Here is a 56,247-nt window from a genome sequence, read left to right as displayed (position 1 = left end):
ATGCCGCCTTCGGCCTCGATGCAGGCGGTGACCAGCGCGAAATGCTCGTTCAGCAGATCGGCGGTCTCTTGGGCCGTGAGGCGTTCCGACATCGAGGTGAAGCCAACGAGATCGGTGAACATCACGGTGACTTCGCGGTGCTTGCTGACGCTGATCGCATCTTCGCCTTCACGGATCAGGCGATTGACCAGTTTGCGGGGCACGTAGTTGCCAAACCAATGCAGAGCGGCATTGGCTGCGTTGATCGCCTGCGCTGCGTCATCGAGTTCCCGCAGCCGCACGCGCTCCAGCGGCGGCGAATCAAAGTCGAGGTTGCGCAGGCGGTTGGCGGCGGCGCTGATGGCCAGGATCGGACGGCGGATATGATAGCCAAGGCGCCATGCGATCAGCGAGAACAGGATCAGCGCCAGCGCGCCGACCACGGCAGAGAAACGCAGCCGCGTGACCTCCAGTTCGATCTCGTCGAAGGAGAAATAGCGGCCGACCACCCAGGGTTTCTCGCCATAGCCGTCGATCTTGCGATAGACGAAGATCCAGCGCCGGCCATCTTCCGTCTCGACGACATGGGCATTGCCGCCATCGCCGAGCATGGCATTGGCAAGCTGCAGTTCGATGCGGCCGGACCATATCTGCCGCAATACCGGATCGTGAATCTCATCCAGCGATGGCAGCGGATGCTCCATCGACAATTCATATTGATGATTGAGCAGGCTGGGATGGGCCAGAACGGCATCCTCGCCATAAAGGATGAAGTTCACCGCTTCGCCATCAACGCTATCGACTTCCAGCAGGCGGGAAAGCGAGCCCAGTGAGACCAGAGCCACCACGCCGCCGACGAAGACGCCGTCCATCACCACCGGCGCGATGGTGTTGATCAGCGGCTGCTGCAGCTCAGGCGCCCAGATCAATGCACCCCAGCGAACATCACGATGCAGCCCCATGCCGGTCTGCGGCGCTTCGATGCTCTGGCGCAGCGCCTGCATGCGGGTGGCGGCGACCGCATCGTCCGTCATCTTGTCATGCATGGCGACGAGCTGGCTGGCATGACGGAAAACGCGCGTTGCCACGAAATCGTTGCGGACGAGGCCGATGGCATCGACCTGAGGCAGGCTGTCCAGGGCAGAGGTCATATAGTCGGTCAGGCGGCCGACATCGTTAAGCGGCAGATGCTTGGAGACGATGCGGTTGCGGAATGCTTCAATCTGGCGGTGGGCCGGATCAAGCTGCAGCCGGGTGCGCTCCACTAACTGCTGCACGATCCGCTCGTTGCGGTCGCGCAGCAGATCGACGGTGTTCTGCCGCCCGGTCACCATGGCAATGCCGAAGGCAAGGCAGGATAACAGGATCAGAAGGCCGACACCGCCAACCAGGACGAGGGAAATCGAAGGCCGCAGGCGCGGCCCGCGGCGTTTGGTAAGCATCGGGGCAGGGGACTGGGAGGCGGTTAGCCGATCATCCCTTGTTTCGAGCAAGGGCTTCGACCTGCTTGCGCAGCTCTTCAAGCTGCGTCTTGAGCGCGTCGACTTCCGCCGGCTGTTCGCCGCCGGCTGGAGCCTTGTCGCCATCCGGCGTATCGCCCAGCTTGGCGACGAAAGGATTGAACATGCTCATGGCGCGCTGGAACATCGCCATGTTCTGCCGCCCCATCTCTTCGATGCTGCGGAACGGGAACATCTCGCCGAAGGCCTCGGCCATGTACTGGCGCATCTGCTCCTGGTTGCGCTGGAAGGACGCCATCGAAACTTCCAGGTAACTCGGGACCAGGGTCTGCAGGCTGTCGCCATAGAAAGAAATCAGCCGACGGAGGAATCCGATGGGCAGCAGATTCTGCCCCTTCGATTCTTCTTCGAAGATGATCTGCGTCAGCACGCTGCGGGTGATGTCCTCACCTGTTTTTGCATCCTCGACTACGAAATCCTGGCCGTCCTTTACCATCTGGCAAAGGTTCTCAAGGGTTACATAGGAGGAAGTCGCCGTATTGTAGAGCCGCCGGTTCGCATATTTCTTGATCTTTATTGCCGGCGCTGCCGTCGTCTGGTCTTGTTCGGCCACGTTCACGCGCTCCCTAGGATCATTCGTCGGCGGACATTTCACTCGCATTTCTTGCACTGCGCAAGTCTCTCAGTGCGCTGCGAAAGGCTGGCCGGAAACCAGCACTTTGTGTAGCCTGCAACCCATGGATGATCCGAAAGCGACAGATCCCGAAGCGCTCGCACAGCGCTTTCTCGATCTCTGGCAGGAGCAGGCCAGCCTGCTTGCAACCGATCCCAAACTGGCCGAACTCTCGGCTGCCTGGCTGGCGCTGTGGCAGCGAGGCGCCGGCGTCGCCGCGCAAGCGGCCGGCGGGATGGCGCTTGGTCAAGGAGGCGTGAATGCAGGAGGCCAAAAAGGCGGCGCCGGAACGAGCGGGGCCACGGCCGCTGCCGCTGCATCTGGCGACAGCCAACATGATCTTGCTGAGCTCTATCGCCGCCTGGCCGATTGCGAGGCGCGTATCGCCGCTTTGGAATCCCAGCTTGGCGGCTCAGTTCGCAAGCCTCGCACCAGCACTCGCCGCCGTAAACCCGAATGATTTCGTCGATGCGCTGATGCGCATGACGGCGACGCGGCTGACGGCAATGACCGGCGGCGTGCTGCGCTATCGCCATCACGCTTATCGCCGCGATCTGCCCGATCCGCCTGTCATCTGGCAGGAGGGCAGCAGCCGCCTGCTGGATTTCGGCGAAGGGGCTGCAGGCGATGGCGTACCTGTCGTAATGGTGCCGTCCTTGGTCAATCGCGCTTACGTGCTCGACCTCGCGCCGGGACAAAGCTTGGCGCGATGGCTGCCATCCCAGGGCATTCGGCCTTTCCTGCTGGATTGGGGTGAGCCGGGCGAAGTGGAGCGCCGCTTTAACCTTGCCGCTTATATCGCAAGGGTCAGGCGCGCGCTGACCGCCGCACGCCAGGTCGGCAAAGGCAAGCCCGTTCTGCTGGGCTATTGCATGGGCGGCAATCTGGCCTTGGCTGCTGCCTTGCAGATGCAGGACGAGATCGCAGCCTTGGTCTTGCTGGCAACGCCGTGGGATTTCCACGCCGGCGGGGCGCACCAAGCCGCATTGGTGCAGGCGCTGGCACCAAGCCTGGTGCCGCAGGGTGATCCCATCCCGCCTCTGGATGTCGATGTGCTGCAGGGTTTCTTCTGGGCGCTGGACCCGCTGACGGCGCTAAAGAAGTTCACCTCGTTCAATGCCATGCCATCGGGCAGTGACAATGAACGGCGGTTCGTTGCCATGGAAGACTGGTTGAATGACGGCGTGCCGCTGGCTGGACCGGTCGCGCGCGAATGTCTGCTGGGCTGGTATGGCGAGAATACGCCGCCAAAAGGACGCTGGCTGGTGGATGGTCGTCCGGTGCGGCCGCAGGACTGGCAGAAGCCCGCGCTGGTGGCTTTGCCAGAACGCGACAAGCTGGTTCCAAAGGAAGGCGCGGCGGTGTTGCTGGAGCAACTGCCGAAAGCTGAGCGGCTGGACGCAGCGAGCGGTCATATCGGCATGGTTGTAGGACCGCGCGCCCAGGCCGGGTTGTGGCAGCCGCTGGCTGCCTGGCTGCGGCATCAGAATTCCGTCAAGGTTGCGAGGAAACCGGGACTTTCCGGCAGGACGCGGCGCACTAAGACTAAAGTGCGGGGATGACCCCGCGATTTTGCGATGCGGCAACCCTTGCCGCAATTGCGAAAAGGCCGTTATCGTCTTTCACCCGCGCGGCAGAGCGCCTCAGAGAATGCCGCCGCGCCGTCTCGCCCAGGTCCAGTTCGCCAGTGGAGGAACCACAATGACCGATATTGTCATCGCCTCTGCCGCCCGCACGCCGGTCGGCTCGTTCAATGGTGCCCTCAGCACCGTTCCGGCCCACTATCTCGGCCAAGTGGCGATCACCGGCGCGCTGCAGCGCGCTGGCGTGCAGCCCGGTGAGGTCAGCGAGGTCATCATGGGCCAGATCCTCACTGCCGGCCAAGGTCAGAACCCGGCGCGCCAGGCGGCGATCAATGCCGGCCTGCCGGTGGAAGTGCCGGCCTGGGGTGTCAATCAGCTTTGCGGCTCGGGCCTGCGCGCGGTGGCGCTCGGCTGGCAGGCGATCAAGAACGATGACGCCAGCATCGTCGTTGCCGGCGGCCAGGAAAGCATGAGCCAGGCGCCGCATGCGGCTTATCTGCGTGCCGGCCACAAGATGGGCGATCTCGGCTTCATCGACACGATGATCCGCGACGGCCTGTGGGACGCCTTCAACGGCTATCACATGGGCAACACGGCGGAGAACGTCGCCAAGCAGTGGCAGATCACCCGCGAGATGCAGGACGAGTTCGCGGTGAAGAGCCAGAACAAGGCCGAAGCCGCGCAGAAGGCCGGCAAGTTCAAGGACGAGATCGTCAGCGTCACCATCAAGACCCGCAAGGGCGAGACGGTCGTCGATCAGGACGAATACATCCGCCATGGCGCGACGCTGGAGGCGATGAAGGGCCTGCGTCCGGCTTTCGCCAAGGACGGCACGGTCACGGCGGGCAATGCCTCGGGCATCAATGACGGCGCCGCCGCAGTGGTGCTGATGAGTGCAGATGAAGCCAACAAGCGCGGCATCAAGCCGCTGGCGCGGATCGTCTCCTGGGCGCAGGCCGGCGTCGATCCAGCGATCATGGGCACCGGTCCGATCCCGGCTTCGCGTGCCGCGCTGAAGAAGGCCGGCTGGAAGCCGGAGGATCTCGATCTCATCGAGGCCAACGAAGCCTTCGCCGCGCAGGCTTGCGCCGTGAACAAGGATATGGGCTGGGATACCGACAAGGTGAACGTCAATGGCGGGGCTATCGCCATCGGCCATCCCATCGGCGCTTCAGGTGCGCGCGTGCTGGTCACGCTGCTCTACGAGATGCAGCGACGCGACGCCAAGAAAGGCCTAGCCACGCTGTGTATCGGCGGCGGCATGGGCATCGCGATGTGCGTTGCCCGCGACTGACGGAATGCGGAAAAGGCCGGGAGGGGGATCCCGGCCTTTTTTGCTGTTGATCACCAGTTGATCACGCCGGAATGACCGGCATCTGACACACAAACAAAAAAGCTAGCAGGAGGATGTTCATGTCGCGCGTAGCAATTGTCACTGGCGGAACCCGGGGGATCGGCGCCGCAATTTCAAAGCTGTTGCACCAGAACGGCTACAAGGTCGCCGCCAACTACGCGGGCAATGTCGAGAAGGCGAAAGCCTTCGAGGCTGAAACCGGAATCAAGACGTATCAGTGGAACGTCGCCGACTTCGCCGCCTGCCAGGAAGGCGTAAAGAAGGTCGAGCGGGATCTCGGCCCGGTCGATGTGGTGGTGAACAATGCCGGCATCACCCGGGACACCACCCTGCACAAAATGACACATGAGCAGTGGCAGGCGGTGATCGACACCAATCTAGGCGGCTGCTTCAACATGTGCCGCGCGGTGATTGACGGCATGCGGGAACGCGGCTTCGGCCGAATCGTTAATATTGGTTCGATCAACGGCCAGGCTGGCCAGTACGGACAGGTGAATTACGCCGCCGCGAAATCTGGCATCCACGGCTTCACCAAGGCGCTGGCTCAGGAAGGCGCCGCCCGCGGCATCACGGTCAACGCCATCGCGCCGGGCTATATCGATACCGATATGGTGGCGGCGGTGCCGGCCAATGTGCTGGAGAAGATCGTCGCCAAGATTCCGGTCGGCCGCCTGGGCCGCGCCGAGGAAATCGCCCGTGGCGTGCTGTTCCTGGTCGCGGACGAGGCAGGGTTCATCACTGGCTCGACGCTCAGCATCAATGGCGGCCAGCATATGTATTAGGTCAGCCAGAGATCCAAGGCTTGCGACGCCATGCCCGTCAGGGCATGGCGTTTTTTATTTGGTGGAGACGATAACCTGAAGCGGCGCACTGCGGCCGGCAAGGCGCATCAGGAAGTCGATGAAGATCAGCAGGCCCGCCATTTCCAGCAGTTCCTCGATATTCGCCAGAACCGCGTAGGGAAAGGCGTTCTTGAAGTCGGGATCAGTGGTATCGAACATCACGCCGGTCATCATCTCGGCCGCCAAGGCGCCGCCGAGGAAGATGGCTCCTGCAGTCACCATATGCAGGCGCTGCCGCCATTCGAAATGGAAGAAGAAACGCCAGTAGACGAGGGCGATAATGGCGACGGCGGCAAAGCCCAGGATCACCCAGGTCGGCGCCCAGATACCCGTGGGCATGATCACACGCTGCATCGGATTGATCGTGCTTTCATGCAGGCTGGCAACCTCGTCGAGTGACAAGAAGCAAAACAGTATTGCCAGACCCAGCCAGTGGGCGGCAAAGGGCCTGCCGTTATTCCGGTTGGACAGGCCGATCATGACCATCAAGCCGGCGGCGACGAGGAAATTCACCGACTGATACCAGGTCGGTAGATTATTCTCGAGGTCGAGATAGAACATGTCGACCAGGCCAAACACGGTGGGGTGCCCGAAATGGAAGCGGGCGATCTGGCCTGCCATGCTGAGAAGAAACAGCATCGCGACAACAATGGCGAGAGTCGTAACGATGGGGCGGCGCGACAAGATCAATGAGGAAGCCTGAACTCGCGCAGGCTGCTGCTCCAGTGTTGCATCGCGTGTAGGGGCTTGATTGCGCACCTGCGTCTCACGAATCGGCTGCGAATGTCCCTGCAGGACGCCATTAGCCATCCTTTTGCCTCCCCTCCTGGTAGTCGCTGGATAACAATCGGGCAGGTGTCATGGTTGGTAACATTGTGTCCGCTCGATCGTTCCCTCTGGCAGAGCGTCGCTGGCCCCGTCTGCGGCGGAGGAGTAGGGTTCAACACAAATTCGCCATGATCGGTCCGCAGCATTACCGTCATGATGTGTCCGGAGGCTAAGTCATGACCCGTTCGGCCATTTCCCGTATTGCTGCCATCGTCCTCAGTGCTGCTGCCTGTGCCGTCATGGCCGGACCTGCCGCCGCTGACAGCTTCTCCTTTCATTACAGCACCGGTGGCTGGCATTCGCGCCCGTGGTATGGCCCGCCACCGCGGCGCCATCACCATCCGCCACCCAAGCATCATCATTCGCGGCACCATTCGGCGCATGTCCACCACTATTGGGGACCGCCGGCTTTTCGTCCACGCGTGGTCGTGGTCCAACCGCCGCCGGTCGCCTACTACGTGCCACCGCCGCCCGTGATCTACGCGCCAGCGCCCCAGGGAGGCCAAATCTCCGCGGTGCCGGCCTCTCCGGTATTCCGGACTGCCAGCGGCCAATATTGCCGCGAGTACCAGGCCGGCATCACCGTGGCCGGTGCCCCACAACGCAGCTACGGCACTGCTTGCCTGATGCCCGACGGCACCTGGCGCGTGGTGAATTGACAAAGGGTGATCTGAGGGTGATCTGAAGACCGCGTTCTTTAGTAAACGCGGCCAAAGACCGCGTCGTGGGTGAGGAACAGTTCAGGCGCAGGCCGGTTTTTGCCGCTATGCCGAACATTCCTCGCGATCTATTCCCCGATAGCACACTGTTTCTGTTGCGCGATGGCTATGCCTTCGTGCAGCAGCGCCGCCGCCGTTATCAATCCGATATCTTTCAGACCAGGATCATGCTGGAGAAGGCCATCTGTATCGGTGGTGCGGAAGCGGCGAAGCTATTCTACAACCCCGAATTATTCATCCGGAACGGTGCCGTGCCTTGGCGAATCCAGAAGACGCTGCAAGGTATCGGCGGCGTACAGGGGCTGGATGGGGATGTGCATAAGCAGCGGAAGGCGCTGTTCATGTCGGTCATGACGCCTGAGGCCATCGGACTGCTGATGCAGCATCTGGCAAGGCAATGGCAGATTGCCATTCTCCGATGGCTGAAAAAGGATCGGATCACGCTTTTCGAGGAGGCACAGGAGATTTTCTGCCGCGCGGCCTGTGCCTGGGCTGATGTGCCAATGTATGAGGCCGATGCCTCGCGGGCGGAGGATCTGGGGGCGATGGTCGACGGTTTTGGCGGCATCGGGCCGCGATACTGGCGCGCCCGCCAGGCGCGGCTGCGTTCGGAAGAGTGGATCTGCGGGCTGATCAAACAAGTCCGCCGCCGCCCGCCTACGCAGCAGCCGACCATCCTGGAAAGCTTTGCCTGGTACCGCGAGCCGAATGGCCGACAACTGGAGACCCGGGTGGCGGCGGTGGAAGTCCTCAACCTGCTGCGGCCGATCACTGCCATCGCCACTTATGTTACTTTCGCCGCCCTGGCGCTGCACAGCTATCCGGATTGCCGGCGCGCGCTGCTGGAGAAGGGGGATGAGTATCTGGAGTGGTTCGTGCAGGAGGTGCGGCGCTTTTACCCTTTCACGCCGTTCGTCGGCGCACGGGTGCGCGCGCCCTTCGAATGGAAGGGTTATCGGTTCGAGCCCGGGACGCTGGTGATCCTCGATGTCTACGGCACCAATCACGATCCGCAGCTATGGGAAGAACCAGAGGTTTTCCGGCCGGAGCGGTTCCGCAATTGGAGCGGCAGTGCCTTTGACCTGATCCCGCAGGGTGGGGGCGATCATTTCACCGGCCATCGCTGCGCCGGCGAGTGGATCACCATCGCAGCGATGAAGCAGGCGGTCGACACCCTGGTACGGACAATTGTCTATGAAGTGCCTCAGCAGGACTTAAGCTTCAGCCTCTCGCGTATCCCGACGCGCCCACGCAGCGGCTTCGTGATGTCGGGAGTGATGGCGGCGAATTAGCGGCCTTACCTCTCGAAATCTGCGGCGGGCATTTCTATATTGAGCAAACGGTTCGGACGGGCCTGTTCGGACCATTTCCATGTAGGCTGCACGGAGAGAGAGAGACGGGCGCGGGGTCGCGCGCCACGTCCACGGGATTGCTGCGTCGGAACTTGCTGAGTATGGGGAGGAGCTGTCGCCCAATGGGATATTTTTCTGCACGACCGGACAAGACGGAAACATCGCGGCCCGTCCGTGAAGGGGCCGCGCCTTCCTCTTCACAGGCGCAACTGCACTACCAGTCGCCCGTCATGGATGCTGCCTCCTTTTTGAGAATCGAACTTGATAGGGGATGCTGCTGACGATGCTGCAGTCACGCGTGAAGCCGATGCACGGGCAGCCGCTGCGCCTTATCCAGAAGGCAGTGGCCCAAGAGTTCTCCGAGCCGCTGCAAAACAGCTACATTTGGGATAGGTTCGCAGCCTTTCGAGTTATCTCATCTTAGGAAGCCGATGCCCGACGCCTTCCTTCTGCTTATCGTGGGTCTTCCCTTCGCCGGCGCGCTGAGCGCCGGCCTACTGCCCACCTTTGCGCGCAACTCGGCCGCGTTGCTGGCTGGTAGCATCGCGCTGGTTGGCCTGGGTGTTGTCTGGGGAGCCTATTCGTCGATCGCAGACGGCGGCGTCATCCGGTATGAACGGGTCTGGATGTCGTCGCTGGGCCTCAGTTTCCATCTGAGGATGGACGGGTTGGCCTGGCTGTTCGCCGGACTGGTGACAAGCATCGGTGCGCTCGTCGTTCTTTACGCGCGGTATTACATGTCGCCGGAAGATCCGGTACCGCGCTTCTTTGCCTTCCTGCTCGCCTTCATGGGCTCCATGTTGGGCGTCGTCCTGTCGGGCAACCTCATTCAGCTGGCATTCTTCTGGGAACTGACCAGCCTTTTCTCGTTCCTGCTGATCGGCTACTGGCATCATGCGGCGGCGGCACGCGAGGGCGCCCGCATGGCTTTGACGGTGACCGCCGCCGGCGGCCTGTGCCTTCTGGCAGGCGTGCTTCTGTTAGGGCACATTGTGGGCAGCTACGAGCTCGACGCCGTGCTAGCGGCGGGCGACCGCATCCGATCGCATGCGCTGTATCTTCCTGCGTTGATCCTCATTCTGCTCGGCGCTTTCACCAAAAGCGCGCAGTTCCCTTTCCATTTCTGGCTGCCGCAAGCGATGGCCGCTCCCACGCCGGTCTCCGCCTATCTTCACTCGGCGACGCTGGTCAAGGTTGGCGTTTTCCTGATGGCGCGGCTGTGGCCGGTGCTGGCCGGCACGGATGCGTGGTTCTGGATTGTCGGAACGGCGGGCGTCTCGACGCTGCTGCTCGGCGCCTATATCGCCATCTTCCAGCATGACGTGAAAGGGCTGCTGGCCTATTCGACGATCAGCCATCTCGGTCTGATTACGCTGCTGCTTGGCCTGAACAGCGAGCTGGCCCTGGTGGCGGCCGTTTTCCACATCATGAACCACGCGACCTTCAAGGCCTCATTGTTCATGGCGGCCGGCATCATCGACCATGAAACCGGCACGCGCGATATACGCCGCCTGTCTGGACTGAACCGTTTCATGCCGTTCACCGCGCGGCTTGCGATGGTGGCGGCGGCGGCGATGGCGGGCGTGCCGCTGCTGAATGGCTTCCTTTCGAAGGAGATGTTTTTCGCCGAGACGCTGTGGGCTCCGGCCTCCGATCATCTGGCCTATAAGCTGATGCCGGTTGCGGCGGTGGCGGCGAGCATGTTCAGTGTCACGTATTCGCTGCGCTTCATCCACGGCTCGTTCTTCGGGCCTGACCCTGTCGATCTGCCGCGGACGCCGCACGAGCCGCCGGCATGGATGCGGGCGCCGGTCGAAATTCTGGTGCTGGCCTGCATCATTGTCGGGCTTCTGCCGGCGGCGACCGTCGGTCCGTATCTGCATCTGGCGGTTCAGTCGGTACTCGGCGACGCTACGCCGCAATACAGCCTCGCTGTCTGGCACGGCTTCAATCAGCCGCTGTTCATGAGTTTTGTCGCGCTTGGCGGTGGCGTGCTGCTCTATCTCACGCTCCAGCGCTACCTGCTCAAGGGAACGGAAAACACCCCGCTGATCCGGCTGGAAGCCAGGCGGGTTTTCGAAAAAACCATGGTCTTCCTGTCGTGGCGGCTGGCGCGCAGCCTTGAGAACTGGTTCGGTACGCGGCGCCTGCAGCCGCAGCTTCGCCTGATCGTTGGCGCTGCGATCATCGCTGGTGCAGCGGCTACCATCCTGCGCGGCGTCGGGCCGGGTAACCTTGCCCTGACGACGCCGGATCCCGTCCTCGTCCTGGTATGGGTGGTGGGTGCAGCCTGCGCGCTGGGTGCGGCCTGGAATGCCAAGTTCCATCGGCTGGCAGCTCTTGTCCTGCTTGGCGGGGCAGGACTTGTCACCTGTATTTCCTTTGTCTGGTTCTCAGCGCCTGATCTGGCCTTGACGCAGCTGCTGGTCGAGATCGTCACGACCGTGCTGCTGCTGCTGGGATTGCGATGGCTGCCCAGGCGTCTGGAAATCGCCGGTGCGACCCGGTCCCTGGCGGACAGGCTGCGCCGCTTTGGCGATCTTGGCATTGCCATCATTGCAGGGGGCGGAATGGCGGCCCTTGCCTTTGGCGTCATGACGCGTACGCCGCCTGAACTGCTGGGGCAGTATTTCCTGCAGCATTCCTACATCGACGGCGGCGGTACGAATGCAGTCAACGTGATCCTGGTCGATTTCCGCGGCTTCGACACCTTCGGCGAGATCACCGTGCTCGGCGTCGTGGCGCTGACGGCTTACGCCTTGCTGCGCCGCTTCCGTCCGGCGCCGGAAAGCATTGATGTCCCGGAGCAGCAACGCGATCTGGCTGCCTATGATGCCGCTCATCCCAATCCCCATGGTGGGGGTGAGGGGGACAGGGTGGCGGATTGGCTACTGGTGTCGTTCCTGCTTGGCCGACTGCTGTTCCCCGTGATTGCCATCGTGGCCCTGTTCCTGCTGCTGCGCGGGCATGACCTGCCGGGCGGCGGTTTTGTTGCCGGGCTCACGGCCTCCATCGCGCTGATCCTGCAGTATATGGTCGGCGGAACGCAGTGGATCGAGAACCGCGTCAACGTGCTGCCGCTGCGTTGGATCGGGTTCGGCCTTCTCGTCGCGGCGCTGACCGGCATGGGCGCCTGGCTGTTCGGCCGGCCCTTCCTGACCTCATACTTCTCTTATGCTGAACTGCCGCTGCTGGGATCTGTCCCGGTTGCAAGCGCGCTTGTTTTCGATATCGGCGTGGCCACGCTGGTGATCGGCGCGACCGTGCTGATCCTGATTGCGCTCGCTCACCAGTCGATGCGCGCCCGCCGTGTCGCGGCCCGGCCGGCCGCCGCCTCCGAAGAGGCAGCCCAAGCTACCGTGAAGGAGGGCGCGTGATGGAAGCGATCATCGCCATTGCCATCGGCATCCTCACGGGATCAGGCGTCTGGCTGCTGCTGCGGCCGCGCACCTTCCAGGTGATTATGGGGCTGTCGCTGCTGTCCTACGCAGTGAATCTCTTCATCTTCTCGACGGGCGGGTTGCGCACCGGGGCGGCGCCGATTCTTGAGCCTGGAACTGCGGGCAATCTGGCCGATTACGCCGACCCTCTGCCGCAGGCGCTCGTCCTTACTGCGATCGTCATCGGCTTTGCCACGACGGCGCTTTTCCTTGTCGTGCTGCTTGCCTCGCGTGGCTTGACTGGAACCGACCATGTTGACGGCCGCGAGGGCAAGTCATGAGCAGCTGGTCGGATCATCTCATCATTGCGCCGATCCTGATCCCGCTGATCGCCGGCGCCATAACGGTTATCCTCGGCGAACGGCAGCGTCTGGTCGAGGCTGGACTGAGCCTGCTCTCTGCCGTCTTGATGCTCGTCGTCGCCGTGGCGCTCCTGGTCAAAGCAGGAGACGCGAATGGTCCCGCGGTGCACGTCTACCGCCTCGGCGACTGGCCAACACCCATTGCCATCGTACTGGTGCTGGACCGGCTGGCAGCAGTGATGCTGACATTGACCGGCATTCTGGGCATGGCGGCATTGACCTATGCAGTGACGCGCTGGGACCGACGTGGCGCTCATTTCCATCCGCTGCTGCAGTTCCAGTTGATGGGACTGAACGGCGCCTTCCTGACCGGCGATCTGTTTAACCTGTTCGTCTTTTTTGAGGTTCTTCTGGCAGCATCCTACGGCCTTGCATTGCATGGCTCGGGCATCGGGCGCGTCAAAGCCGGACTGCATTACATTGTCATTAATCTGGTCGCCTCGCTCGTTTTCCTGGTTGGCGTCAGCACCATCTATGGCATCGCGGGCACCCTCAATATGGCCGAGCTTGCCGGCCGCGTCGCCACGATTCCGGGCGCGGATCGCGGCCTGCTTGAGGCCGGAGCGGCCATCCTGGGTATTGCCTTCCTCATCAAGGCGGCGATGTGGCCGCTGGGTCTGTGGCTGCCAAACACCTATGCCGCAGCGAGTCCGCCGGCTGCCGCCATTCTGTCGGTCCTGAGCAAGGTTGGTGTCTACGTCATTCTGCGACTGTGGCTCATGCTGTTCGGCGACGATGCCGGAGAGTCGGCCGGTTTCGGCAGCTATTGGCTGATGATCGGCGGCATCCTGACCATCGTCTTCGGCTCGATCGCTGTTCTTGCAACGCAGAGTATGACGCGGCTCGCAGGCGCCAGCGTTTTGGTCTCCTCGGGTACGCTTCTGGCGGCGGTGGGCACCGGTCATGTTGAGGTCGTCGGGGGCGCGCTGTTCTATCTGGTCAGCTCTGTGCTTGGCATTGCCGCCTTCTTCCTTTTGATCGAACTGGTGAACCGCGATCGCGAACTTGGCGCCGATGTGCTTGCGGTGACCCGCGAAGCCTATGGCGGAGAGGCGGAAGAGGAGGAAGGACAGGATGAGGTCGGCGTCGCCATTCCGGCCGGCATCGCTATCCTGGGCTCAAGCTTCCTGGCTTGCGGGTTGCTGCTGGCCGGGTTACCGCCGCTGTCCGGCTTCCTTGGCAAGTTCGCGATCCTCGCGCCGCTGTTCGAGGCAGAGGAAGCCGGCATGTCTGCTGCCTCCTGGACTCTGCTCGTCGCCATTCTGATCTCCAGCCTGGTGACGCTGATCGCCGTGGGGCGCGCCGGAATCAACGTGTTCTGGACAGCGCCTGCCGAGACGGTGCCCTCGGTCCGCCTCAACGAGATCATTCCGATCGCGGTGCTGCTAGGTTTATCCGTGGCGCTAACTGTTCAGGCGGATTCTGCCATGGAATATATGCAGGCCGCCGCCCATGCGCTGCACGATCCGCAAGGCTATATCCGCGACGTGCTTGGAGAGATTCCCGAGGCCGTCGATTGGGGGGCGGGGCAATGAAACGCATTCTGCCATACCCGTTTTTCGCGGCCATTCTGCTGCTAGCCTGGCTGCTGCTGAACGAAAGCGTCAGCCCAGGAGCAGTTGTTTTCGGTGCCATCGTCGCCGTCGTGATCTCCTGGATCATGGTCTCTCTGGAGGTGCCGCGGACCATTCTGCGCCGGCCGTTGGCGGCGATCCGGCTGGCTTTCGCCGTGCTGGTTGAAATCGTCCGCTCCAACAACGCCGTTGCGCGGATCATCCTGTCCTCGAACAAACGGGATCGGCGCTCGGGCTTTGTCCGCATTCCGCTCGATACGCGCAATCCCTATAGCCTTGCGGCGCTTGCCTGCATCATTACGGCTACTCCGGGCACCCTCTGGGTGGAATATGATTCAGTAGACAACACGATGCTGCTGCACGTCCTCGATCTGATCGATGAAGAGGAGTGGGTTAAAATTATCAAGGAGCGCTACGAAAGCCGGCTCATGGAGATTTTCTCATGATCATGACGCTGCTGTCCTGGTCTATCCTTGTGGCGCAAGGCCTGCTAGGCCTCGCCATGCTTTGCGCAGCGTTGCGCATCCTGCGCGGACCGCGCGCGCAGGACAGGGTGCTGGGGCTCGATACGCTCTATGTGAATGCAGCAATGCTGCTGCTGGTCTTCGGCATACGCACAGGAAGCACCGTCTATTTCGAGGCGGCGCTGGTGATTGCCCTGCTAGGCTTCGTGGCAACAGCGGCACTGGCCAAGTTTCTGATGCGCGGGGAGATCATCGAATGACGCAGGCGGTCGATTTACCAGACTGGGCCGCGCTACTGACGGCTTTCCTGCTGATCGTGGGCGCCGGTTTGGCGCTGATCGGTTCTTTCGGCCTGCTGCGGCTGAAGAACTTCTACGACCGGATCCATGCGCCGACGCTGGGCACGACGCTCGGCATTGGCAGCATTCTTATCGCTTCCATGGTGTTTCATTCAGTCACGCAGCAGCGCTTCGTCATCCACGAGTTGCTGATCACGGTCCTGATGGTCGTGACGACACCGGTCACCCTGATGCTGCTGGCGCGAGCGGCGCTGTTCCGTGACCGGCTGGAGGGAAGCGATATAGTGCCGCCCCGATATCAGTCGGCGCGTCCTTCGGATAAGCCCGAAAACCAGTAACGCGAGCCTTGCCCGTGTGAGAAAGCCCTGACGCCCTTTGTCGCTCCAGTGGGAGGAGTTGGCTGGGGCGCCAGGATTCGAACCTGGGAATGGCGGTACCAAAAACCGCTGCCTTACCGCTTGGCTACGCCCCAGCAAGCCGTCGGCCGAAACCGGCCGTCGATCGGCGGCCGGAAGATAGTCGGACCCGGCAGTAATTTCCAGCCTTTAGCCCGGGCTTTGAGGCGTGGTTTTCAGGGATTTTGGCTGACGATTTTCCAGCTGCCATCGGGTTGCAGGCAGGCGGTGCCATAGCTGACCTGCGGTTTGCCGCCGATCGTCACGCTACCCTGGTATTCGCGACAATAGGGCTGGGCTGCTGCCTCCGCCGAGGCAGCAGCGACGACGTCCGGCGCTAGAGCCGGCGACGAAGGTGCGACCACCACGGCGGGCCGCGGCTCGACAAAGACCACGGTGGCATGCGGGGGACGATGGTGGTGCGGACGACGCGGCGGGGGCGGATGATGCCAGTGATGCGGCGGTCCGCCATGGGCATGCATACTCAGTTTTTCGCCGGCCCAGGCCTTGCCGCCGGGACTGACCAGCATGGCGAGGACCAGAGTCGCGGTGAGAAAGAGAAAGAAGACGAGGATATCGGATTTACCAGACATGGCGTGCAGCTCGGAGCAGACGGGCCTGAAAGATATTACGCCTGCGCCGCCGCTTTCCTGCGCGGCTCACGCGTCTGAAACGGGCTGCGACAATTTTTTTGATTTGGCGATGATCAGCCGGCCGCCGTTGCGGCCACCCACCATTTTGGGTAGGCGCGGGAGATGTTGCGAGCCGCGAACTCTGCCTCGCGCTGGCTGGCGAATAGACCGAAGCAGGTAGCGCCGGAGCCCGACAGACGGCTCAAAAGGCAACCGGCTTGTGCCTTCAGTGCCGATAGTACGGGATCGATCTCCGGGGCCAGGAAGCGCGCGGGCGCCTCCAGGTCATTACGCCGCTCGCGCAGCAGGATGGCGAGATCGGCAGCGCTGCCGGCCTTCCGCTGCAGCGGCATGGGCGGGCCGAAGCGGCCAGCCAGTGCGGCGAAGACCTCTTTCGTGGACAGCGCGATGCCGGGATTGACCAGCACCAGCCAGATCGGCGGCAGGGCAGGCAGGGGTGTCATGACTTCACCAATGCCGCTCATTATCACGGCCTTGCCATGCAGGCAGACCGGAACATCGGCGCCCAGCTTCAGAGCTGCCTGGGCCAAAGTGTCATCGTCGATCTCGATCTGCCACAAGGCGCGCAAGGCATGCAGCGTCGCCGCCGCATCGGCCGAACCGCCGCCAATCCCGGATGCCACCGGCAAGGTTTTGGTCAGGCGCAGCGCAGCGCCTTTGCCGGTGCCGCTGCCCAGATTCATTGGCTGCAGCAGTCTGGCGGCGCGCAGCACCAGATTGTCATCGCCGGCTTGATCCAGTGCAGCGGCCTGCGGGCCATCCAGGGTCAAGGACAGATTTTCATCCGGCTCCACGGTCAAGCGATCGCAGGCCGCGGCGTCCTGCGCGAAGACGACTAGGCTTTCCAGTTCATGATAGCCGCCAAGCTCGGCATTCGCCGGACGGCGGCCGGTGATGTGGAGGAACAGGTTGATCTTTGCCGGTGCCAGCCGGCTGAGGCCCGTTCCGCTCATGTCGTGCGTCCGTATTTCAGTTCTTGGTGGCGACCGGATCGAGGCCGTGATCCAGCTTGCGCTGGATTTGCAGCGCCAAGTCCTGCTCCGGCTTCAAGCCGAGCGCGCGGCGCCACTGGAAGCGGGCTTCTTCCTGGCGTCCGACGCGCCAATAGGCATCGCCCAGATGATCGGTGATGACGGCATCGCCGCCTTTCAGCTCCACCGCGCGTTCAAGCTGGACGACGGCCTCCTCATAGCGGCCCTGGCGATACAGCGCCCAGCCCAGGCTATCGACGATGGCGCCATCATTGGGCCGCAGGGCGACGGCACGCTCGATCATCTTGGTGGCACGATCCAGATTGCGATTCTGATCGACCCAGAAATAACCAAGATAATTGAGCACCAGCGGCTGATCGGGCAGCAGCTCCAGCGCCTTCAGCATATCGGCTTCAGCCAGATCCCATTTCTTGGCGCGTTCATAAGCCACGCCGCGGCCGAAAAAGATCGTCCAATGACGTGGCTCGATCGTCTGGATACGCTCTAGCGCCGCAGTGTATTCCTGCGCAGACTCGCTCCAGCGCTCCATCTGCCGGTGCATGTCGGCCAGGGTTAGCAGGGGGCGCGGGCTTGTGGGATCGGCCTTGGCCATGTTGCGCAGGATCTTCACTGCCTCGTCGGTGCGGCCGAGTTCGTTGATGCACCAGGCGCTGCGCAATTGCGCGCTTTCGGCATAGGCGGAGGCTGGCGAAATCTTGGCATACATTGCCAGTGCCTGCTCCCAGCGCTCCCGCGCTTCGTAGATGTCGCCGAGCAGCATGCGGGCATCGTCGAGATCAGGCCGCAGGAACAACGCCAGTTGCAGATGCAGCTCGGCCAGTTCGCCGCCATCGCTGCGCCCCAGTGCGGAGGCCGATGCAAACATCGCCTCTGCAAGTCCTTCGACCGCATTGCCGATCAGCGGCTCGGCCGGGGAGGGCATGGCGGTGTTCAGCCGCCGCCGCGCATGCAGCAGCGCGGGGTTGTCCGGATTGAAGACCAGTTGCTGGTCGACCAGGCGGCGCGCATCGTCATAGCGGTTATGCCGCTGAAGGAAACGGGCATAGGCATCGACTAGTCGCGTGCCGGCGCGCTCGCGGCCCTCGATAGCATCCCGATAGGCAGCATCGGCCGCTTCTTCCTGATTGAGCAGATCGAGCAGCAGCGGCTTGAGATGCGCCTGCACGCCGGCCAGTAGAGGATGGCGTTCCAGCTTCTGCAAATTGGTGACCGCCTGATCGGCTTCACCCTTGCCGGCATGGGCGAAGGCGCTGAGCAGCGGGTTGAAGGCGGCATGAATGCCGCCGGTCGGCCCTTCGGCCACCAGTTGCAGCACACCGTCATAATCGCGCGCCAGCATCTGAGCCGCGGCCTGGGTCATGCGCGGCAGGTAGTCAGCCGGATTGTGCTGACGCAGGGCCGGCGTCAGTGTCACCGCCTCTGCCACGCGCCCATCGGCCAGCAGCGACAGGAAGGCGCCCTGAGCCAGCAACGCATTGCTGGGGTCTTCCTTCAGGGCGCGCATGTAGTAGTCCGCCGCCGCGGTGTTGTCGTTCAACTCGCGGGCATGGCGCGCCGCCAGGAAATTCCCATAGGGCGAGGCGATCCGATAGCCGCCATGGGTGCCGGTGCTGAACCTGGGATGCCGATCACCGCCAGCGCCGCAGGCCGTCAGCGGCGCTGCGATGGTCCCAAGCAGCGCCGCCGCGATCAGCCGGCGGCGCAGGGTAGGCGAACGGAAGGACTGTGCAAGGGCGGCTATGTCAATCGGCATATGTCTCACATGTTGGGGTAATTCGGACCGCCGCCCCCCTCCGGGACAGTCCAGTTGATGTTCTGCGCTGGATCCTTGATGTCGCAGGTTTTGCAATGGACGCAGTTCTGTGCGTTGATCTGGAAGCGCGGATTGCTGCCATCCTCGTCGCGCAGCACTTCGTAGACGCCGGCCGGGCAATAGCGCTGCGCCGGCTCGTCATACAGCGGCAGGTTCTTTGCGATCGGGACTGACGGATCCTTCAGGCGCAGGTGAATCGGCTGATCTTCCTCATGGTTGGTGTTCGACAGGAAGACCGATGAAAGCTTGTCGAAGGTGATCTTGCCATCCGGCTTGGGATAGGCAATCGGCTTGCATTCCTTGGCCAGCTTGAGGCTCTCATGGTCGGCCTTAGTATGCTTTGAAGTCCATGGCACCAGGAAGCCCAGGCCGAGATCGTTCAACCACATGTGAATGCCGCCGAACAGCGTGCCAAGCCACATGCCATATTTCATCGCCGGCTTCACATTGCGGACCTTGTAGAGGTCCTTGTAAGCCCAGGAATTCCGGAAGGCTTCCGAATAGGCGACCAGCTCGTCGCCGCCGGTGGCGCCACCCTTGAGGGCCTCAAAGGCCGCTTCCGCCGCCAGCATGCCCGTCTTCATGGCATTATGGCTGCCCTTGATGCGGGGCACGTTGACGAAACCGGCCGAGCAGCCGATCAGCGCGCCGCCGGGGAAGGTCAGTTTCGGAATCGATTGCAGGCCGCCTTCGTTGATGGCACGCGCGCCATAGGCGATGCGCTTGCCGCCTTCGAAGAAGGGGCGAATATCCGGATGGGTCTTGAAGCGCTGGAATTCGTCAAAGGGCGAGAGGTACGGGTTCTCGTAATTCAGATGGATAACGAAGCCCACCGCCACCTGATTGTCTTCCAGGTGATACATGAAGCTGCCGCCGCCGGTCTTTGAATCGAGCGGCCAGCCCTGGGTATGAATCACCAGGCCGGGTTTATGTTTGGCTGGATCAATCTGCCACAGTTCCTTGATGCCGATACCGAATTTCTGCGGATCGACGCCGTTGCGCAGGTTGTATTTCTGCTGGATTTCCTTGGCCAGCGAACCGCGCACGCCTTCGGCGATGAAGGTGTATTTGGCGCGCAGTTCAACACCGGGGGTGTAGTTGGACTTTTTCTCGCCATTGCGGCCGATACCCATGTCGCCGGTTGCGACGCCCACCACTTCGCCTTTTTCGCCGTACAGCACTTCGGCGGCGGCGAAGCCGGGAAAGATCTCAACGCCGAGTTCTTCCGCCTGGGTTGCCAGCCAGCGGCAGACATTGCCCAGCGAAACGATGTAGTTGCCGTGATTGTTCATCAGCGGCGGCATCAGCAGGTTCGGGATCGGGATATGGTTCGCCTCGGTGAGGATCCAGAACTTGTCGGTGGTGACCGGCGTGTTCAGCGGCGCGCCTTTTTCCTTCCAGTCGGGAATCAGCTCGTTCAGTGCGGTCGGATCGATCACCGCGCCGGACAGGATATGGGCGCCGACTTCCGAGCCCTTTTCGATGACGCAGACCGATACGTCGTGGTTGTGCTCGGCAGCGAGCTGCTTCAAGCGGATCGCCGCGCTCAGGCCTGCCGGCCCGGCACCGACGATCACCACGTCGTATTCCATCGTTTCGCGTTCCATCGCGGGATACCTCGGTTGCTGGACTTTTTTATTTGGGGCGGGGGCAAGCTGGTAAGCTTGACGCTCCCGGTCTGCTTACCAGACTATGGGGGGCAAGCCAACGGCGTCACCCTGCCGTACCGTCACCTCTGCCTTGATTTAGAAGCATTTTTTACTCGATGACCGCCCCGGAGACCATGTCCGCTCCCCCCAGCTTGCTGGAGGCCCTGCTTTTCTATGTAGAAGCAGGGTGCGACGAGGCGATAGGGGAGGTTCCGGTCGACCGGACCACTCTGCCGCCACCCTCTAAGGCTGCCCCCATGGCAGGCCTCCACAAGCCGGCTTCAGCAGTGGGGGGGCCGGCCACGCCGCGGCAGCCGGGCTTCCAGGCGCCGCCCAGCATGCCCAGGCCGGCGGTGGCCAATCCGGCGATGGTTTCGGCCCAGGCCGCCGAGAGCGCCGCCAGCCGGGCTGCGGCCGCTTGCCGCACCGTCGCCGAGCTGCATGAGGCCATCAGGGCCTTCGAAGGTTGTGCGCTCAAGGCTACCGCAACCAATACCGTTATTGCCCGGGGCAACCCTGAGGCGCCGCTGATGATCATCGGCGAGGCACCGGGACGGGACGAAGACGCGCAGGGCGCGCCTTTCGTCGGCGAAAGCGGGCAGTTGCTGGACCGCATGCTGAAGGCCATCGGCCGGGACGAAAGCAACGTCTACATATCAAATGTGATTTTCTGGCGGCCGCCGGGTAACCGCGACCCGTCCTCGGAGGAAATCCTCGCCTGCAAGCCGTTCATCGAGCGGCTGATCGAGCTGGTCCAGCCGAAGGTGATAGCCTGCGCCGGCAAGCATGCCGCCGCCACCTTGCTCGGCACCACCCAGGGGATTACCCGCACGCGCGGCCGCTGGCATGAATACCGGCGCGGCGATCTGGTCATTCCGGCAATGCCGCTGCTGCATCCGGCCTATCTGCTGCGTCAGCCGGGCGTGAAGCGCGAAGCCTGGCGCGACATGCTGACGCTGGCAGCCAAGCTCGACGAAATCGCACCGTGAGCGACGCCAGTCTCAGCCGGTCCAAATCGATCTTCTACGGCTGGATTGTCGTCTTCGCCGCCTTTCTGGTGATGTTTACAGGCTTTGGGGCGGCCTACACCTTTCCAGCTTTCTTCGAGCCGCTCAGCACATCGTTTGGCGCGTCGCGCGGCACTGTTTCGCTGGTATTTTCCTCCGCCGGCTTTCTGTATTTCGTGCTGGGCGCAGTCAGCGGCCCGCTGGCGGACCGGTTCGGGCCGCGGCCGGTTGTCGGCTTTGGCATGGCCTGCATCGGTCTTGGCCTGATCGCGGTAAGCTGGGCGGATAGCCTTGCCGCCATCATTGTCTTTTATGGCATCGGCATCGGGATCGGCGTGGGCTTTTCCTATGTGCCTGCCATTGGCACGGTGCAGCGCTGGTTTCTGCTTCATCGCGGCCGCGCTTCCGGCTGGGCGGTGGCGGGGATCGGCATTGGCACCATGGCCGCCCCGCCGCTTGCGGCCTGGATCATTGCGGCGCTGGGATGGCGCGATGCTTATGTGACGCTGGGCGTCGCCGTGCTGCTGCTGGGCGCTGTCGCTACCTTTCTGCTACGCGCCTCGCCTGCCTGCATGGGGCTGCAACCCGATGGTTCGAGCGCAGCTGTCGAAGCGGCCTCCTCCGCTGCAGCGCCGGCCGGGTTGGCCTTGCGTGAGGTGCTGCGGCACCCGGTCTTCTGGCGGCTTTATGTCGCTTGTGCTCTCGCCTGCATCGGCACCTTTGTTCCCTTCGTGCATCTGGCGCCGTTTGCGCAGGATCAGGGCCTGAGCCGCAGCGAGGGCGTTTGGCTTGTTGGCATGATTGGCGTTGGCTCCACGCTAGGCCGATTTGTTCTGGGCGGTCTTGCCGATCGCATGGGCCGGGGTCGGGCATTGTCGCTGATCATCCTCGGCACCGGTCTGGCCCTGCTTTATTGGCTGATGGCAACCGGTTTCATTGCCCTGGCGATTTTTGCGCTGGCGTTCGGAATATTTTATGGCGGATTTGTTGCACTTATTCCGGCATTCACTGCCGATCTGTTCGGCCTGCGCGCCGCATCGGCGGTGATTGGTGTACTTTATACCTCTGTGGCTGGCGGCACTTTGCTTGGGCCGACGCTGGCCGGCTGGGCCTTCGACACCACGGGCAGCTATTCCTGGCCCATAATCATCTGCGCCATTGGCTGTTTTCTGGCCGCTGGGCTTGTTGTCCGGATGGGCCGCGCCGCGCCATAGGAAACTTCCACCTCCGGTTGCCTATAACTTTCTTGTCCCGTAACCCCACATGCGCTATCCGGGGCGGCGATGGGATGGGCAGTGAAAAAGCGCCTGGGGGGTGCAATCCTCTTTTGTGGCTTGTTGACCTGCGTCGTGGCTTCGGTCGCGGCGCCGATTGCGCATGCTGCTGACCTGCCGGTCATCCTCAGCAGCGAGGATGTTGCGCGTTACCAACGCATCTTCGAAGCGCAAGCCGATACCGATTGGCAGACTGCCGATAAAGAGATCCGACGCCTTGAGGATCGCCTGCTGCTCGGTCATGTGCTGCATCAGCGCTATATGCATCCGACCGCTTATGTCAGCTCTTTCGCCGAACTCTCGGCCTGGCTGAAGCAATATCGCGACCATCCCGGCGCCGAGGAAATCTACGCCCTGGCGATGCGCAAGAAGGGCCGCAAGGAGCGGGCGCCGCTGCCGCCGCTCGGTGTTCATCTCGGTGATTACGGCGGCGATCCGGGCTTGGTCGCCACGATCCGCCGCCGACCACAGCAGAAGAGGGAACGCGATCCTGAACATGCGCATGCCATTGCTCAGGCCTCTGCCCAGTTTAACGATCTGCTGCGTCGCGACCGGCTGAAGCAGGCAGAAGTATTTCTGCAGCAGCCTGAGCTGAGGGCCAAGATCAGCGCTTCCGAATACGACGATTGGCGCCGCCGGCTGGCCTGGATGTTCATCCTCAACGGACAGGATGAGAAGGCGCTGCAATACGCGGCACCAGCGGCCAAGCGTTCACGCGCCAAGGTGCCGGAAGCCGATTGGGTTGCGGGGCTTGCCGCCTGGCGGCTTGGCCGCTACGACAACGCCGCTCATCATTTTGAGAATCTTGCCTTCAACAATGCAGGCAGCAGCTGGGATCGTTCGGCTGGCGCGTGGTGGGGGGCGCGTGTGCAGCTGCGCCTGCGCCAGCCCTCCGAAGCCATTCGGCTGCTTGAGATCGGCGCGCGTGAGGAGCGCACTTTCTACGGCCAACTCTGCCTGGCTCAGCTTGGTAACGATCCGCAGCTGGATTGGTCGCCGCCGCCGCTTGAAGCTCACCATGTGAGGCGGCTGGAGAAAATCCCGGCGGTGCGCCGCGCACTGGCGCTGTCGGAAACGGGCGAGGCAGTGCGCGCCGACCGCGAGATTACGCGGCTTTTTGCGCAATCGAGCGACGAACTGGCGGGCGCGCTGCTTGGGCTGGTAAGCCGTATCCAGGCCCCGGCGTCGGCGATGCGCATCGGCATCGCCTGGTACAATGTCAAAGGCGAGAGCTTCGATTACGCACTGTATCCCCTGCCGCCCTGGGAGCCGGAAGGCGGCTTCATTGTCGACCGCGCATTGGTCTTCGCCTTCATGCGCCAGGAAAGCGCGTTCAATGCTCGCGCGATGAGCCATGCCGGCGCTGCCGGCTTGATGCAGCTTATGCCCAAGACCGCCAGCGGCGTGGCCGGGGACCGCAGCCTGCGTCACAAACATGGCCGCCATAAGCTGTTCGCGCCGGAATACAATATCGAGCTGGGCCAGCGTTATCTGAACGAGTTGCTGCAGATGCCCATGATTCGGGGCAATCTGCTCTATCTCACTGCTGCCTATAACGGCGGGCCGGGTAATTTGCAGAAATGGTTGCGTGAGAATGCGGAGGCGGAGAAGGACCCGCTGCTGTTCATCGAGACCATTCCGCTGGCCGAGACCCGCTTGTTTGTGCAGCGCGTGCTCACTAATTACTGGATCTATCGCGCCCGCATCGGCCAGCCCGATACCAGTATCGGCGAGGCGATGACGGGCGGATGGCCGCTTTACCGTCCCTTCGATACCGATACGGCGGCAGCGGCGAAGTAATACGCGGCGGAGACATTAGATGACTGCAATGCAGCCTGTACTGGGGCCTAATGGCGAGCGGCTATTCGTGCCTGTTCGCATTGCCGTGCTGACGGTGTCGGATACCCGTACGGAAATGGATGACAAGTCGGGCATGACGCTGATCGAGCGTCTGACCGAGGCGGGGCATGTGCTGGCGGCGCGCGCGATCGTACCGGACGATATCGCAGCGATCCGGAAACAGGTCACCGCCTGGATCGATGATCCCGAGATCGATGTGGTGCTGTCGACCGGCGGCACGGGCGTCACTGGCCGCGACGTGACCCCAGAGGCTTTCGAAGGTCTGTATGAGAAGAGCATTCCCGGCTTCGGCGAGCTGTTCCGCATGCTCAGCTACCAGAAGATCGGCACTTCGACGATCCAGTCGCGCTGCACGGCGGGGGTGGCGCGGGGCACCTATCTCTTTGCCTTGCCTGGCTCGCCCGGCGCCTGCCGGGATGCCTGGGACGGCATCCTGAAGGACCAGCTCGATTACCGCCACAAGCCCTGCAATTTCGTCGAACTGTTTCCGCGACTGCGCGAACATGAGCGGCGGAAATCCAGCTGATTTGGCGGCATAAGTTATTCCCTCTTTGTTCTGTTTTTCTTGATATGTTCCCGTGGCGGTGTAGAATGCCGCCATGACGAAGTTTATCGCCCGCACCATTTCGACCGAAGCCGACCACGCGCATCCTGACGCACGGCGCGGCCGTGGCGCGATAAACAACGCGACCAACCGCTACGAAGCCGAACGGCGCCAGCGCGAGGATGACGGCTGGGGCAGTCTGGAAGAGGCCGAACCGCTGCGCACCACGCTGCATGACGATAGCAGCCGCAGCATCATCGCCTGGAACACGTCGCCTGACATTCCCTTCGACCGCTCGATCAATCCATACCGCGGTTGCGAGCATGGCTGCGTCTACTGTTTCGCGCGGCCAACACATGCCTATCTCGGCTTCTCGCCGGGCCTCGATTTCGAGACGCAGATTGTCGTCAAGCGCAACGCCGCCCAGCTTCTGCGCAAGGAACTGGCGTCGAAGAGCTACAAGCCCGGCGTCATGTCGATGGGCACCAATACCGACCCCTATCAACCGGTCGAGCGCGAATTGAAGATCACGCGCAGCGTGCTGGAGGTGTTGCTGGAGGCGCGCCATCCGCTCGGGATCGTGACGAAGAATGCGCTGATCACCCGCGACATCGACATCCTGTCCGAAATGGCCAAGCTCAACTTGGTGAAAGTCTATGTCTCGGTGACAACGCTGGATCGCAAACTGGCCCGTGCCATGGAACCGCGCGCGTCCACGCCGCCTAAACGTCTGGAGGCGATCAAACAGCTCAATGAAGCCGGCATTCCAACAGGCGTGATGACAGCACCGATGATCCCCCAGCTCAACGACATGGAGCTGGAGCGTATTCTGGAAGCCGCCTACGATGCTGGCGCGCGCGAGGCTGGCTATGTGCTGCTGCGCCTGCCGCTGGAATTAAAGGAAATCTGGCGCGAATGGCTGAACGAGCATTATCCGGATCGGGCGGCGCGGGTGATGAAGATGGTGCGCGAGGCGCGCGGCGGCGCGGATTACGTGCCGCAATTCGGCGCCAGGATGCGCGGCGAGGGGGCCTATGCCGATTTGATTGGCCAGCGTTTCGCCCTGACCTGCAAAAAGCTTGGTTTCAACAAGCGGCGCTATCCGATGCGTAGCGACCTTTTTGTGCCGCCTGAAAAGGACGAGCGACAGGGAAGGTTGTTCTAGCGCATTGCTTCAACCGCGGCCGCCACTCTAGGATGAAGGCTCGTCGTTGCCATCGATCCGATCATGCCGCCGTTTCTTCGCTTTCTTTTACTGCATGCCTTGATTGGCTTCGGACTGGCGGCGCTTTTTGTCGCCGTAATTTTCTGGGCCGATCCTTTCGGCTTTGCGACTGTGCTGCGGCAAAGCGCCGGACATCCCTGGCCTGCCATCCTGTTGTGGTTCTTCTGCGGGCTCACATTCAGCAGCATCCAGATGGGCGCCAATATCATGATGCAGGATGAGGGCGGGGATCATTAAGCAATAGGTTTTCTGACGCTTAGCTGATTGCGTCAGGGAACAATAGGGGCAAGCCTGTTTTATGGCAGTAGCCATGCCCCGGACCTCTACCTCACCCCATCAATTTTTTCGACGGAAAGCTGCGCTTTGTCCGCTGCGTTTTCTGGCGATGCAGCTGCTGATCGGCTGGATCATCGCTGGGGCCTTGATTGTCATCCTTCTCTGGACCAATCCCTCCGATATCAAAGCGGTGTTGCTGCAGGCCGGCGGGCATCCCTGGCCGCTGCTATTGCTGTGGCTGTTCATCGGTATGTCATGCGGTGGCATGCAGGTCGGGATGGCGATCGCGCTGGACCACAATGAGGCGCGATCCAAAGATTAGAATCACCGCCGCCGGGTTGCGCGCTTCTTGGCGGTTTTCCGCTTGGTGGTGGGCTTTCTGACTGTCTTGCGCTTCACTGTTTTCTTTTTCGCAGTCTTTATCTTGGCGGTCTTTTTCTTCGCAGCTTTTTTGCTGGCGCGTCCGCGTCGCGGCAGTTTCTTGCGCTTGCTACTCGCCATCGCATCAAGGTCTTCTTCACTCATCGACTCGACCATGCTGCGCGAAGCGCCTTTCAGGCTCGACTTCGGTCTTTTGCCGCGCTTGGCGGAAAGGGCGGCGCCAGCGGCCATTTGTTGTTTTGCTGATTTAGCCTTGGCCATCTCATCCTCCAAAAATGAGAAAGTCTCCACATCGGCATGCGATGCAGAGACTTTCAACGCGACGTAAGCTGCCGTGTTCCAATGGATGAAACCGCAGGCCGAGTCCTAGAATGACTTGCCCAGGTAATCAGCCACGTCACGCGGGAAGAACCCGACGGTGCGGACGGCTTCCTTCAGCTTATCTTCCGAGACGCCGAACCTCTCCGTCCAATATTGGACTTCATTCTCTTCGCTTACATTGACGCGGCTACGGGGATTGATCGCCGCTGCCCGGGTCTTGTCTCCAGCTTTCGCCATTGGGCGATCTGATTTTGACGGCGTTGCGGTCGTTGGCTGGCTCACCGATACCGGATCGCTGGCTGGGAATGTGTCGCGCAGTCCCTGCTCCAGTTCGTCCTCTAGATCGGTTTCGGTCTTGCGGTCGTCGTCTATCTCCTGTTGCGATCGGACAACCTCAATCTTTTGCTTCTTGTCGTCTGTCATGGTGACCCTCCTTGATCGAGGTCAGAAACCCACAACAGTCTGATGCGGTTCCCATTTGAGCAGGATGCGCCGGCAAATGGAGCGATTAACGGGTATAATTGTGATGAAGGCGGGGCGGTACGTGACGGCGCGGACGTTACGACCGGGCAGTGAGCACGCCTTGCACCATCTCTGGCAGCAGTTCCAGATGCTTGAGGGCCGCCTTCAGGCGGGTCACGTCGCGCCGGCGCAGCGCGTCCGGGTCGACGCGGCTTCCCGGCTTTTCGCCCGCCGCGATATCCGCGATCTGCTGCCGCAGGATCAGCGACAGGATCAATTCCTGAGCATCAATAAGGCGGCTGAGATCGTCTTCCCCGATCAGATGGGCGGCGGATCCGACAGCACGCAGACGGTCGCCAGTACCGGTCGCGCCCACGCCCAGCTTTAAGGCCATGACACGGGCAGAGCTGACCAAGGGCAGCAAACCACCCAGCTTCAAGTCGACGCGGCCGTCCTTTTCCTTCAGACGGCCGAACAGCCCGATTGCCGGATGGATCTGCGCCGCCTGTTCGGCCAGCAAGCGCAGGAAGAGCGGAGAGGAACGGGCTGCGGCGAGGGCCTCGTTGCGGAGATTCTCTCCCAGCCGCAGGGCGCCATAAACCGGTTTGAGATCGTAGAAGATGTCGACATTGAGCAAAGCTTCTGCCGAGGCACGGCGGATCCAGTCGGTAACGCGCAACCGCCATTGTCCCTGGTTGCCGCGCCAGGCAGTGTTCTTCGCCATCACGCCGCCCTTGCAATAGGGAATGCCAGCATCGTTGAGCAGGTCTGCCAGCATTTCGCCGGCGCGGGCATACCAGCCGTCGTCCTCGGTGGTGCCCGCATGGATGATGGCATTGTCCTGATCGGGCGTGAGAAGGCTCTCGCCGCGGCCGCCCGATCCTAGGATCAGCACGCACCATGGCGCGGGCGGCGGCTCGTGCTCGGCGGTCAGCTTGGCCTCGACGATGGCGGCGGCACGTGCCGTGATATCGGCATAGATGCTGCTGATGACGGCCGCAATGGCCACCGCGCTGGACCCCTCGGCCAGCAGCATGGATGCCAGTTCTGGAAGCGCCGACCTTGCATGAGCAAGATCGGCCGCGTTCTGCGCAATATCCAGTTCGTCAGCGATTACTTGGCCTTCCAGGGCCCGCTGCTGCAGCAGCGCGCGCGCCGAGAGCATGCCGGTAAAGCGCCCGGCATCATCAGTTACCGGCAGATAGCGCAGGTTCAGCCGCCGCATGCGGCCAATGGCGCGGAACAGGAAAGCGCTTTCGGCGATGGCCACGACGTTGGCGGTCATGATGTCGCGTGCCGTCAATTTGAGTGACGCGTCACCCTCGCGGGCCAAGGCACGGGTGATATCGCGTTCCGTGAGGATGCCGATCTGCTGGCCGAAGCGATTGGACACCAGCAGGGCACCGCATTGCTCCTGTGCCATGCGCTGGGCAATCTGCACCAGGCCGGCATCCTCCGGAATCTGCTGGGCTGGTTTGCGCATCACGTCGCCGACCCGGCGGCGGTACGGCTCCAGATCCGGGACGGCCAGCATCTCGCTCATCATGGTTGTTTCGCTCATGGCGCCATCCCTCTATGGGGCAGCAGCAGATCGACCGCCCAGCCGGCTCGGCTTTGACCATGGATGAGGTCGCGCTGTTTTGCCATCAGCTTCTGGGCGGCGCCCAGCGTCGCAACCCCCAGCCGGCTTAAAGCTGGAAGAAGCTGCGCCCAGATGGCGGCTGCAGCCTCGGCGTCGCCGATGGCGCTGTGGCGGGAGGAGATTTCCACGCCAAGATCCTGCGCCACGGTATCGAGAGAGATCATCGACATCCGTGGCTTCAGACCGGCGTAGAGCATGCCCACATCCAAAGCCGCCGCCGGCGGATGAAAGGACAGGCCCGCCCGCTCGGCTTCGTGACGCAGGATGGCGAGGTCGAAGGCGATGTTATGGCCGACCAATACTCTGCGATGCCAGAACAGCTGGATGCTCGGCCAGATGAGAGGAAAGGATGGCGCAAAGGCCACCCTCTCATTGGTGATGCCGTGGATGTTGGTCGCGCGCGGCGGAATCTTAATGCCGGGATGCACCAGGTAATCCAGCGGCGGTGAAGGCTCCGGGTGCCCGCCCCGGCATTGCAATCCACCGATGGCCACCAGACGATCCTTATGCACCGAGAGCCCCGTGGTTTCCGTATCCAGGACAACGACTGGGAGGGTGCTCAGCGGCTCGTCCGCCGGAAAGACTATCTCGGGGGTGGGGCGCGCGGCAACGCGAGAGGCGACGACCCGGGAGACCCCGGTGATGCGACCGAGCAATCCTGGGATCAGCCGCCGCCGCATTGCGCTAATCCGAAGGGGCCTGCAGCAGCGCGCGCAGTAATGGTTCGCGACGGAAGCGTTTCTGCATCGCGCTGTGCATGGCAAGCGTATGAAGCCGCAGGTCGCCGAGGATGACTTCGAGGTCGTTGCGCTTCAGCCGATCATGGATCGGAACCAGTTCATGAAGCAGCTTGGCGGTGCCGCTCACGACCTTGTCCGGGGGTTGCGGCGACGCCAGCCGCGATTGGGCAAACCGTTCTGTGAACGCGATCTCCTGATCCTTCCAGTCGCTGCGATGCGGAGGGATATCCTGGTTCAGCAGAGCGGGATACAGCGCGGCGAGCGCATCGGCCGCCTGGGTCCGGGCAGGCTCGTCCGCAGGCCGCAGGAACGCCTCGACCAGAATCAGCATGTCGGCCAGCGTGCGGGCATAGCCCTCCCACCGGCACACTTCCAGGGCATCGCGGAAAGCGGGCTCGGTCAGAAGCTTGCCATAATCGAATACGGTTTTGACCCGGCAATAGCCGATCACCGTCTTCTGAACCAGATAGGAAGCTTCGCCCCCGATGAAGTCGCAAAGCTCATCTCTATTGGTGACCGCTGGCGGGAAAAAGAACTCTAGTGTGCGGCGCAACATGCCGGGATTTTCACTGGCCATTCTTATGCTTGCGCCCCCGTTAAATCATTCGACCTAGGTCTAATGCGTTGATTTGCTTCCCTTTGCCTATACTCCCACCAGCTGGCCGCGGGAATCAATCCTCTCGCGCCAGACGAATAAGCACAACAATCAGGGGCAGGAGCGCTTCATGTCAGACCTTTCTCCCGATAAGGCCAGGGCCTACTGGGCCAGAACATCCGGCCTCATGTGGACGATGCTGGGGATCTGGTTCTTCTTCGGTTTTGTGATCCATATCTTCGCGCCGCAGCTGAACGGGATCAAATTTTTGGGCTTCCCGCTCGGCTTCTACATGGCCGCGCAGGGTTCGCTGATTGCCTTCGTCGTGTCGTTGTTCTGGTTCGCCTCGAAGCAGAACTCGATCGACGAGGAATTCGGCGTCGCCGAAGACGAATAAGGGGAGACGCCACAATGGCAAACAATACCAAAGATGGCGGCTTTATCGCCAATCTTGGCAAGATCTACGGCATGTACACGGGTGGTTTCGTCGCCTTCGTGATCGTTCTTGCCATCCTCGAACAGTTGGGTGTGTCCAACCAGGTCATCGGCTATCTGTTCGTGTTCCTCACCATCGGCGTGTACGCGCTGATCGGCATCTTGTCGCGCACTGCGGAGATGGGCGAATACTACGTCGCCGGCCGCAAGGTGCCTGCACTCTACAACGGTATGGCCACCGGCTCCGACTGGATGTCGGCGGCCTCCTTCATCGGCATGGCCGGTACGCTGTATCTGTCGGGTTATGACGGCCTTGCCTTCGTGCTGGGCTGGACCGGCGGTTACCTGCTGGTGTCGATCCTGCTGGCTCCGTATCTGCGCAAGTTCGGCCAGTTCACCGTGCCGGACTTCCTCGGCGCCCGGTACGGCGGCAACGTCGCGCGCTTCGTCGGCGTGATCGTGCTGATCTCGGCCTCCTTCGCCTATGTGACGGCGCAGATTTTCGGCGTGGGCATCATCGCCTCCCGCTTCCTCGGCATCTCGTTCGAGATCGCGGTGTTCGTCGGTCTGGCCGGTATTCTGGTCTGCTCGATGCTGGGTGGTATGCGCGCGGTCACCTGGACCCAGGTGGCGCAGTACATCATCCTGATCATCGCTTACCTGATCCCCGTGATCATCCTGTCGGCCAAGGTGACCGGCGTGCCGATCCCGCAGCTGATGTATGGTCAGGCGATCGAGAAGATCCAGGCGCTGGAGCCGACGCTCGGCGTGGTCAAGGGCCACACGGCGACCTTTGCCAATGCCAAGGGCGAGATGAACTTCACCGATGGCTTGAATTTCTTCGCGCTGATCTTCTGCTTGATGGTGGGTACGGCTGCTCTGCCGCACATCCTGATGCGCTACTTCACCACGCCCAGCGTGCGTGATGCCCGCAAGTCGGTGGCGTGGAGCCTGTTCTTCATCTTCCTGCTGTACTTCACCGCGCCGTCATACGCGGCGTTCGCCAAGCTGGAAGTCTATCAGAACGTCATCGGCACCAGCATCGACCAGCTCCCGGCCTGGGTGCAGTCGTGGGGTGAAATCGGCCTGGTCGGTACCTGCGATCGTCCGGATGCAGCCGTTCGCTACGCGCTCTGCCAGGGCGTAACCGGCAACAACGACGGTATCCTGCAGCTCTCCGAATTCCGTATCCATACGGACGCCATCGTGCTGGCGACCCCGGAGATTGCCGGTCTGCCGTATGTCATTGCCGGCCTGGTCGCGGCGGGTGGTCTGGCTGCCGCGCTCAGCACGGCAGACGGCTTGCTGCTCGCGATCGCCAACGCGCTCAGCCATGACATCTACTACCGCATGATCGACCCGCATGCCCCGACCAAGCGTCGCCTGATCCTCAGCCGTGTGCTGCTGGTGGGCGTCGCCATCGTCGCAGCGTTTACGGCGGCGCAGAAGCCCTCGACCATCCTCGCGATGGTGGCCTGGGCCTTCTCGATCGCCGCGTCGGGTCTGTTCCCTGCGCTGGTGATGGGCATCTGGTGGAAGCGCACCAGCAATGCCGGCGCTATCGCCGGTATGATCGCTGGCTACGGTGTCTGCGTGTTCTACCTGGTGATGACCCAGTTCTATGGCATGCCGCTGTGGTTCGGGGTCAAGAATATCTCCTGCGGTCTGTTCGGTATCCCGGCGGCCTTCATCGTGACCTACGTGGTCAGCTTGATGACGCCGGCTCCGTCCAAGGAGATGCAGGACTTCATCGACAGCATCCGCATCCCGAAGGGTGAGGTGAAGCTGGCGCGAGCCGAAGACGCCATCGCCCACTAATCCATAGGGCAGCGTTAGAGCGGCGGGGGCCATTGGCCCCCGCCGTTTTCTTTTGTAGGGTAATTAATTGCCCAATACTTCTTTTGCGGATTCCCGATGAGTTCCCAGCCTGACTTTTTCTGGAGCTATCTGCCCTACTGGGCCGTCAGTTACGGCTTAGCTTTGATCGCCTGGACCTGTGTGGGCCGTTTCATGATGACGGCCTTCTTGCCACCGGATCATCCGAACTACATTTTCCGCTGGTTCAGGCTGCTGACCAATTGGGCGGTATGGCTCACCCGATTCATCACTCCGCACTTCATCAACCCGCGTTTCCTGCCGCTGGCGACCGCCTTCTGGTGCTTCGCCCTTCGTTACGTGACGCATTTTGCCTTCGCAGCCAACGGCATGGCCCCCAGCCTGACGACGGCTGTGTCATGAACCCGCAAACCATCTTCATCGCCATTCTTGGCGTGACGCTGCTCAACGGCTTTATCTCGCCTGCCGTGCCGCTGGTGTTTTTATTAGCCCCGGTATGGCTGCCGGAGTTCGCGCCGCATAATCAGATCGCGGTGCTCTATGGCACGTCCCTGATCGTTTCGGTCTCGACGCTGATGCTCTCAGGTGTGCCGGCGGGGATCTACGAAGCTGTCACCGGCCGGAAGGAAACGGATCAGACGTCGATGCTGATCTGGCTGGGGACGGCAATTCTGCTGACAATTCCCGGGTTGCTCTGATTGAAGCGGCGGCCATGCTCCATCCCATCGAAGAGCGGATCAGGGCAATGGCGGTTCATTCGGTAGGGCGGGGGTGTTTTTTCGCGGCACTGGCAATTTGGGCCGTGATGGTCGGCCTGATCTATGAACCGCTGCTTGCCGCTAAATCGGGCGCCATTCTCACCCTGCTGGTGGTGTGCGTGCTGCTGCTGAAGGCGGCACGTGTGACACATGCTTCTTACAAGAAGACGGAGGTGTGGATTTTGCTTGGGCGCCGGATCGAGCTCAGTCCCGAAATCGCACAGAAGCTGATTACCGTGACCTTGCGCGAGGTGTATCTGCGCTATGCTTTTTACGCCACCTTGGTGGCGCTTATGTTTTGTGGAGTTGCCTTGGTGCTTTGGCTCCGGCTCTGAAGCTAGCGGTGTATATGGCGGTTGTGGAGCGCGCGGAAGGGAAAGCGCAAAGCCAGGATCAGCGCCATGCCCAATATGGGCCAGACAAACCATAAATAGGCGGCGCTGGTAAGCAGATTGATCGCAATCAGCACGACGCTGATGATGCCGTAGCGCCATGCCTTGCGTTTCCATGCGACGAACGGATCGTTTTCGTGGCCTGGCGATGGCGCTGTTTGCACGGGCATTGTCGCTGCCTTGCCATCGACCAGCACGCGATAGGCCGGCACCGGCTCGGCAATGTTCTTGATCTCCCGTTCGCCGATGAAGCTGAACCCGATATCAAGCTTTTTGCGCACCTGCTCAAAAACCGCGCCGGAAATGCAGATGCCGCCCGGCTCGGCCAATGATTCCAGACGGGCAGCGATATTGACGCCATCGCCGTAGATATCGCCGCCATCGACCATTACGTCGCCGAGGTTGATGCCGATCCGGAATTGCATCGGTGGCTTGTCCGGCGTCTCGTCATTCCGGCTCTTGATGCGGCGCTGCGTTTCGACTGCGCAGAAGACGGCTTCTACAGGCGAGTGAAACTCGGCCAGCAATCCATCACCCCAGGTATTGATCACGCGGCCATGATGGCGTTCGATCTCGGCGACCATGACGGCACGATATTGCTTCAGTCGCGTAACCGTGCCGACTTCGTCCTGATCGACGAGAGCGCTGTAGCCCTGCACGTCGGCACAGAAAATTGTCGTGAGTTTCCGGCTCAGGCCGGGCTCGGTATCCGTCATGGCGGAAGGCACCCATCCCTAGGGCAATCGAAGTTGCGGCAAACTATAGCGCAAAGCAGGCGAGGGCATCGCCCGATTCCCGCTTTGCCTGTGCAAAGCCAGGGCAGAAACCAGGGCTTGTGACGATTCGCACAGTCATGAGGACCGGTCATCCTCGGCATGTTGCACTGCGAAACCGGTCCAGCCGTTTGACAGCCTGCTCCGACTCCCTGAATGTCCGCTCCGGTCAAATGCCGGCGAATCGTCGTGCCTGCTCAGGGGCGGCAGCCGGAGGTAAAATTGGAGGGGAATATGGCACAAGCAGATGGCGGCGGTTTCCTGTCGCGTTGGACATTGAAGACAGGCGGGGTCATCGCGCCGGACGAGCGCCTGCCTTGGGGGCAGACCGTCGTATTGGGATTGCAGCATGTGGTGGCGATGTTCGGCGCCACGGTGCTGGCGCCGCTGCTGATGGGCTTCGATCCCAATGTGTCGATCCTGTTTTCCGGCATTGCGACGCTGATCTTCTTCTTCGTCACCGGCGGCAAGGTGCCGAGCTATCTGGGCTCGAGCTTTTCCTTCATCGCCGTGGTGATTGCCGCGACCGCTTATGCCGGCTCCGGCCCGAACGGCAATATCGGCGTGGCGCTGGGCGGCATCATTGCAGCCGGTGCCCTATATGCCATGATCGGCCTCGTCGTAATGGCGCTCGGCCATAAATGGATCGAGACGTTGATGCCGCCGGTGGTGACCGGTGCCATCGTCGCTGTCATTGGCTTGAACCTGGCTCCGATCGGCGTGAAGGGTGTCAGCGGCAGCGGCTTCGATACCTTCATCGGCCTGTTCACGGTGGTCGCGGTTGGCCTGGTTGCCGTCGCCGCTCCCGGTCTGGCGCGACGCTTGCCGATCCTGCTCGGCGGCCTGATCGCCTATATCGTCTACGCGATCTGCACCAATGGCCTTGGCATGGGCAAGCCGATCGACTTCAGCTCCGTCGCCTCGGCCGCCTGGTTCGGTCTGCCGAATTTCCAGACGCCGGTTTTCGAGGCGGGTGCGATGGCGCTGATCGCGCCGGTGGCGATCATCCTGGTTGCCGAGAATCTGGGCCATGTGAAGGCCATCGGCGTGATGACGGGCCGCAATCTCGATCCGTATCTGGGGCGCGCCTTCCTGGGCGACGGCATCGCCACCATGATCTCGGGTGCGGGCGGCGGCACCGGCATGACCACTTATGCAGAGAATATGGGCGTCATGGCGGTGACCAAGATCTTCTCCACGCTGCTCTTCGTCGTCGCCGCGCTGTTCGCCATCCTGCTCGGCTTCTCGCCGAAATTCGGGGCCCTGATCCTGACGATCCCGGGACCCGTGATCGGCGGTCTGTCGCTGGTCGTCTTCGGCCTGATTTCGGCGACGGCCGGCCGTATCTGGGTGGAGAATCGGGTTGATTTCTCGAATGCCCGCAACCTGATCACGGTGGGTGTCGCCTTGACGCTCGGCGCCGGCGATCTGGCACTGAAGCTGGGCGGCTTCACCCTGGGCGGCATCGGCACCGCCACCTTCGGGGCGATCATCCTCTATCAGATCCTGCGCGAGCGGAACGCCGCGTAAGCAAAGCAATGGCGGCGGAGGCATCCTCCGCCGCCAAAAGCTTTCTGGCCGAACAGGGGAGTGGTGGGCCCGGCAGGATTCGAACCTGCAACCAGACCGTTATGAGCGGCCGGCTCTAACCGTTGAGCTACAGGCCCAGGATCGCAGAAAGAAAAGCGCCCCGGCGGATACCGGGGCGCTCGAAGCCTTAAGTATCCAAGAACGAGCGCAATTTACGCGAGCGGCTCGGATGCTTCAACTTCCGCAGCGCCTTCGCCTCGATCTGGCGGATACGTTCGCGGGTCACCGAGAATTGCTGGCCGACTTCCTCGAGCGTGTGGTCGGTGTTCATGCCGATACCGAAGCGCATGCGCAGCACGCGCTCCTCGCGCGGCGTTAGCGTCGCCAGAACCCGCGTCGTGGTTTCGCGCAGGTTGGAGTTGATCGCGGCATCCACTGGCAGGATGGCGTTCTTGTCCTCGATGAAGTCGCCAAGATGCGAATCTTCCTCGTCACCGATGGGAGTTTCGAGCGAGATCGGCTCCTTCGCGATCTTCAGAACCTTGCGCACCTTCTCCAGGGGCATGCCGAGCTTGGCGGCCAGCTCTTCCGGCGTCGGCTCGCGGCCGATCTCGTGCAGCATCTGACGGCTGGTGCGCACCAGTTTGTTGATCGTCTCAATCATATGCACCGGGATGCGGATGGTGCGCGCCTGGTCGGCGATCGAGCGGGTGATCGCCTGCCGGATCCACCACGTCGCATAGGTCGAGAACTTGTAGCCGCGGCGATACTCAAACTTATCGACCGCCTTCATCAGGCCGATATTGCCTTCCTGGATCAGGTCCAGGAACTGCAGGCCGCGGTTGGTATATTTCTTGGCGATCGAGATGACGAGGCGCAGGTTGGCCTCCACCATCTCCTTCTTCGCCACGCTGGCCTCGCGCTCGCCTTCGCGCACCAGCTTGTAGATGCGCTTGAACTCCGAAATCGGCAGGCCGAACTCGGTGGCAATCGCAGCGATCTCTTCGCGGATCGGAATGATGTCGCGGGCCGCGGACTCGGCAAAACGCGCCCAGCCCTTGTGGCTCTTCAGCTTGCCAACCTTCTCGAGCCAGTTCGGATCGAGCTCCTGGCCCTCGTAGTTCTTGAGGAACTCGTCGCGCGGAATCTTGTAGCTTTCTGCCAGCCGCAGCAGCTTGCCTTCCTGCATCATCAGCCGCTTGTTCAGGCTGTACATGCTCTCGACCAGCGATTCGATGCGGCTGTTGTTGAGGTGGACCGACTCCATGAGGCGGACCATCTCATGCTTCAGCTTCTGATAGGCCTTATCCTTCTTCGGATCGATGGCCTGGTGCGCCAGGGCTGCCTGCAGGCGCTCTTCCTGCGTCTTCTGCAGTTTCTTGTAATGCTTGGCGATGGCGTCGAAGGCCTCGAGCACCTGCGGCTTGAGCTGGGCTTCCATCGCAGCGAGCGACAGATTGGCCTCGTCGTCCTCGTCCATATCCTCAGGCGTAGCAGAAGCTTCGGCCTCGGCCGGCTCGGCTTCCTTGCCCTTGGCCTTCTTTTCTGGCTTCGCCGGGGCTTCGGCCTTGGCCGGTTTCACTTCTGGCTTCGGCGGCGCAGCTTCCGGCGCCTCTTCCTCATCGCCTTCCATGCCGGGCTCAGGGCCGCCGCCGCCCCCCATGGTGGCTTCAAGATCGACGACGTCACGCAGCAGAATCTTGCCGTCGACCAGGTCGTCGCGCCATTTAACGATCGACTGGATGGTCAGCGGGCTTTCGCAGATCGCGCCGATCATCTTCTCGCGGCCGGCCTCGATGCGCTTGGCGATCGCGATCTCGCCTTCGCGCGACAGCAGCTCAACCGAACCCATTTCGCGCAGATACATGCGCACCGGGTCGTCGGTACGGTCGACCTCCGCCTTGGCAGGGGCGGTTTCGCCTTCCGCCACCTCGCCGTCCAGCTCGGCATCGTCCTTGTCGATGCTGGCGTCTTCCGGCTCTTCGGACTCCACGATGGTGATGCCCATTTCGGACAGCATCGCCATGGTGTCTTCGATCTGCTCCGAAGAGACCTGCTCGGGCGGCAGCACGGCATTGATTTCGTCATAAGTGACGTAGCCGCGCTCCTTGGCCTTCGCCAACATGCGCTTGATCGCAGCAACCGAAGCGTCGATCAGCGGGGTGTCGACCACTTCTTCCTTTTCGGGTGCCTCGGCGGCGTCAGGTGCCGTTGCTTGTTTCGCCATGCCGGTTCCTAACTCATCCTATTCGTCGAAAAATACAAAGCCGCTCCGGGTGGAACGGCTCAATCCTGTTCCGATACCGAAACCTGACTACGGGCCGAACCGACCTCTGCTTTCAGGGCCATAAACCGTTGCCATGCTTCGGGGTTGGTGTTGGTGGCGAGTTCAGCTTCCGCCGCCGCTAATTCCTGTTCCAGTTCCGTTAACCGGTAACGCTGCACGGCCTGCAACCACCCTCTCTCTACCTTGTCCGGTGCGGTGCCTGGTCGTGCAAATGGCTCTAGGACCGGCCCGGCCTCGCCGATCACGAGGTCGAGTTGGGCTCCGAGTCCTTGCTGCCTCAAATGGGCTGTGAAGGCCTCGCCGTCAAGACCCGGATGGCGGGAGGCTTCTTCTAGAATCCGGCTCTTAAGGCTGTCAAGCGGGCCTTGGGGAAAAGCAAGGGCGGCAAAGGTTTCGCCATATTCGTCCAGCAGCCAGGGATGGGCCAGCACGGCCGCCAGGAGGACCTTCTCACGGCGGTCGCCTGCACCCGGCGGGGGAGGGGGAGGGGCTGAAGGCACGGCAGGGTTGCGCCAGCCGCCGGCCCCATGGCCCTGTCCTGGGCGGCGAGGCTGAAATCCGGCCTGATAAGTTCGGCTGGGAGCGAACAGGTTGCGCAGACGGCTGCGGAAATGGTCGCGGTAATGATTTTGGACCGCCTGGTTCTTGATCTGACCGGCCAGACCGAAAAGGGCTGTCTCCAGGGCTGCCCGGCGCTCGGGGGTATCCAGGGGGCGCCCCTCGGTTTCCCGGCGCCACAGAATGTCAGCCAGCGGCTGGGCCCCGGCGAGGATCTGATCCATGGCGGCCCGGCCCTGGGTCCTGACCAGATCATCCGGATCCTGGCCGCCCGGCAGGATGGCAAAGCGGAAGGACCGGCCGGGCTCCAGCAGGGGCAGGGCGCGGTCTGCGGCACGCAGCGCGGCGCGCCAGCCGGCAGCATCGCCGTCAAAACACAGGATCGGCTCGGCTGCCAGCCGCCAGAGCAGGGCGATCTGCTCTTCCGTCAGGGCCGTTCCCAAGGGGGCCACGGCATGTTCGATCCCTGCCTGGGCCAGGGCGATGACGTCCATGTAACCTTCCACCACCACCACAGTGCCCGCCTCGCGGGCCGCCTCGCGGGCAATGGCGTGGTTGTAGAGATTGCGGCCTTTGTGGAAGAGGGGCGTCTCCGGCGAGTTCAGGTATTTCGCCGGGGCATCGGGATCGAGGGCGCGGCCGCCAAAGGCGATGATGCGGCCACGCCGGTCCCCGATGGGGAACATAACGCGATGGCGGAACCGGTCATAGGTCGGGCCGCCATCGTCGGGTTTGATCAGGAGTCCGGCCTCGACCAGCAGAGGCTCGGGCAGGCCTCGGGCCAGCATCGCCTCCTTGAGGGCAGTCCGTGAGCTAGGCGCATAGCCGAGGCGGAAGCGGTCGACCGTCTCCGGCTTCAGGCCGCGGCGGTCCAGATAGGCGCGGGCTTCAGCCCCGACAGAAGCCTGAAGCTGTGCCTGGAACCATTTCGCCGCCTCTTCCATGGCCTTGCCCAGCGTGGCGGCCTGATCGGCTTTTTCGCGGTCTTCCGGGTGGACCCGCGGGACGGCGAGGCCGGCTTCCTGCGCCAGTTGCTCAACCGCCTCGGGAAAGGAGAGGCCGGCATTGCGCATGGTGAAGCCAATCACGTCGCCATGGGCACCGCAGCCAAAGCAATGGAAGAAGCCTTTGTCGTCATTGACGGTGAAAGACGGGCTTTTTTCGTTGTGAAAGGGGCAGAGACCCGTGAATTCCCGCCCTCGCTTGACCAGCCGCACGGAGCGGCCGACCACGCCGGAAAGCGGCACGCGGTTACGCAATTCCTCAAGAAAAGAATCGGGAAATGCCATTACCCCTCGCTGCCAGGCCCGTCCTGGGCCTGGGTGGATCACCTACAGGGTAGCACGAAAGGACTAGCTGGGCAGTCCCTAGGACTAGCTGAGCAACCCCTTAAGCACTGCGGCAGCCTTGGCGAAGTCCATCTGGCCGGCATATTTGGCCTTCAGTACGCCCATGGCCTTGCCCATATCCTTAATGCCCTGGGCGCCGACTTCGGCGATGGCGGCCTTGGCCGCGGCCTCGACCTCGGCCTCGGAGAGCTGCTGCGGCAGGAAGCTTTCGATAATGGCGATCTCTTCCTTTTCCTGCTCTGCCAGATCCTGACGGCCGCCCTGCTGATAGGCGGCAATCGACTCCCGGCGCTGGCGGACCATGGTCTGCAGCATCGAGAGGATGTCGGCATCGGGAATGCCGGTGCGGTCGTCGCCGGAGGTGCGGGCGGCGATATCGCGGTCTTTCAGGGCAGCCAGAATGAGGCGCAAGGTGGCGATGCGGCGGGCATCCTTGGCCTTCATGGCATCTTTGAGCGCCTGGTTGAGCGTCTCGCGCAGCATCGGATCACCTCAATGGCAACGGAATCGGGAGGTTTTTGGAAGGGGCGCAGCATAGCCTAAGGACTGGTCGGAGGCAAAGGCCGTAAGTCTATGAACAGCCTATATTTTTAACCGGGAAAGCAGGCTTGACGGCGGCCTGCGTTTTGATATCGTCCGCCCCCGGTTGACGCGACGCGCGCTTGTCGCCGCACCATCTTATAATCTGTGCCGTACCGCCGGAGTCGGGTTCCCAGCATCGCCCTCCGGTGGTTTTTTGCGGCCAGATGCTGCGCTGGACGGTCCGGCGCGGACTTATTGAGAGTATGGAGAGCCGGTCATGGCCACGACACCGAATTACGCCGCACCCCCCGGACCGGGCTATACGGGTGTGGTGGTGTTGGCCGATGGCAGTGTCTTCTGGGGGCACGGGCTAGGTGCCGAGGGCGTCACGGTCGGTGAGGTCTGTTTCAACACCTCGATGACCGGCTACCAGGAAATCCTCACCGATCCGTCATATGCCGGCCAGATCATCACCTTCACTTTCCCGCATATCGGCAATGTCGGCACCAACAGCGAGGATATCGAGGATCAAGGCATCGCGGCGCGCGGCCTGATCCTGCGGGCACCGATCACCAATCCGTCAAATTTCCGCGCCAACAGCCATCTCAACGATTGGCTCAAGCTGCGGTCTTTGATCGGCGTCAGCGGCATCGACACGCGCGCGATGACGCGCCGTATCCGCGACCGTGGTGCGCCGAATGGCGTGATTGCCCATGCCCAGGACGGCAAGTTTGATCTCGCCGCGCTGCACGAGCAGGCGAAATCCTGGCCGGGGCTGGAAGGCATGGACCTGGCCGCCGAGGTCAGTTGCCGGCAGACCTATACCTGGGATGAAACGCGCTGGGTTCTGGGCAAGGGCTATGGCAAGCTCACCGATCCGAAATTCCACGTTGTCGCGATCGACTACGGTATCAAGCGCAACATCCTGCGCTCGCTGGCGACCGCCGGCTGCAAGGTCACGGTCGTGCCGGCGAACAGCACGGCGGAGGACGTGCTGCGCCACAATCCCGATGGCGTGTTTCTTTCCAACGGCCCTGGCGATCCGGCTGCGACTGGCAAATATGCGGTGCCGACCATCAAGGCTTTGGTCGATAGCGGCAAGCCGGTCTTCGGCATCTGCCTCGGTCACCAGATGCTGGCGCTCGCGCTTGGCGGCAAGACCCGCAAGATGGAGCGCGGCCATCGCGGCGCCAATCATCCGGTGAAGGATATCGAGACTGGCAAGGTGGAGATCACCAGCCAGAATCACGGCTTCTGCGTAGTTGAGGAAAGCCTGCCGAAGAATGTAGTGCGCACGCATGTGTCGCTGTTCGACGGCTCGAACGAAGGCTTGAAGCTGACCGACAAGCCGGTTTTCTCCGTGCAGCATCACCCCGAGGCTTCGCCCGGCCCGCAGGACAGCCATTACCTCTTCGATCGTTTCGTCAAATTGATGGAGCAGCAGCGCGGCTGAACGCTTCACGCGCAGGCTGCCCCAGGTGGATCATGCCCAAACGCACAGACATAAATAGCATCCTGATCATTGGTGCCGGTCCCATTGTGATCGGCCAGGCCTGCGAATTCGATTATTCCGGCACGCAGGCCTGCAAGGCACTGCGCGAAGAGGGCTATCGCGTCATCCTGATCAATTCCAATCCGGCCACGATCATGACCGATCCGGGTCTGGCGGATGCGACCTATATTGAACCGATCACGCCTGAGATTGTCGCCAAGGTGATCGAGAAGGAACGGCCGGATGCGCTGCTGCCCACCATGGGTGGCCAGACGGCGCTTAACACGGCGATGAAGCTCGCGGAGTCGGGCGTGCTGGAGAAGTTCGGCGTGAAGCTGATCGGTGCCAGCCGCGAAGCCATCGCGAAAGCCGAGGATCGCGAGCTGTTCCGCCAGGCGATGAACAAGATCGGCCTCGACATGCCGCGGTCGGGCACAGCCCATAGTCTGGAAGAGGCGCGCGCATTGCTGGCGCATGTAGGCCTGCCCGCCGTGATCCGGCCGTCATTTACCCTGGCTGGCACTGGCGGCGGCATTGCCTACACGCGTGAAGAATTCGACGAGATCGTTGCGCGCGGCCTGGATGCCTCGCCCACCACCGAAGTGCTGATCGATGAATCGGTGCTCGGCTGGAAGGAATACGAGATGGAGGTTGTCCGCGACCGCAAGGACAACTGCATCATTGTCTGCTCGATCGAGAATATCGATCCGATGGGGGTTCATACCGGCGACAGCGTCACCGTGGCGCCGGCGCTTACGCTTACTGACAAGGAATATCAGATCATGCGCGACGCCTCGATGGCGGTGCTGCGCGAGATCGGCGTGGAAACGGGTGGTTCGAACGTGCAGTTCGCCGTCAATCCGGCGGATGGCCGCATGGTCGTCATCGAGATGAACCCGCGCGTGTCGCGTTCGTCCGCCCTGGCGTCGAAGGCGACGGGCTTCCCCATCGCCAAGGTGGCTGCCAAGCTTGCCGTCGGCTACACGCTGGACGAGCTGATGAACGACATCACCGGAGTGACGCCGGCGTCGTTCGAGCCAACCATCGATTACATCGTCACCAAGATGCCGCGCTTCACCTTCGAGAAGTTCCCCGGCACCGAGCGCCTGCTGAACACTTCGATGAAGTCGGTCGGCGAGGCCATGTCGATGGGCCGCAGCTTCCAGGAAAGCCTGCAGAAGGCGCTGCGCTCGATGGAAACCGGCCTGACCGGATTCAACGAAGTGCAGATCCCGAATGCCGACGAGGCCGATGGCAAGGATGCCATCGTCGCCGCACTGGCGAAGCCGACGCCGGATCGGCTGCTGGTGATCGCGCAGGCGTTTCGCCAAGGCCTTTCGGTTTCGGAAGTGCACGCCGCCTGCAAATACGACCCCTGGTTCCTCGAGCAGATCGAGGCCATCGTGCAGACCGAGCAGCGCATCCGCGAGAAGGGCTTGCCCAAGGATGCTGATGGCCTGCAGGCACTGAAGCGCATGGGTTTTTCGGATGCGCGTCTGGCCGAACTGACCGGCCAGAAAGAGGCGGATGTCGCGGCCCGGCGGCGCAGCCTGGGCGTGGTGCCGGTGTTCAAGCGGGTGGATACCTGCGCCGCCGAGTTCGAAAGCCGCACGCCCTACATGTACTCGACCTATGAATTCGGACCGGATGCTGAATGTGAATCGCAGCCGCAGGATCGCAAGAAGGTCATCATTCTGGGTGGCGGCCCGAACCGCATCGGCCAGGGTATCGAATTCGATTATTGCTGCGTACACGCAGCTTACGCGCTCAAGGAAGCCGGATACGAGACCATCATGGTCAACTGCAATCCGGAGACTGTCTCGACCGACTATGACACCTCCGATCGACTCTATTTCGAGCCGCTGACAGTTGAGGACGTGCTGGAGATCGTCCGCGTCGAGCAGAGCAAGGGCACGCTGCTGGGCGTGATCGTGCAGTTTGGTGGCCAGACGCCGCTCAAACTGGCCGCGGGACTGGAAGCTGCGCGGGTGCCGATCCTTGGCACCTCGCCCGATGCCATCGATCTGGCGGAGGACCGCGAGCGGTTCCAGCAATTGCTGCAGAAGCTCAATCTGAAGCAGCCGGCCAATGGCATCGCGCGCTCGGAAGACGAGGCGCGCGCCGTGGTGGCGAAGATCGGCTATCCGGTGGTGATCCGGCCATCCTACGTGCTGGGCGGGCGGGCGATGGAAATCGTGCGCACCCCGGCGCAGCTGGAGCGCTACATGACCGAGGCGGTCAAGGTCTCGGGCTCGTCGCCGGTGCTGATCGACAGTTATCTGTCCGATGCCATCGAGGTGGATGTCGACTGCCTCGCCGACAGCGAGACGCAGTTCGTCGCCGGTGTCATGGAGCATATCGAGGAGGCCGGCATTCATTCCGGCGACAGCGCCTGCGCCCTGCCGCCCTACAGCCTGGCGCCGGAAATCATCGCCGAGATCAAGTCGCAGACCGAGGCGCTGGCCCGGGCGCTCAATGTCGTCGGGCTAATGAACGTGCAGTACGCAGTCAAGGACGGCACGGTCTATATCCTCGAGGTCAATCCGCGTGCCTCGCGTACGGTGCCTTTCGTCGCCAAGGCAATCGGCGCGCCGCTGGCCAAGATCGCTTCCCGCGTGATGGCGGGCGAACCGCTGGCCAGTTTCAACCTGCATGAGCGGAAGAACGGCCATATCGCCGTCAAGGAGGCCGTCTTCCCGTTCGCCCGCTTCCCCGGTGTCGACATCATCCTCGGACCGGAAATGAAATCGACCGGCGAGGTCATGGGTATCGACCGCGACTTCGGCACAGCCTTCGCCAAGGCGCAGATAGCCGCCGGCACGGTCCTGCCGCTAGCCGGCAGCGTCTTTATCTCGGTGCGCGATGCCGACAAGCCGGCCCTGGTGGAGGCGGCGCGGCAGCTGGTCAATATGGGCTTCGAGATCGTGGCGACTTCCGGGACGGCCCGGTTCTTCGAGCAGCACGGGATCGCTGTCAGCCGGGTGAACAAGGTGATGGAAGGCCGGCCGCATGTGGTCGATTCCATGAAGAATGGGGACGTTCATCTGGTTTTCAATACCTCGGAAGGCGCAGCTTCGATCCGTGACAGCTTCGACTTGCGCCGAACGGCATTGATGAACAAGATTCCCTACTTCACCACTGTCGCAGGCGCCAAGGCCGCCGTCCGTGCGATCCAGGCGCTGCGGGCAGGGAGCCTTGCCGTGGCTCCGTTGCAGGCTTATTTTTAACGGTCAGTCAGGAAGGGGAATGATGCAGAAGATCCCGATGACCGCAGGCGGTTATCAGCGCCTGGAAGCCGAATTGAAGAACTTGAAGACGGTCGAGCGTCCTGCCGTGATCCGTGCGATCTCGGAAGCGCGCGAGCATGGCGATTTGTCCGAGAACGCCGAGTACCATGCCGCCAAGGAGCGCCAGGGCTGGATCGAAACCCGCATCCTGGAGCTTGAGGACAAGCTGCGCCGGGCGGAGGTGATCGACGTCTCCAAGCTGTCGGGCGACCGCGTGAAGTTCGGCGCCACCGTGGTGCTGGCCGACGAGGATACCGGCGAAGAAAGCACGTATCAGATCGTGGGGGCGGACGAAGCCGACATCAAGTCCGGCCTTCTGTCCATTACCGCGCCTCTGGCGCGGGCGCTGGTCGGCAAGGCCGAAGGCGACAATGTCGAGGTGGCGACCCCCAGCGGTGCGAAGGCCTACGAAATCGTTTCCGTCGCCTTCAAATAAGGCGAGGGCCGCGCGAGAGGGGATACCCGGATGGATCGCGCGGCCCTCGACGTCTTGTACAACAACCGGGCTGCTGTACCGACCCATCAGCAGGATTTTTACCGCTGGGCCGTTGCGACGGCTCGGGCGCGGGCTGCGCTGAAGCCATGCCTTGACCTGGCTTACGGCCCCCATCCCCGCCAGACGCTCGATCTTTATGCCGTCCCCGAGCCGGACAAGCCGCTGGTGGTCTTCATCCATGGCGGCTACTGGCAGGCGATGGGCAAGGACGATGTCGGCTTCGTCGCGGAGGGTTTTGCATCGCCGCAGGCTGGGCAGATCGCCAATGTCGCGGTCTTGAATTATCCCTTGGCGCCCGAGGCTGATATGGATCGCATTGTCGCATCGATCCGGCAGGCGTTGCTTTGGTTGTGGCGCGAAGCAGCTCCTCTGGGGTTCGATCGCAATCGGATTTATGCAAGCGGCCATTCGGCGGGTGGACACCTGACCGCCATGGCGATCCTGACCGATTGGCCAGCACTGGACGGCGGCGCGCCATCAAGCCTGGTCAAAGGCGGCCTGTCCCTTTCAGGCCTGTACGATCTGCTGCCCATTCGTCATTGCTATCTGAACGACAGACTCGGCATGGACGATATCGTTGCCATCCGCAACAGCCCGCGCTTTCTGCTGCCGCGCTGGAATGGGCGCTTGCCGCCGTTGATTGCCGCGGTAGGGGAGGAGGAAACGTCCGCATTTCATGATCAGCAACACGATTTCGTGAGCCTATATAGAAAGGCCGGCGGAACGGTGACGGAGGTCACTTCACCAAGTAAGCATCATTTCAATATTGTTGATGAAATGGCCCGGCCGGGCAGCGAGATTCAGGCCAGCCTTGCCAGGTTGTTTCAATAGGAGGGGGAGATGAGCGGAGCCAAGCGTGTCCTGTTGGTCGACGACGACCGCACCCTGCAGTCACTGCTGGCGGAACAGCTTGAAACCACCAAGGAGTTCTCCACCATCTGCGTCAACGATGCGGCTTCTGCACTCGACGTCGTGCAGAAAGAGCATTTCGATCTGGTGCTGCTCGATGTCGGCCTGCCGGACATGGATGGCCGCGATGTTTGCCGTCAGCTTCGCGGTTTGGGAATGCGCGCGCCCGTCATCATGCTGACCGCGGCCGACAGTGATGCCGACACGATCCAAGGCCTGGAATCCGGCGCCAACGACTATATCGCCAAGCCGTTCAAGCTGGGGGTTCTGCTGGCCCGCATCAGAGCGCAGCTGCGTCAGTTCGAGCAGAGCGAAGATGCCGTCTTCTCCATCGGCCCTTATACGTTCCGGCCGGCCAACAAATTGCTGCTCGACAACGAAAAGGCCGGCAAGAAAGTCCGCCTCACCGAAAAGGAGGCGGCGATCCTGAAATATCTGCTGCGCGCCGGCGCCAAACCGGTGCCGCGCGAGACGCTGCTGACGGAAGTCTGGGGCTACAATGCCGGCGTTTCCACCCATACCCTGGAAACGCACATCTATCGCCTGCGCCAGAAGATAGAGCGCGATCCTGGGGCGGCAAAGCTGCTGATTACCGATCCGGGCGGTTATCGCCTGCAGCCATAGCGCCTATTAGCGCCCGAGGAAGCGTGGCGCTCTTTTCTCTGCCATGGCTGTTCGGCCTTCATGGAAATCCTGAGTTCGGAAGCTTGCTGCCGCGCGGTCCCGCGCCGCGCGCTCGTCGAATAGGCCGGCGGCAATGTCGTTCAAACTCTGTTTCATCCCGCGCAGGCTGAGCGGCGCGAGGCCGACCAGCATATCGGCAATCGTTTGTGTACGAGCGTCCAATTCTTCGGGCACCACCAGCCAATCGACAAAGTGAGTCCGTAGCATCTCGGCATCGTCGAAGGTTTCGGCGGCGAGAAACAGCCGCTTGGCAGGTCCCAAGCCCAGCCTCGTCACCGCGCGTTTCAGGCCATGCGGATGATAGTGGATGCCAAGTTTCGCTGGTGGAATGAAACACCGGATACCGCGCGCGCCGAGCCGGAAGTCACAGGCCAAGGCCAGATCGGTGCCGCCGCCATAGACACCGCCTTGCAAGACGCACAATGTTGGATGGGGGAAAGATTCCAACCGATCGGCCACACGCTCCAAAGGATTGTCGCGCCAATCGTGTCCGCCGACTGCGCCGAAATCCACGCCTGCGCAGAAGCTTTTGCCTTCGGCCCTGAGGCAGAGCAAACGTATATCTTCGCGAGTGGCCAAGTCCATTAACGCAGCGTCAAGTGCTTCTAGGTCGGTGATTTCCAAGGCATTGTGCCTTTCTGGACGGCGAAATGTGATGGTCGCCCGGAATTCTTGGATTTCTAGAATAAAAGCTTGAGACATCGGCCAATCCGCCCTTAATCTTCTCCATGACACATTTCCGCACAGGCCCAAGCGGTCGGCAAGGGCTGGTGATACCGGCGATGAATTCAGAAGGCGCTCCGTCCCTCGACGCTGACGGGAAACAGGAGGCCCGAGTGGGGGTTGAGTTCTATGTCCGCTTCTGGGGAGTACGCGGCAGCATCGCCGTGGGCTCACCGGATGTGATGAAGTATGGCGGCAACACGTCGTCGCTGGAGATTCGCTGCGGTCCGCATCTTCTATTGTTCGACGCGGGAACGGGGGTTCGCGCGCTGGGCGCAGCCTTGCAGCAGCAAGGCCCGGTGGACGCGGATCTGTTTCTCACCCATACGCATTACGATCACGTCTGCGGGCTTCCGCATTTCTGTCCGTTCTTCGATCCGCGCAGCCGCTTTCATGTTTATTCCGGTCACGTGACCGAAGGAGTGGGCATCAAGGGCGTACTGAAGCAGATGATGTGTTCGCCGCTCTTTCCGGTGCCACTGGAGATTTTCCAGGCCGACCTGCAGTTCACCGATTTCCGGCAGGGCGAGACTCTGTATCCGCGGCCGGGCGTGACTGTCCGAACCGGCCCGCTCAGCCATCCTGATCTCGCCACCGGCTATCGCGTGGAGTACGGCGGGAAATCCATCTGCTATCTGACTGATACAGAGCATCCCGATGACGGCTACGACGAGAACATCCTCAATCTGATCCGCGGCGCCGACATCGTGATTTATGACTCCATGTACACCGAGGAAGAATATTCCTGCCGGAAGGGATGGGGGCATTCGACCTGGCAGGCCGGCGCTCGCCTATGCGAAGCTGCCGGTGTGAAGACCTTTGTCGCGTTCCATCATGATCCCGAGCATGACGACGCTTTCATGGACAAGGTCGCCACCGATCTGGAGGCTTTCCGGCCCGGTTCCGTGGTGGCGCGCGAAGGCATGATCCTGCGGCCCTGACCGGATGTTCTCTGTTCCTGCTTGGCGCCGCCTGAGAATGGGCCTGCAAACCCTGTTGGGATTGCGGCGTCAGGGGTTCTTCATCCCTTATCGTTACGCAGACAGCGTTCCGCTGGCCCAGCCGGTCTACGATGCGCTGGCCAGCCGGTTCAAGGACGCTGAAGCAGACTTTCGTGCAATCCTGAAGGAAAGTGACGCCTATCAGGAGGCCCTTTTGCGGATCGCGGCCGAGCGTCAGCCGCCGCCAGCGCCGCGATTTGATCAGAGCTGGTTCCCGACGCTGGATGCCGTGGCGGCTTACACCCTTGTTCGCCGTCATGCACCGCGGCGAATTCTGGAGGTCGGCTCCGGTCATTCGACGCGGTTTCTGTCCCGGGCGGTCGCCGATGGGGAATTGCCGACGGAAATCACGGCCATAGACCCAGCGCCGCGCGCAACGCTGAAGGGCCTGCCGATCCATTTCATTGGAAATGTCGTTCAGACCGCGGACCCGGCCTTATTCGCCAAGCTGGAGGCGGACGACATCCTGTTCATCGATTCCAGCCACATTCTCATGCCGGGCACGGATGTGGATTGGCTGTTAAACCGGATCCTGCCGCTGCTACCAGCCGGCGTGCTGGTGCATATTCACGACATCTTCCTGCCAGACGACTATCCTGAGGACTGGGCATGGCGCGGCTATAACGAGCAGCAGGGTGTGGGGCCGATGCTATTGGGCGGTTTTCGCCTGCTGTTTTCCAGTCACTATGCCTCCACACGCATGGCTGAGGCTGTCGCTGACAGCGTAGTTGGGAGGTTGCCAAAGGTGGCGGAAGCCCGTCCTGCCAGCCTCTGGCTGGTCAAGCACTCCTAAGCCGGTTCTCCAGAATCAGCGATAAGGATCGGCAGCATCTCGCAGGCCATCGCCAAAGAAGTTGAAGGCGAGGACCACGAGAATGACAGGGATGGCCGGGGCCATCAACCAAGGGTACAGCGCGACCACGTTGATGTTCTGCGCTTCGTTCAACAACACGCCCCAGGATGTAATCGGCGGACGCAACCCCAGTCCCAGGAAGGAGAGGGCCGTCTCTCCGAGAATCATTGTCGGGATCGACAAGGTTGCCGAGGCGATCAGATGGCTGGCGAAACTTGGCAACAGATGTCGCGCGATGATGCGACTGGGCGACGCCCCCATGAGCTGAGCTGCGACAGCAAAGTCTTCTTCGCGCAGCGCCAGGAGTTTCGAGCGCACAGCGCGAGCCAAGCCCGGCCAGTCCAACAGGCCCAAAATGATGGTGATGCCGAAATAGACCAGGATAGGGGACCACGTCACCGGTAGGGCAGCAGACAGTGCCATCCAGAGCGGCAATTCGGGCAAGCTGCGGATCAGCTCGATGGCACGTTGGATCAGATTGTCGACCCAGCCGCCATAATAGCCGGCAATCCCACCCAGTACGATGCCGATCAGAAAGCTGATGGCGATGCCGATAAGACCGACGGTCAGGGAGATGCGCGTGCCGTAAACGATGCGGGAAAAGATATCGCGCCCAAGCCGGTCCGTGCCTAACAGGTAGAAATGCCCATCTTCGGCGGGGCAGACGAAATGAAACCGCATGGGGATCAGACCCCAGAACTCGTAGGCATCTCCCTGGCAGAAAAAACGCAGCTTGTGGATGCGCGTTTTATCCACCGTGTATTCGCGTTTCAGCGTTTCAGTATTCATCCGAAAGCGCTGCCCATAAACGAAGGGGCCTACGAAACTGCCATCATGGAACAGATGAATGGCATTGGGAGGCGCATAGATAGCCCGCGGATTTCGCGTCTGCAGGTTATAAGGTGCAATGAATTCCGAGATGAAGATCGACGCATAGATGATGAGCAGCAGGACGGCACTCCACAGGCCCAGCTTGTGCCGGCGGAATTTCCACCACATCATCCGCCATTGGGAGGCGCGGTAATAGCGCTCCTGCTCCGGCGTCATGGTTTCGACGGAGTAGGGATTGAACGGCGCCTGGCTGACCCAGTGTTCCAGCTTCGGTGTCTGGCGGTTTTCCGTCATGGCGGCCCTATTTCGCCTTACCGCCGGTCAGGCGGATGCGGGGATCCAGCATCGCCAGAAGGATGTCGGAGATCAGCATGCCGACGACGGTGAGGACCGCCAGGAACATCAGAAACGATCCCGCCAGATACTGATCGAGCGACTGTAAGGCGCCGAGCAGCATTGGTCCTGCCGTGGGCAGGCTCATCACCACCGAAACGATGACTGAGCCCGATACGACGGATGGCAGCAGATTGCCGATATCGGCAATGAAAGGATTCAGTGCCATCCGGATCGGGTAGCGGATCAACAGCCGCAGGGGGGGAACGCCCTTGGCGCGCGCCGTTGTGACATACTGCTTTTGCAGCTCATCGAGCAGATTGGCACGCAGGCGCCGGATCATCGCCGCGGTGCCGGAGGTGCCGATGACGATCACCGGCACGACCATATGAGAGAGCAGGGACTTGATCTTCTCCCAGTTCCAGGGGGCCTCGATCAGGTCGGGATCGACAAGGCCTCCCATGCTGACGCCAAACCACATATTGACGTAATACAGCAACACCAACGCGAGCAGGAAATTCGGCGTCGCCAGGCCGATATAGCCCAGCAGGGTGAACCCATAATCGCCCCAGGAATACTGGCGGGTTGCGGAGTATACGCCTATGGGGAAAGCGACGACATAAATGAACACTATGGCGAAGAAGTTGATGATGGCGGTCATGGCAAGCCGATCGCCAATCAACTCACCAACCGGCCGATTATACTCAAACGACCAGCCCCAGTCCCCCTGCAGCAGACCGGATAATCCGTTCGGCCCTGGCCAGAAACCCATCCAGATGGCGTATTGCTCGAAGAAGGGACGGTCGAGGGCATATTGCTTGCGAAGGAATTCGACGCGCTCAAGCGCCGAGCTTTCACCCTGGGCACGCAACTCCGCGATCTGATTGCTCAGGTAATCGCCGGGCGGCAATTTGATGATGGCAAAAATCAAGACGCTGATGACCAGCAGAGTCGGGATCATCAGCAGAAGGCGGCGGGCAAGATAGATCAGCATCGCACTAGTTACTGCCGCAGCCAGAAGGTTTCAGGTCGGTAGATACCGATGAAAGCCCCTGGATCCCAGTTGAAAACCCCTTCCTTGGGTATATTGACCAGTTTCTTGTTCACCACGATGGGCTGGAAGGTGCCGCTGACTACGCCAATGGTCAGCGTCTGTTCGGCATGGATTGCAAGCATGCGATGCCAGATGCGGGCCCGCTCCTCTTCGCTCCGCGCCTCCAGCCAGCCGTCCAACAGGTCCAGTAGTTCCTGTCCGACAGGCATGTCGACCGGTTCGCCGGACTGGCCGTTTGTCTCTCGCCACTGGCCCCATTTTGGCCACTGTAAGCCGTATTGCGAGGTCGGCGCCAGTTCGCTGGGGATGGTGCTGGCTTTTGCCAGGCCGTTTTCAAGTCCCGTCCAGACGGACATGATCGCCTCGCCCGAGAAAATCCGGTTGCGCACCACGTCGCGCTGGCTTGGTTTTGCGAACAGCTTCACGCCGATCTTTACCCAGTTCTCTCCGATCAGCTCGAGGATGTCGGTCTGCTCGGTATCTTCACCGGCCGTTTCAACGATGATTTCCAGGGGGCGGCCGTCGGGCAACAGGCGGATACCATTGCTGTCCCGCTTGGTCAGACCGATCTCATCCAGCAACCGATTGGCCGCAGCAGGATCGTAGATGGCGTTCGTCGTCTGATATTCAGGTTTGAACAACGGGCTGCCAGGCAGCACGGTGTTGTTCGATTCGATGGCTAAGCCGAAGAACAGCGATTCATTGATGCCCTGGCGGTCGATCGCCAGCGACAGCGCCTGACGAAAGCGGGTATTCCGCATGAGGTCGCGCCAGGTCGGATCATTGCAGTTCAGGTTCGGAAAAAGTGCGAAATGCGCCCCCTTCGCCGTGCGCCATAGCAGCGTTTTGTTGCCAGCGCGCTTCTCATTCTCCTTCAGGAAGGTGAAGTTGTTGAAGCTGATATTTCGGAACTGAAGGTCCGCTTCACCGGCGCCGGCCTTAGCCGGGATCAGTTTCGCATCAGCCTGCGTCAGGATCACGCGCTCGATATATGGCAACTGGAACCCGTTCTGGTCCACACGATGGAAGTAGGGATTGCGTTGAGCTACGAAGCGGATCGCCGGCGGCCGTGTCTTGATGATCCAGGGATCCAAGGTCGGCAGATCGGGGTTGTCCAGCTCAAACATATTGTCGAGCTTGTTGTGCAGAGCAGCCCAATTTCGCCGCTTGGCGGCAGCCACTTCGCGATCCAGCGCCTCGCGATCCGCATATTTGATATGGAACCGCTTCATGTAGTGGGCGGGGCGATAGAGATAGAGCGGCGCAGTTCCGGCGATGCGCGGCAGGAAGTACGGATTGCGCTGCGACCACGCATAGCGAACCGTGTACTGATCCGGGAAGGATACTTCGGGCAGCTCGCCGTTAACTCGAAGGTCCGCGGGCGGACCGGCTGGGCTCAGCTCCTTATTCAGGGCAATATCTTCCCAGAAGTAGCGGAAGTCTTCCGAAGTAAACGGGTGGCCGTCCGACCACTTATGCCCGGGGCGCAAATGGAAGGTAAATATCCGCTCGTCCTCGACCTCGAAGGAGGCGGCCAAATCGGGGACGAATTCGAAATCTTCATTATAGACGACCAGCCGGGTGTAATTGATCACGCTGAGCAGGCGAACGTCTCGGGCACGACCAATCAGAGTCCGTAGCTCACCACCCTGACGTCCCGGTTCCTGCCCGCTTTTCAGTGAAACAACCAGCGGCTTCTCAGGGACACGGCGGTCGATTGGAGGCAGGCGCCCGGCGGCAACTTCCGCAGCCAGCGATGGCGTTTCCTGAAGTTCAATCTGCTGGGCTTGTACCGCGGGCGCCGATGGCAGCAGCAAGGCTAGCAGGAGCATTATCCGAGCGATGCGAGTCATGAAATCAGTTCTCGGATGTCTGCTGTCTCGGCAGCGCGGACCATATGGCCGTTGCCAAGGTCGATCATACGCGGCCGTGTCGTTCCAGTCAGTGTGAAGGGGCTTGGCCATGCTGTCGGATTGGATGCCTTGCCTTCCATCAGCAGATGGAGGTCCAGCCGCTGATCGGGATCTGGCTTGGGCACGGCTGAAAGCAGGGCCTTGGTGTAAGGATGGACGGGATTGGCGAACAGCACCTCGCGCGGGGCGATCTCAACCAGTCTGCCATTGCACATCACGGCAATTCGGTCGGCAATGTAGTCGACCACCGCAAGATTGTGCGAGATGAAGAGATAGGTGAGGCCAAGCTCGGCTTGCAGGTCTTTCAGCAGGTTCAGGATCTGTGCCTGGATCGATACGTCGAGTGCCGAGACGGGTTCATCGCAGATCAGCAGATCGGGCTGCAAGGCTAGCGCCCGGGCAATGCCGATACGCTGCCGCTGGCCGCCGGAGAAGGAATGGGGGTAGCGGCGGAGGAAGCGGACATCGAGGCCAACCAGCGTCATCAGTTCCTTCACGCGTTCGAAGCGCTCATCGTCATCGCCGATGCCGTGAATGATCAGGGGCTCGGAAATGATGTCGAACACCGTCATGCGCGGGTTCAGCGACGAGAACGGGTCCTGGAAAATGATTTGAACCTTGCGCCGGTAAGCAAAAAGCTCCTCGTCCCGCAGCGCCAGAACGTCCACCATGCGCTGGCCATCGTGGAAGCGGATACTCCCCGAATCAGGAGCAGTTGCGCGCATGATCAGCTTGCTGGCCGTCGTCTTGCCGCAGCCTGACTCGCCGACCAGCCCCAGGCATTCGCCCCGGTGAATGGTGAAGCTGATGTCGTCCACCGCAGTCACGCGTGGCGCATTCCGCTGCCCGAACAGTCCTCCCTTTCGCAGAGCATAAGTCTTGCTGACATGCTCGACTTCCAGCAGCGGCTGGCCGCTCACGGCATCGGGTGCCCTGGGCTTGTCGCGCAGCAGATCCCCGACTTGGCTTTTGATTTCGCGGATCGGCACCAGCCTCTCGCCTTTTTTCATCCCAAAGCGAGGAATGGCATGCAGCAAGGCTTTGAGATAGGGATGCTGGGGATCGTTGAAGATATCATGCAGGCTGCCGCGCTCCATCACCTGGCCGTGATACAAAACGACGATTTCATCCGCCATGTTGGCGACCACGCCGAGATCATGGGTGATGATCAGCACAGCCATTCCAAGCTCAGCTTGTAGATCCTTGATGAGCTTTAGGATCTGAGCCTGGATGGTGACGTCGAGTGCCGTCGTAGGTTCGTCTGCAATCAACAGGGCTGGCCGGCATACCAAGGCCATGGCAATCATGGCGCGCTGGCGCAGACCGCCCGAAAGCTCGAATGCATAGGTCCGTAACGCCCGCTGCGGATCGGGGAAGCCCACCAGCCTCAGCATTTCGGTGGCGATCTCGCGTCCTTCAGCCGATGTGGCTTTGCGGTGCAGATGGAGTGCCTCGGTGACCTGATCCCCGATC

Annotated in this window: 53 protein-coding genes and 2 tRNA genes (2 of these 55 cut by a window edge); 32 read left to right on the top strand and 23 right to left on the bottom strand. The window is 61.8% G+C overall.

What is annotated here, in order from left to right; translation table 11 throughout:
- Together Q0603_RS09140 and phaR are read right to left on the bottom strand one after the other, a co-directional pair.
- Window positions 1–1,421 carry the 5' portion of an adenylate/guanylate cyclase domain-containing protein gene (locus Q0603_RS09140; RefSeq protein WP_298724833.1) on the bottom strand. 433 nt of this gene lie to the left of the window's left edge, so the window shows 1,421 of its 1,854 coding nt (coding positions 1–1,421); its start codon is at window positions 1,419–1,421; the stop codon falls past the left edge of the window.
- 31 nt (window positions 1,422–1,452) lie between these two features.
- A complete protein-coding gene (phaR, locus tag Q0603_RS09135; protein WP_298724831.1) occupies window positions 1,453–2,052 on the bottom strand; it encodes a polyhydroxyalkanoate synthesis repressor PhaR in 600 nt (199 codons plus the stop codon).
- A gap of 124 nt (window positions 2,053–2,176) precedes the next feature.
- On the opposite strand from phaR, the gene Q0603_RS09130 reads away from it, so the two are divergent.
- The 4 genes from Q0603_RS09130 (at window position 2,177) to phbB (ending at window position 5,831) form a co-directional block, all read left to right on the top strand.
- Entirely contained in the window at window positions 2,177–2,572 is a 396-nt protein-coding gene (locus tag Q0603_RS09130) for a hypothetical protein (RefSeq protein ID WP_298724830.1), read from the top strand.
- A complete protein-coding gene (locus tag Q0603_RS09125) occupies window positions 2,517–3,674 on the top strand; it encodes an alpha/beta fold hydrolase (RefSeq protein ID WP_298724828.1) in 1,158 nt (385 codons plus the stop codon). The genes Q0603_RS09130 and Q0603_RS09125 overlap by 56 nt, the downstream gene beginning before the upstream one ends.
- 139 nt (window positions 3,675–3,813) lie before the next feature.
- Entirely contained in the window at window positions 3,814–4,989 is a 1,176-nt protein-coding gene (locus tag Q0603_RS09120) for an acetyl-CoA C-acetyltransferase (protein ID WP_298724826.1), read from the top strand.
- 119 nt (window positions 4,990–5,108) lie between these two features.
- A complete protein-coding gene (gene phbB / locus Q0603_RS09115; RefSeq protein WP_298724824.1) occupies window positions 5,109–5,831 on the top strand; it encodes an acetoacetyl-CoA reductase in 723 nt (240 codons plus the stop codon).
- A gap of 54 nt (window positions 5,832–5,885) precedes the next feature.
- Here the strand turns inward: phbB and Q0603_RS09110 are convergent, their stop codons facing one another.
- Window positions 5,886–6,701 carry a hypothetical protein gene (locus tag Q0603_RS09110; RefSeq protein WP_298724822.1) on the bottom strand — a complete coding sequence of 272 codons (816 nt, stop codon included), beginning with the start codon at window positions 6,699–6,701 and terminating at the stop codon, window positions 5,886–5,888.
- Between the two features lie 194 nt (window positions 6,702–6,895).
- On the opposite strand from Q0603_RS09110, the gene Q0603_RS09105 reads away from it, so the two are divergent.
- The 8 genes from Q0603_RS09105 (at window position 6,896) to mnhG (ending at window position 15,267) form a co-directional block, all read left to right on the top strand.
- Window positions 6,896–7,378: a hypothetical protein gene (locus Q0603_RS09105; protein WP_298724821.1), complete on the top strand. Its 483-nt coding sequence runs from the start codon at window positions 6,896–6,898 to the stop codon at window positions 7,376–7,378.
- A 107-nt stretch (window positions 7,379–7,485) separates the two neighbouring features.
- Window positions 7,486–8,730 (top strand): cytochrome P450, encoded by a 1,245-nt coding sequence (locus Q0603_RS09100; RefSeq protein ID WP_298724819.1) that lies wholly within the window; start codon window positions 7,486–7,488, stop codon window positions 8,728–8,730.
- 491 nt (window positions 8,731–9,221) lie between these two features.
- Window positions 9,222–12,167: a monovalent cation/H+ antiporter subunit A gene (locus tag Q0603_RS09095; protein ID WP_298724817.1), complete on the top strand. Its 2,946-nt coding sequence runs from the start codon at window positions 9,222–9,224 to the stop codon at window positions 12,165–12,167.
- Entirely contained in the window at window positions 12,167–12,511 is a 345-nt protein-coding gene (locus Q0603_RS09090) for a Na+/H+ antiporter subunit C (protein WP_298724815.1), read from the top strand. The genes Q0603_RS09095 and Q0603_RS09090 overlap by 1 nt, the downstream gene beginning before the upstream one ends.
- Window positions 12,508–14,127 carry a monovalent cation/H+ antiporter subunit D gene (locus Q0603_RS09085; RefSeq protein WP_298724813.1) on the top strand — a complete coding sequence of 540 codons (1,620 nt, stop codon included), beginning with the start codon at window positions 12,508–12,510 and terminating at the stop codon, window positions 14,125–14,127. Before Q0603_RS09090 ends, Q0603_RS09085 begins: the two co-directional genes overlap by 4 nt.
- Window positions 14,124–14,612, top strand: coding sequence for a Na+/H+ antiporter subunit E (locus Q0603_RS09080; RefSeq protein ID WP_298724811.1), 489 nt, complete (start codon window positions 14,124–14,126; stop codon window positions 14,610–14,612). The genes Q0603_RS09085 and Q0603_RS09080 overlap by 4 nt, the downstream gene beginning before the upstream one ends.
- Window positions 14,609–14,890, top strand: coding sequence for a K+/H+ antiporter subunit F (locus Q0603_RS09075; RefSeq protein ID WP_298724809.1), 282 nt, complete (start codon window positions 14,609–14,611; stop codon window positions 14,888–14,890). Before Q0603_RS09080 ends, Q0603_RS09075 begins: the two co-directional genes overlap by 4 nt.
- Window positions 14,887–15,267: a monovalent cation/H(+) antiporter subunit G gene (mnhG, locus tag Q0603_RS09070; protein WP_298724806.1), complete on the top strand. Its 381-nt coding sequence runs from the start codon at window positions 14,887–14,889 to the stop codon at window positions 15,265–15,267. Before Q0603_RS09075 ends, mnhG begins: the two co-directional genes overlap by 4 nt.
- Window positions 15,268–15,326: 59 nt before the next feature.
- Here the strand turns inward: mnhG and Q0603_RS09065 are convergent.
- The 5 genes from Q0603_RS09065 to Q0603_RS09045 all read right to left on the bottom strand — a co-directional run bounded on the left by Q0603_RS09065 (window position 15,327) and on the right by Q0603_RS09045 (window position 20,389).
- Window positions 15,327–15,401: transfer RNA gene (locus Q0603_RS09065), tRNA-Gln, on the bottom strand.
- Window positions 15,402–15,500: 99 nt separating this feature from the next.
- On the bottom strand, window positions 15,501–15,917 hold the full coding sequence (locus tag Q0603_RS09060; RefSeq protein ID WP_298724804.1) for a hypothetical protein: 417 nt from the start codon (window positions 15,915–15,917) through the stop codon (window positions 15,501–15,503).
- Window positions 15,918–16,030: 113 nt separating this feature from the next.
- Window positions 16,031–16,930: a 4-(cytidine 5'-diphospho)-2-C-methyl-D-erythritol kinase gene (locus tag Q0603_RS09055; RefSeq protein ID WP_298724802.1), complete on the bottom strand. Its 900-nt coding sequence runs from the start codon at window positions 16,928–16,930 to the stop codon at window positions 16,031–16,033.
- A 16-nt stretch (window positions 16,931–16,946) separates the two neighbouring features.
- A complete protein-coding gene (locus Q0603_RS09050; RefSeq protein ID WP_298724799.1) occupies window positions 16,947–18,722 on the bottom strand; it encodes a tetratricopeptide repeat protein in 1,776 nt (591 codons plus the stop codon).
- A 5-nt stretch (window positions 18,723–18,727) separates the two neighbouring features.
- Complete coding sequence (locus Q0603_RS09045) at window positions 18,728–20,389, bottom strand: electron transfer flavoprotein-ubiquinone oxidoreductase (RefSeq protein ID WP_298724797.1); 1,662 nt, start codon at window positions 20,387–20,389, stop codon at window positions 18,728–18,730.
- A 299-nt stretch (window positions 20,390–20,688) separates the two neighbouring features.
- Between Q0603_RS09045 and Q0603_RS09040 the strand changes: the two genes are divergently transcribed.
- The 7 genes from Q0603_RS09040 (at window position 20,689) to Q0603_RS09010 (ending at window position 26,939) form a co-directional block, all read left to right on the top strand.
- On the top strand, window positions 20,689–21,420 hold the full coding sequence (locus tag Q0603_RS09040) for a uracil-DNA glycosylase (RefSeq protein ID WP_298724794.1): 732 nt from the start codon (window positions 20,689–20,691) through the stop codon (window positions 21,418–21,420).
- Window positions 21,417–22,652, top strand: a complete 1,236-nt coding sequence (locus tag Q0603_RS09035) for an MFS transporter (RefSeq protein WP_298724792.1) — start codon at window positions 21,417–21,419, stop codon at window positions 22,650–22,652. Before Q0603_RS09040 ends, Q0603_RS09035 begins: the two co-directional genes overlap by 4 nt.
- A gap of 135 nt (window positions 22,653–22,787) precedes the next feature.
- On the top strand, window positions 22,788–24,512 hold the full coding sequence (locus Q0603_RS09030; protein WP_298724790.1) for a lytic transglycosylase domain-containing protein: 1,725 nt from the start codon (window positions 22,788–22,790) through the stop codon (window positions 24,510–24,512).
- A 19-nt stretch (window positions 24,513–24,531) separates the two neighbouring features.
- Window positions 24,532–25,098 carry a molybdenum cofactor biosynthesis protein B gene (gene moaB / locus Q0603_RS09025; RefSeq protein WP_298724788.1) on the top strand — a complete coding sequence of 189 codons (567 nt, stop codon included), beginning with the start codon at window positions 24,532–24,534 and terminating at the stop codon, window positions 25,096–25,098.
- A 73-nt stretch (window positions 25,099–25,171) separates the two neighbouring features.
- Window positions 25,172–26,281 carry a PA0069 family radical SAM protein gene (locus tag Q0603_RS09020; protein WP_298724786.1) on the top strand — a complete coding sequence of 370 codons (1,110 nt, stop codon included), beginning with the start codon at window positions 25,172–25,174 and terminating at the stop codon, window positions 26,279–26,281.
- Between the two features lie 63 nt (window positions 26,282–26,344).
- Window positions 26,345–26,578: a hypothetical protein gene (locus Q0603_RS09015; RefSeq protein ID WP_298724784.1), complete on the top strand. Its 234-nt coding sequence runs from the start codon at window positions 26,345–26,347 to the stop codon at window positions 26,576–26,578.
- Between the two features lie 148 nt (window positions 26,579–26,726).
- Window positions 26,727–26,939 (top strand): hypothetical protein, encoded by a 213-nt coding sequence (locus Q0603_RS09010; protein WP_298724782.1) that lies wholly within the window; start codon window positions 26,727–26,729, stop codon window positions 26,937–26,939.
- A 2-nt stretch (window positions 26,940–26,941) separates the two neighbouring features.
- On the opposite strand, the gene Q0603_RS09005 is transcribed toward Q0603_RS09010, so the two are convergent.
- From Q0603_RS09005 to Q0603_RS08985, 5 genes are all read right to left on the bottom strand, one after another.
- Window positions 26,942–27,259 (bottom strand): DUF3008 family protein, encoded by a 318-nt coding sequence (locus tag Q0603_RS09005; RefSeq protein ID WP_298724778.1) that lies wholly within the window; start codon window positions 27,257–27,259, stop codon window positions 26,942–26,944.
- A gap of 105 nt (window positions 27,260–27,364) precedes the next feature.
- The gene (locus Q0603_RS09000; RefSeq protein ID WP_298724777.1) at window positions 27,365–27,742 is read right to left on the bottom strand and encodes a DUF3606 domain-containing protein; all 378 of its coding nucleotides are present in this window, start codon (window positions 27,740–27,742) and stop codon (window positions 27,365–27,367) included.
- A gap of 136 nt (window positions 27,743–27,878) precedes the next feature.
- Complete coding sequence (locus Q0603_RS08995) at window positions 27,879–29,342, bottom strand: DUF294 nucleotidyltransferase-like domain-containing protein (protein WP_298724775.1); 1,464 nt, start codon at window positions 29,340–29,342, stop codon at window positions 27,879–27,881.
- Window positions 29,339–30,103, bottom strand: coding sequence for a 3'-5' exonuclease (locus tag Q0603_RS08990; RefSeq protein ID WP_298724773.1), 765 nt, complete (start codon window positions 30,101–30,103; stop codon window positions 29,339–29,341). The genes Q0603_RS08995 and Q0603_RS08990 overlap by 4 nt, the downstream gene beginning before the upstream one ends.
- A 4-nt stretch (window positions 30,104–30,107) precedes the next feature.
- Window positions 30,108–30,614 (bottom strand): hypothetical protein, encoded by a 507-nt coding sequence (locus tag Q0603_RS08985; protein WP_298724771.1) that lies wholly within the window; start codon window positions 30,612–30,614, stop codon window positions 30,108–30,110.
- Window positions 30,615–30,888: 274 nt separating this feature from the next.
- On the opposite strand from Q0603_RS08985, the gene Q0603_RS08980 reads away from it, so the two are divergent.
- The 5 genes from Q0603_RS08980 (at window position 30,889) to Q0603_RS08960 (ending at window position 34,122) form a co-directional block, all read left to right on the top strand.
- Window positions 30,889–31,155: a DUF4212 domain-containing protein gene (locus Q0603_RS08980; RefSeq protein WP_298724769.1), complete on the top strand. Its 267-nt coding sequence runs from the start codon at window positions 30,889–30,891 to the stop codon at window positions 31,153–31,155.
- Between the two features lie 14 nt (window positions 31,156–31,169).
- Complete coding sequence (locus tag Q0603_RS08975; protein WP_298724767.1) at window positions 31,170–33,011, top strand: sodium:solute symporter family protein; 1,842 nt, start codon at window positions 31,170–31,172, stop codon at window positions 33,009–33,011.
- A gap of 96 nt (window positions 33,012–33,107) precedes the next feature.
- Entirely contained in the window at window positions 33,108–33,431 is a 324-nt protein-coding gene (locus Q0603_RS08970) for a hypothetical protein (protein WP_298724765.1), read from the top strand.
- A complete protein-coding gene (locus tag Q0603_RS08965) occupies window positions 33,428–33,727 on the top strand; it encodes a hypothetical protein (protein ID WP_298724763.1) in 300 nt (99 codons plus the stop codon). The genes Q0603_RS08970 and Q0603_RS08965 overlap by 4 nt, the downstream gene beginning before the upstream one ends.
- Window positions 33,728–33,741: 14 nt before the next feature.
- Complete coding sequence (locus tag Q0603_RS08960) at window positions 33,742–34,122, top strand: hypothetical protein (RefSeq protein WP_298724761.1); 381 nt, start codon at window positions 33,742–33,744, stop codon at window positions 34,120–34,122.
- Between the two features lie 2 nt (window positions 34,123–34,124).
- On the opposite strand, the gene Q0603_RS08955 is transcribed toward Q0603_RS08960, so the two are convergent.
- A complete protein-coding gene (locus Q0603_RS08955; protein WP_298724759.1) occupies window positions 34,125–34,895 on the bottom strand; it encodes an adenylate/guanylate cyclase domain-containing protein in 771 nt (256 codons plus the stop codon).
- 291 nt (window positions 34,896–35,186) lie between these two features.
- On the opposite strand from Q0603_RS08955, the gene Q0603_RS08950 reads away from it, so the two are divergent.
- On the top strand, window positions 35,187–36,482 hold the full coding sequence (locus tag Q0603_RS08950) for a solute carrier family 23 protein (protein WP_298724757.1): 1,296 nt from the start codon (window positions 35,187–35,189) through the stop codon (window positions 36,480–36,482).
- A 61-nt stretch (window positions 36,483–36,543) separates the two neighbouring features.
- On the opposite strand, the gene Q0603_RS08945 is transcribed toward Q0603_RS08950, so the two are convergent.
- The 4 genes from Q0603_RS08945 to Q0603_RS08930 all read right to left on the bottom strand — a co-directional run bounded on the left by Q0603_RS08945 (window position 36,544) and on the right by Q0603_RS08930 (window position 41,159).
- Window positions 36,544–36,619, bottom strand: a tRNA-Ile gene (locus Q0603_RS08945).
- A gap of 50 nt (window positions 36,620–36,669) precedes the next feature.
- Entirely contained in the window at window positions 36,670–38,709 is a 2,040-nt protein-coding gene (rpoD, locus tag Q0603_RS08940) for an RNA polymerase sigma factor RpoD (protein WP_298724755.1), read from the bottom strand.
- A 59-nt stretch (window positions 38,710–38,768) separates the two neighbouring features.
- On the bottom strand, window positions 38,769–40,616 hold the full coding sequence (dnaG, locus tag Q0603_RS08935) for a DNA primase (protein WP_298724753.1): 1,848 nt from the start codon (window positions 40,614–40,616) through the stop codon (window positions 38,769–38,771).
- An 84-nt stretch (window positions 40,617–40,700) separates the two neighbouring features.
- Complete coding sequence (locus Q0603_RS08930) at window positions 40,701–41,159, bottom strand: GatB/YqeY domain-containing protein (RefSeq protein WP_298724751.1); 459 nt, start codon at window positions 41,157–41,159, stop codon at window positions 40,701–40,703.
- 316 nt (window positions 41,160–41,475) lie between these two features.
- Between Q0603_RS08930 and carA the strand changes: the two genes are divergently transcribed.
- The 5 genes from carA to Q0603_RS08905 are packed head-to-tail and all read left to right on the top strand — an operon-like array spanning window position 41,476 to window position 48,006.
- Window positions 41,476–42,651 carry a glutamine-hydrolyzing carbamoyl-phosphate synthase small subunit gene (carA, locus tag Q0603_RS08925; RefSeq protein WP_298724749.1) on the top strand — a complete coding sequence of 392 codons (1,176 nt, stop codon included), beginning with the start codon at window positions 41,476–41,478 and terminating at the stop codon, window positions 42,649–42,651.
- Between the two features lie 32 nt (window positions 42,652–42,683).
- Window positions 42,684–45,917, top strand: coding sequence for a carbamoyl-phosphate synthase large subunit (gene carB / locus Q0603_RS08920; protein ID WP_298724748.1), 3,234 nt, complete (start codon window positions 42,684–42,686; stop codon window positions 45,915–45,917).
- Between the two features lie 22 nt (window positions 45,918–45,939).
- Entirely contained in the window at window positions 45,940–46,413 is a 474-nt protein-coding gene (gene greA / locus Q0603_RS08915) for a transcription elongation factor GreA (protein ID WP_298725161.1), read from the top strand.
- 30 nt (window positions 46,414–46,443) lie between these two features.
- Window positions 46,444–47,304 carry an alpha/beta hydrolase gene (locus Q0603_RS08910; RefSeq protein ID WP_298724747.1) on the top strand — a complete coding sequence of 287 codons (861 nt, stop codon included), beginning with the start codon at window positions 46,444–46,446 and terminating at the stop codon, window positions 47,302–47,304.
- Between the two features lie 9 nt (window positions 47,305–47,313).
- On the top strand, window positions 47,314–48,006 hold the full coding sequence (locus Q0603_RS08905; RefSeq protein ID WP_298724746.1) for a response regulator transcription factor: 693 nt from the start codon (window positions 47,314–47,316) through the stop codon (window positions 48,004–48,006).
- A 6-nt stretch (window positions 48,007–48,012) separates the two neighbouring features.
- On the opposite strand, the gene Q0603_RS08900 is transcribed toward Q0603_RS08905, so the two are convergent.
- Window positions 48,013–48,768 (bottom strand): enoyl-CoA hydratase-related protein, encoded by a 756-nt coding sequence (locus Q0603_RS08900; protein WP_298724745.1) that lies wholly within the window; start codon window positions 48,766–48,768, stop codon window positions 48,013–48,015.
- Window positions 48,769–48,902: 134 nt separating this feature from the next.
- Between Q0603_RS08900 and Q0603_RS08895 the strand changes: the two genes are divergently transcribed.
- Together Q0603_RS08895 and Q0603_RS08890 are read left to right on the top strand one after the other, a co-directional pair.
- Entirely contained in the window at window positions 48,903–49,730 is an 828-nt protein-coding gene (locus Q0603_RS08895; RefSeq protein WP_298724744.1) for an MBL fold metallo-hydrolase, read from the top strand.
- A 37-nt stretch (window positions 49,731–49,767) separates the two neighbouring features.
- Window positions 49,768–50,583: a class I SAM-dependent methyltransferase gene (locus Q0603_RS08890; RefSeq protein WP_298724743.1), complete on the top strand. Its 816-nt coding sequence runs from the start codon at window positions 49,768–49,770 to the stop codon at window positions 50,581–50,583.
- Window positions 50,584–50,598: 15 nt separating this feature from the next.
- Here Q0603_RS08890 and Q0603_RS08885 read toward each other — a convergent pair whose 3' ends face one another.
- The 4 genes from Q0603_RS08885 to Q0603_RS08870 all read right to left on the bottom strand — a co-directional run.
- Complete coding sequence (locus Q0603_RS08885) at window positions 50,599–51,690, bottom strand: ABC transporter permease (protein ID WP_298724742.1); 1,092 nt, start codon at window positions 51,688–51,690, stop codon at window positions 50,599–50,601.
- 85 nt (window positions 51,691–51,775) lie between these two features.
- Window positions 51,776–52,801, bottom strand: coding sequence for an ABC transporter permease (locus tag Q0603_RS08880; RefSeq protein WP_298724740.1), 1,026 nt, complete (start codon window positions 52,799–52,801; stop codon window positions 51,776–51,778).
- Between the two features lie 8 nt (window positions 52,802–52,809).
- Window positions 52,810–54,714, bottom strand: a complete 1,905-nt coding sequence (locus tag Q0603_RS08875) for an ABC transporter substrate-binding protein (RefSeq protein WP_298724738.1) — start codon at window positions 54,712–54,714, stop codon at window positions 52,810–52,812.
- Window positions 54,711–56,247, bottom strand: partial view of an ABC transporter ATP-binding protein gene (locus Q0603_RS08870; protein ID WP_298724736.1) — the 3' portion only. 353 nt of this gene lie beyond the right edge of the window; 1,537 of the gene's 1,890 nt are visible here — the last part of the coding sequence; the start codon falls outside the window, past its right edge; it ends in the stop codon at window positions 54,711–54,713. Before Q0603_RS08870 ends, Q0603_RS08875 begins: the two co-directional genes overlap by 4 nt.

It is taken from the genome of uncultured Ferrovibrio sp., from assembly GCF_937960835.1.
Classification (GTDB): domain Bacteria; phylum Pseudomonadota; class Alphaproteobacteria; order Ferrovibrionales; family Ferrovibrionaceae; genus Ferrovibrio.
This window is presented reverse-complemented; position numbering and strand designations above follow the sequence as displayed.

What these genes read in the sequence shown, in the direction of transcription:
- Q0603_RS09110 (WP_298724822.1), bottom strand. Translation starts at nt 6,701, where the DNA reads ATGGCTAATGGCGTCCTGCAGGGACATTCGCAGCCGATTCGTGAGACG.
- carB (WP_298724748.1), top strand. Translation starts at nt 42,684, where the DNA reads ATGCCCAAACGCACAGACATAAATAGCATCCTGATCATTGGTGCCGGT.
- Q0603_RS09050 (WP_298724799.1), bottom strand. Translation starts at nt 18,722, where the DNA reads ATGCCGATTGACATAGCCGCCCTTGCACAGTCCTTCCGTTCGCCTACC.
- Q0603_RS08980 (WP_298724769.1), top strand. Translation starts at nt 30,889, where the DNA reads ATGTCAGACCTTTCTCCCGATAAGGCCAGGGCCTACTGGGCCAGAACA.
- Q0603_RS08885 (WP_298724742.1), bottom strand. Translation starts at nt 51,690, where the DNA reads ATGACGCCGGAGCAGGAGCGCTATTACCGCGCCTCCCAATGGCGGATG.
- Q0603_RS09095 (WP_298724817.1), top strand. Translation starts at nt 9,222, where the DNA reads ATGCCCGACGCCTTCCTTCTGCTTATCGTGGGTCTTCCCTTCGCCGGC.
- Q0603_RS08965 (WP_298724763.1), top strand. Translation starts at nt 33,428, where the DNA reads ATGAACCCGCAAACCATCTTCATCGCCATTCTTGGCGTGACGCTGCTC.
- greA (WP_298725161.1), top strand. Translation starts at nt 45,940, where the DNA reads ATGCAGAAGATCCCGATGACCGCAGGCGGTTATCAGCGCCTGGAAGCC.
- Q0603_RS08970 (WP_298724765.1), top strand. Translation starts at nt 33,108, where the DNA reads ATGAGTTCCCAGCCTGACTTTTTCTGGAGCTATCTGCCCTACTGGGCC.
- Q0603_RS09090 (WP_298724815.1), top strand. Translation starts at nt 12,167, where the DNA reads ATGGAAGCGATCATCGCCATTGCCATCGGCATCCTCACGGGATCAGGC.
- Q0603_RS08905 (WP_298724746.1), top strand. Translation starts at nt 47,314, where the DNA reads ATGAGCGGAGCCAAGCGTGTCCTGTTGGTCGACGACGACCGCACCCTG.
- moaB (WP_298724788.1), top strand. Translation starts at nt 24,532, where the DNA reads ATGACTGCAATGCAGCCTGTACTGGGGCCTAATGGCGAGCGGCTATTC.
- Q0603_RS08900 (WP_298724745.1), bottom strand. Translation starts at nt 48,768, where the DNA reads ATGTCTCAAGCTTTTATTCTAGAAATCCAAGAATTCCGGGCGACCATC.
- Q0603_RS09040 (WP_298724794.1), top strand. Translation starts at nt 20,689, where the DNA reads ATGGCAGGCCTCCACAAGCCGGCTTCAGCAGTGGGGGGGCCGGCCACG.
- mnhG (WP_298724806.1), top strand. Translation starts at nt 14,887, where the DNA reads ATGACGCAGGCGGTCGATTTACCAGACTGGGCCGCGCTACTGACGGCT.
- Q0603_RS08950 (WP_298724757.1), top strand. Translation starts at nt 35,187, where the DNA reads ATGGCACAAGCAGATGGCGGCGGTTTCCTGTCGCGTTGGACATTGAAG.
- Q0603_RS08890 (WP_298724743.1), top strand. Translation starts at nt 49,768, where the DNA reads ATGGGCCTGCAAACCCTGTTGGGATTGCGGCGTCAGGGGTTCTTCATC.
- Q0603_RS09015 (WP_298724784.1), top strand. Translation starts at nt 26,345, where the DNA reads ATGCCGCCGTTTCTTCGCTTTCTTTTACTGCATGCCTTGATTGGCTTC.
- Q0603_RS09130 (WP_298724830.1), top strand. Translation starts at nt 2,177, where the DNA reads ATGGATGATCCGAAAGCGACAGATCCCGAAGCGCTCGCACAGCGCTTT.
- Q0603_RS09010 (WP_298724782.1), top strand. Translation starts at nt 26,727, where the DNA reads ATGCAGCTGCTGATCGGCTGGATCATCGCTGGGGCCTTGATTGTCATC.
- Q0603_RS09005 (WP_298724778.1), bottom strand. Translation starts at nt 27,259, where the DNA reads ATGGCCAAGGCTAAATCAGCAAAACAACAAATGGCCGCTGGCGCCGCC.
- Q0603_RS09020 (WP_298724786.1), top strand. Translation starts at nt 25,172, where the DNA reads ATGACGAAGTTTATCGCCCGCACCATTTCGACCGAAGCCGACCACGCG.
- Q0603_RS08955 (WP_298724759.1), bottom strand. Translation starts at nt 34,895, where the DNA reads ATGACGGATACCGAGCCCGGCCTGAGCCGGAAACTCACGACAATTTTC.
- Q0603_RS09105 (WP_298724821.1), top strand. Translation starts at nt 6,896, where the DNA reads ATGACCCGTTCGGCCATTTCCCGTATTGCTGCCATCGTCCTCAGTGCT.
- Q0603_RS09100 (WP_298724819.1), top strand. Translation starts at nt 7,486, where the DNA reads ATGCCGAACATTCCTCGCGATCTATTCCCCGATAGCACACTGTTTCTG.
- Q0603_RS08995 (WP_298724775.1), bottom strand. Translation starts at nt 29,342, where the DNA reads ATGAGCGAAACAACCATGATGAGCGAGATGCTGGCCGTCCCGGATCTG.
- Q0603_RS08975 (WP_298724767.1), top strand. Translation starts at nt 31,170, where the DNA reads ATGGCAAACAATACCAAAGATGGCGGCTTTATCGCCAATCTTGGCAAG.
- carA (WP_298724749.1), top strand. Translation starts at nt 41,476, where the DNA reads ATGGCCACGACACCGAATTACGCCGCACCCCCCGGACCGGGCTATACG.
- Q0603_RS08960 (WP_298724761.1), top strand. Translation starts at nt 33,742, where the DNA reads ATGCTCCATCCCATCGAAGAGCGGATCAGGGCAATGGCGGTTCATTCG.
- Q0603_RS09120 (WP_298724826.1), top strand. Translation starts at nt 3,814, where the DNA reads ATGACCGATATTGTCATCGCCTCTGCCGCCCGCACGCCGGTCGGCTCG.
- Q0603_RS09085 (WP_298724813.1), top strand. Translation starts at nt 12,508, where the DNA reads ATGAGCAGCTGGTCGGATCATCTCATCATTGCGCCGATCCTGATCCCG.
- Q0603_RS09060 (WP_298724804.1), bottom strand. Translation starts at nt 15,917, where the DNA reads ATGTCTGGTAAATCCGATATCCTCGTCTTCTTTCTCTTTCTCACCGCG.
- rpoD (WP_298724755.1), bottom strand. Translation starts at nt 38,709, where the DNA reads ATGGCGAAACAAGCAACGGCACCTGACGCCGCCGAGGCACCCGAAAAG.
- Q0603_RS09000 (WP_298724777.1), bottom strand. Translation starts at nt 27,742, where the DNA reads ATGACAGACGACAAGAAGCAAAAGATTGAGGTTGTCCGATCGCAACAG.
- dnaG (WP_298724753.1), bottom strand. Translation starts at nt 40,616, where the DNA reads ATGGCATTTCCCGATTCTTTTCTTGAGGAATTGCGTAACCGCGTGCCG.
- Q0603_RS09045 (WP_298724797.1), bottom strand. Translation starts at nt 20,389, where the DNA reads ATGGAACGCGAAACGATGGAATACGACGTGGTGATCGTCGGTGCCGGG.
- Q0603_RS09075 (WP_298724809.1), top strand. Translation starts at nt 14,609, where the DNA reads ATGATCATGACGCTGCTGTCCTGGTCTATCCTTGTGGCGCAAGGCCTG.
- Q0603_RS08875 (WP_298724738.1), bottom strand. Translation starts at nt 54,714, where the DNA reads ATGACTCGCATCGCTCGGATAATGCTCCTGCTAGCCTTGCTGCTGCCA.
- Q0603_RS08910 (WP_298724747.1), top strand. Translation starts at nt 46,444, where the DNA reads ATGGATCGCGCGGCCCTCGACGTCTTGTACAACAACCGGGCTGCTGTA.
- Q0603_RS08930 (WP_298724751.1), bottom strand. Translation starts at nt 41,159, where the DNA reads ATGCTGCGCGAGACGCTCAACCAGGCGCTCAAAGATGCCATGAAGGCC.
- Q0603_RS08990 (WP_298724773.1), bottom strand. Translation starts at nt 30,103, where the DNA reads ATGCGGCGGCGGCTGATCCCAGGATTGCTCGGTCGCATCACCGGGGTC.
- phbB (WP_298724824.1), top strand. Translation starts at nt 5,109, where the DNA reads ATGTCGCGCGTAGCAATTGTCACTGGCGGAACCCGGGGGATCGGCGCC.
- Q0603_RS09080 (WP_298724811.1), top strand. Translation starts at nt 14,124, where the DNA reads ATGAAACGCATTCTGCCATACCCGTTTTTCGCGGCCATTCTGCTGCTA.
- Q0603_RS09055 (WP_298724802.1), bottom strand. Translation starts at nt 16,930, where the DNA reads ATGAGCGGAACGGGCCTCAGCCGGCTGGCACCGGCAAAGATCAACCTG.
- Q0603_RS08880 (WP_298724740.1), bottom strand. Translation starts at nt 52,801, where the DNA reads ATGCTGATCTATCTTGCCCGCCGCCTTCTGCTGATGATCCCGACTCTG.